We start from the raw sequence: 54,127 nt of genomic DNA, 5'->3' as shown, positions 1-54,127 counted from the left end.
AGACATATGGCAGACGGCATGCGGACAGAGCCGGCTCATCTGCCATTCCCGCTTCGGAAAAATCTGTCAGTGGATGCCCTGCGCGACAGGGCAAGGGAAACAGGCACCAAGACCTTTGAAGTAATCCGCAGGATGTTTGACGAGGAAAAGTAGAAGAACAGCCCATGCAGACAGCAGGAGCCATACTTTCCATAGCTGATATCTATTCACCCCAGCTCCTTGAAAAAGCATGTGATAAAGCGCTCAGGCAATACCATATGCCTTATTATAAGACCATCTATTCCAATGCAAAGAGCATAAACAGTGAGAAGGAACTTACAGAGTTTAAGGAAAACAATAAAAAATCCGGAATTGTCAGAGGCGCGGATTACTACAGAAAAGGAGAGGCAGCAAATGAACATTGAAATAAAAAAGAGTTTATCGGTATTGGAACTTGGCGGCCCTGCAGGGATCATAGAAATGCAGGAAAAAGATATAAAGCTTGTGGATCTAAGCTGCGAAAAGCGTTTGGAACTGCTCCTTGAAACACTGATACAGGAACGGGAGAACAGGCTCATAAACCGGCTTATCAAAAATGCCTGTTTTAAATATCCTTCTGCAAGCATCGAGTCACTGGATTATGATGCAAGGCAGATAAAAAAGTCCACGATTCTAAATCCCGCCACAATGGGATTTGCTGCCAATGCAACAAATCTTGTCATCACAGGACCGACCGGTGAGGGAAAGACTTACCTTGCATGTGCCCTTGGCGTGGAAGCATGCAGACAGACTTACAGGGTTTTGTATATCAGGATGCCTGACCTGATGCGTAACTTTGAGAACCAGAACGACAACCTCAGGGGACTTACAAAATACAGGAAAAGGATCGGTAACTATCAGATCCTCATCCGTGATGAATGGCTGAATTATAAACTTACTGAAAAGGATGCCAAGAACCTCTATGAGCTGTTTGAACAACGCAGTGGCAATAACGCAACAATCTTTGTCGGACAGTATCCTGTGGATGAATGGCATAACAGGCCCGGCGGAGGGACGCAGGCGGATTCCATCATGGACAGGATTATCCATAATGCCTATGAAATCCCTACAAATGAAACAAACCTGAGAAAGCTGTATGATTCAAAGAAGCTCAAAAGGCTTGTTGACAAGATAGAAGCATAATCATCTGAACATCATTAGACCTAATATTGCCTCTGTTGTATTTTCAAGCGACAGGGGCAGTATTACTATATCTTGTGTCTGAGGTGGCTCTCAAGGAAGAAATTTCCGGGTGGCTCTGAAGCGGGAAACTGGTGGCTCCCAAGGGGGATAATATTCAGCATGATAAACAAAGGGCTGATGATGCGCGGGGAAGCGGCAGTGCAGGAGAAGAGCCTGCGCATGTTCCAGAAGGCCAGGATCATGGAGATAAGGAAACAGCTTGAAAACCTGCATCAGGAAAAAAAGCAGGCAATGGATTCAAAGGAGGCGCTTTATGAGCGGTATGCAGCTGGCGGCATGACACCGGAAGAGTACCGCAGGGAAGCTGACGGACTGGACCAGCAGGCCGGTCTGTTGAAGCGGCAAATACATGACGGGGAAGAAGAAATCTTAAAGCTGGAAGAGGAATGTGAAAGGCTGGAAGCGGATATGAAGCAGGTGATCCGTTATTCCCATATGGAAAAGCTGACACAGGAACTGGTTGATACTTTTGTGAAAAAGGTATATATTTATAAGGACAAGAGGGTAAAGATTGAGTGGAATTTCAGGGAGAGATAACTTAGCATTAATTTACCACGATTTTTTCACGAACTTGACATTAATTTATCACAACCCTAACGAAGTTATGCGACTTCCGGGAATTTTGCTTCAAAAAAGTGAAAAAAGTTCGTGATATTAACTTGAGACAATCGGGGGATGTGACGAATAGGCGTGAACCATATCTATAAAGGAAAATGGTATATTGGTGGGCAATTAGTAGTAATAAATTTAAAGCAAGAGATTTGCAAAAGAATATAAATTGTATTTTGGATGTAGTTGTGTATGTAGTAAGAAAATGATATGATAAAAATAAGAAATACAGAGGATTGTATATGGGGAATATATATGATGGGGCATTCCGGACAATCTTGAATGACTGCCGACAGATGATCATCCCGGTGATCAATGAGATTTTTGGAGAAGATTATATAGGGAATGAAAAAATAGAGTTTCATCCCAATGAGCATTTTATTGACCAACAGGATGAAGCAGACCAGAAAAGAATAACGGATACTAATTTCACAATATTTGGAAAGATAAAGAAAAAGTATCATCTTGAATGTGAGAGCAGCCTGCCGGATGGGCGTATGACAATCCGGTTGTTTGAATACGATGCCCAGATAGCATTGGATGAGAGTGAGATCATTAATGAAACACTGACTGTAACATTTCCAAATACAGCAGTGTTGTATCTTAGAACATATAAGAAGACACCTGATAAAATGCGGTATGTGATAAAAACTCCAGGCGGTACTGTGGAGTATGATGTGCCAATCATGAAGATACAGGGGTATTCTCTGGAGGAAATCTTTTCAAAAGGCTTATTACTGTTAATTCCGTTTTATATTTTTTCACATGAAAAGAACTTTAAGGTGTATAATAGTAATGAGCAGAAGCTGGCAGAATTGAAAGCAGAGTATCAGGATATTTTGAGTAGACTTGATAAACTGGAACAGGAAGAGATTATTGGGGCATTTGACAAACATACAATTATAGAACTTTCCGGTGATGTGATTAGAGAAATTGCGCAGAAGTATGAGAATGTGCAGAAAGGTATAGGTGGAATAATGAGCGGAGCGCTACTTGAAACAGAAGCAAGGACGATTTTGAATAAAGGAAGAGATGAAGGTCGGAACGAGAGTAAGAAAGAAACAGCAATCAGGATGCTACAGGATGGAGTACTGCCGATAGAGAAGATTGCGGAATATTCGGGACTTGATATTGCAGTTGTAGAACAACTTGGAGGACTTCGCACAGTGTAAAGCAACAAAATGAAATTATTAGAAATTTTATATTGTTATAATAAATCAGGAAAATAACAGAAATATAAGCTATTTTCCTGATTTTACATTTGAAAAGAGGATTGATATGGAACAAGTATATTTGACAGAGATTAATATACGGCAGGTCAGGCATTTACAGAATATAAAAATAGAATTACCCCAAAACGAGAAGAAACATTTATTGATTACGGGTATCAATGGATGTGGGAAAACGAGTGTACTTAAAGCAATCGAAAATTCTTTTTTACATGTTATGGGATTTATGGGGCAAGATTGGAAGGAAATAAAATTCGATTCTTCTTCTGATAAAATAGACATAAGAAGTAATCTTTCTAATAGTATTGATGGTAAAGAAATGTATAAGTTATATCAGGAAGGTCAAATTATACTTATATATTTTTCAGCAGACAGAAAGTTTACCATGAATAAATCAAAGACAGTTGGAGCTTTTAATATATATAAAGTAAAAATGTTCACTGAAAAAATGAATACATCATTTGGGCAGCTTCTTGTATATTTATACGTAGAGAAATTGTTTGCAAGAGAAAAAGGAGACGAGGAAACAGTTAAAGATGTAGAAAAATGGTTTGAATGGCTACAGGGTGCATTGAGAGAACTATTCGATAATGCTCAATTAGAATTGAAATTTTTATTGGAAGATATGTGTTTTAAAATTAAATTACCAGGCAGGGAAGAATTTGGTTTGGACGAAATGGCAAGCGGCTATGAAGCACTTTTTGACTTATTTTCTGAAATAGTAATTAGAATGGAACAGCAGGCTCACTTAAAATATGATTTGCCAGGGATTGTTTTGATAGATGAAATAGAGTTACACTTGCATATTGCATGGCAAAAGAAGGTTTTACCTTTTTTAGTAAGAGTTTTTCCAAATCTTCAGTTTATTGTAGCAACACATTCTCCTTTTGTTGTATCTTCAATAGAATCTGCAGTGATATATGATTTAGAAAAAAATATCATGGTAGGAAATTTATCAGCGTATTCGTATGAATGTTTAGTAGAATCTCTATTTAGTACAACTGTATTTTCAGATGTGATGGGAAATAAGTATGGAAGATATCGCGAACTTGTAGAGAAAGATACTTCACGAAGTGTTTCTGAGGATGAGGAGTTGGTAGATTTAATTAAGTATTTTCAATCGATTCCATTTTTTGTAGCAGAGGACATTATATTAGATTTCCAGATAACAGAAAGTCAAAGAAAACATGGTAAAGATAAGTAAATCAGAAATTCCGCAAGGAATAGTTATTAAAACAGAAGAAGATTATCGAAGTGAACAGGTTTTATTAATATTACAACAGGATTTTTTGGATAAGTGTTATATTTGCGAAGAAAAATCCCCAACATCGATAAATGTAGAGCATTTTCATTCATGTAAAAATCATAAGCATTTGAAATATGATTGGGAAAATCTTTTTTTTGCATGTGCTCATTGTAATAGGATTAAAGGAAGTTGTTATGATCATATAATAGATTGTACAAAAGAGGATCCAGAAAAATACATAATTCTGAAATTTAATAGTTATCCAGAAAGTTATGTGAAAATATTGGAACGATTGAATGGTGCAGAGAATGGTGAAACCAGAGAATTACTTGATAAGATATATAATGGCGCAGGAACGCCAATTTCGGCATGTGAAGCAAAAAATTTGAAAAAAAGGATATCCCGGGAACTAAAAAATTTTATGGAATGCGTTGAAAATTATCACAATGAGAATGATTTAAAGTTACGAACAGTATATTGGGAAAATATTAAAAAAATGCTGAGCAGGGAAAGTAATTTTGCCGGATTCAAAAGAAGCGTGGTGTTGCAAAGTGAAAAGTTAATGCAATCTTTTGGTGAACTAATAAAATAATCTAAAAGTGTTAATATAATTCATACAAATTGTTTTTATAATATTAACAGATTTAAGGGATATTGTGTTAAAAACGAAAAAGTCTATTCCCGAAGAGATGGCTTCTTTTGCAGAGCAGATAAATAATATATGTTAATAGAATAGGGGATTATATTGTAAAAGTTCGTTTTCAAAAGGAGGAACCGACTATTGATGATAAGAAGGAGGAATATTTGAAGAGATATGCAGAGATACATATTTGATTGTGAATGAGGAATATATTAAAGTGCAGATTATACAAAATAAAAAACGAATTGGAGAGAAATGCTTATGAAAAAACTAAAAATTGCAGATGGACAAAGATTTAAAATACATATAGAAGAAAAAATTATCGAGGACAGTTTGTATTTTCATGAATATGAAATTGCAGTGAATAGTTTGAATAATATTTGGAATTTACAAGATGATAATGGGAATGAAAATAATAGGCTGGAAAATCCCAATAATATTATTGCTTTTTGCGGTGAAAGAGGTAGCGGAAAGAGCAGTGCTATGATGTCCTTTGTCCAAGCTTTGGTTCGGTCGGGGGAACGTGATGATAAACTAAAGTTTGGGGAGAACATCAGGAACAGTAATTGGAAAACAAATATTGTTGTTGATCCGTCAATGTTTGATGAGGTGCATAATATTGTAGATATTGTATTGGCTCATATATACCAGGATTTTCAGAGCATTTATGATGAGAATAATCAATCAATAGAACAATACGAACGAGAAAAGATGATGATGCAGTTATCGAAGGTGTATAAAAGCCTTTCAATCATTAACAACAAGGAGAAAATGTTGGATGATGAGTATGATGAGGCAGGAAATATTTCAAAACTGCAGAAACTTGGCGCAAGTACGATGCTAAGGAATGATATGGAAGAATTGGTCAAAATGTATTTAGAGCTTAATTCTAAGCGGGCGAGTGCAAAAAAGTGCGGAAAACTGTTGATTGCTATAGATGATTTGGATTTATGTAACGAGAATGTTTATAAGATGGCGGAGCAGATTCGAAAATATTTGATTTTGCCCAATATAATTATTGTGATGGCTGTTAAAATCGAACAGTTTGAAATGGGAATTGAAGAGAAAAACAGGGATGATTTTAAGAACATTATTCAGGGAAAGGGACGGACAAATACGATCGATAGAGAAATGAGGGAAATGGCTGAACGGTATACCACCAAGTTGATTCCGAAAGCGAGGAGAATTTATCTGCCGGAACTGAAAAGTAATCAGGTTGAACTGGAAGGAATTGTGCTCAAGAATGATGGTATGGATAATCAATCGCTGGTTCTTGAAAATCGATTGCTTAAATTGATATGTGAGAAAACTGGAATGTATTTTATCCCTTCCGAAAATGGATCCAGTTATCTGGTTCCTTCTAATTTGAGAGATTTGATCAATTTTATTTCAATGCTCAATGAAATGGAATATCCGGGAGACAATATACGGATAAAGCTGAATAATATATTGGAATTTAAGTATTATTTTATAGAGGAAATGATTAAGAGAAATGTGAGACAGGAAGAACTGGAAGATTTGATGGAAGTTGTGGAGAGCGATGATCGAATCAAAAATTACAATATGTATAACTTCCTGAATAAAGTATATCAAAAAAAGACAGGTAGAGTAGGTGTAGTAGATATATATGCCAATTCTAATTTAGAATTCACACTTTGGAGTTTGGCAATTGTTATTGAAAGGCTTACCAACAATATGTCTTGTTTGACATTTAATGATGATAATTTGTTATCTGATTATGTTGAGATATATTACACCATTATATTAAACGAAAAATTTTGTGAGAAAATAGAAATAGCTAATCCATTAATTGGGGGATTTATTTGGGGTAATCGGGCGAATGGGGTTGTACCGTGGATTGCAACTGAAAACCACCAGTTTGTGATGAATAGAGATAAATTCTTTATTAATATATTTGAGTGTTGGAATGCGGTTGCAGATGTTTTGGAGGAAGAAAAGTGTTTGTTGTCTATTGAAAGGAAAGATGTTTCGAAGACAAAAGTCACAGCACTAAAGAAAGATACTGGACGATCTGAAATCATTATCTGGATTCTTATGGCTTTACTGAGTTCTAACTTTGAGTTGCAAAACAACGGTAAGATTCGTTTGAATAGGGTTCCTCTTATTGCCAATAATTATACAATTCCTCCGAATGTGGTAGTGAGCCTTGAGAATTATATCGTAAATTTGTGTGAATTGGAGAGTATGTTTGTTTTTTTGAATCTGGAACGTTTAAGAGTGGATTGGGATGATGTAAAGGATATTTTTTCCGTCATGGAGGAGAAGAATAGAAACCTGGTTAAACAGGCAAGGGTTATTGTTCTGAATGTGGATTTATCACTGCAGTTACTTGAATATTGCACAAGGAATAATGATTATAAAGAACCAACAAAGTCAAATGAGGACAGGACATATCAGCTGATTAAAAAGTTTCTGGATAATGTGAGCCATTTTATGAAGGAAGCCGGGGCAGGACATGCCGATTGGACGAAATTCTGGATTCCATTAGAAAAAACAGAGAAAGGGGAGATAAAAGGAAAGGAGATAGACATTTGCCAGATTTATGCACGTGTGTGTATGGTAGCGGAGGAGAAGAACAAGTACCCCAGCGTTACTGAGGCGGATGAAATAGAAAAGCGGAATTTGAAACGTGTTTTTGCACAGAAGATTGAAACGGTTGCTACAGAGGATTATATTGGAAAAGTAAAAGGCATAACAGGATTCATAACTGAAAAGAATAGGTATGCTGATTATGTGAAGGATTTACTTGAAAATATAGCAAATAGTATTCAGCAATATACTTATAAAGAGAAGAAAATGCCAGAGGGGTTTGATTCTGAATTACTTATGAAATTATATTCAGAGGTTGTTGATTTATATATGGAGAATCCTCAGAAAAAGATCAGTGAAGAACAACATAATGAATATAAAGCTGTTGCCCAAATAAGAAATGTCATTAATTAGAGGGATATAAGGATGGATATTGAACGCGGGAATTTGGAAATATTGTTCAAGAAAATACCATTTGAACAGATACAGTTATTTCGTGGGACAAGTGGGGATTGCCATACATATGACCGTGTTGGGAAGAAACTGTATCTGGAATATGTTAAGGATATTTTTCCCAAATATTCGGAGGATGAGAGAGTTAATAATTACCTTCTATTGAAAGAGGATATGAGAAATAGCCCGAATGGCTTAAGAAGTGTCTTCGGAATGATTTCAAAAGTTGCATCGAAGCTGCTGACGTTTCAATCGCAGAAGATCAAATGTAAATTGGACGAGATGCTGAGGTGGAGAGAAATTTCTTTTCAGCTTGGGCAAGATTTCTTTACATGTGCATTTTTGGCTCAAGAGGATCTAAAGAGAGGAAGGGAAAACTGCTTTTTCGCATGGGAGCCTATTATTGGTAGCGATGATATGCGTCTGGATAATATATTGAAAAGGGGAATGGCGGAGAATCATTTTCATCTGAATGGCTCGACAAAAATATTTGAGTTGAACTGGATTTGCCTGATGAACCATATTGAAAACCGTGGAAAAGAGTTTAAAAAATTCGAAAAAATGCTCCAGTACAACTATGGAAACGACCCAAATAAAAAAAGATTTTATGAGCTGTGCCTTAGGGCGGCATTATACAGAATTTTTCTTTTTGGGGTGATACATTGTGACAATTTTTTGACGGAAGAATTACAAAAAATTATAGAGGGTATTGAACAAAGAAAAATTTTGGTATGGGAAGTGGTATCAGATTTACAGGATATCATAAATCTTGCAAGAGCGACATATGGCGCGGCCAATGAGAAGCATGTTATTTTAGATTATGCATTGGAAAAGGATGTATATGATGAGAATAATAACCCTAGCAGGCTCCTGTCGGGAGAGAGAAGATTTCTATATGAATGTTATAAGCGCTCCTTTGGTACAGGTGAATATTCCTTTAAGGAATATCAAAAAAATGTGTTTTATCGTTATTTAGTTGCCAGAACTTATTTCAGAAGTGAAATGGTACAGGTAAACCGGATGGTAGGTTTTTCAAATTTTGGCGATTATGAGTCGCGGAAGGAGTATTTTGTTGAGGATAAGAAAGAATATGAGTATGAACTTGTCCGATTAGCCGTAAATGCTTCTTTTCAGGAGCAAAATATCGTTTCTCTAGAGGCAAGGATTTGTCCGGCATTAGATTCCCATACATTAGCAGGTAAATTGAATCAAAAATTAGAATGTGTTGGTGAAGATGAAATTAAGGAAAAGATGTTTTTTGTATTGCACTTTCCGAAAGCCAAGGAGAAAAAGTACGAATTATATGCGCCAAGGGACGTTGTAGTGCGACGGAAAACGGAGAAATATGCAAATGCTATTGTAGCACTCTTGGAAAAAAAGGACAGGATAAATCAATATATTCGTGGAATAGATGCCTGTGCAAATGAAATTGGATGTAGGCCGGAAGTATTTGCGCAAATATATCGGTATTTGCTGGATTATTTAGTTCCAGGTGAATTAGGCAGGCAGGGCGTTTTAATGGCAACCTATCATGCAGGAGAAGACTTCTTGGATCTCGTGGATGGTTTGAGGGCAATTGATGAAGCGATGCTTTTTTGTAACCTGCATAGAGGATGCAGGATTGGACATGCACTAGCACTGGGGATTGATCCTTCTGCCTATTATCAGTTTAAAGGAAATGTGCTTGCTTTGCCGAAACAGGAATTGCTAGATGATATTGCATGGCTGTTGGTTAAGCAGGATGAATACAGGATTGGTTTGAACGGGAAATTAAAGAGTATACTTGACCAGCAATTTTATGATTTGTTTAATGAGATTTATCCTACATATAACTTGAAGAATTCGCGCTGCGAGTCAGTAAATTATTTAGAGTATTATAATAGCTGGCGGCTTCGAGGCGATTTTCCGGGAAGTTATTTGCTAGATGAGGAAGCGTTTGCGTGCAGTTTAAACAGTATTCCGTTAAAAAGGTTTTCTCGTTATGAGTTTAACGACAAGGTTTCTAATTCAATAAGAAAGGCAGAGAAATACAGAAAACTTTATAGAATGTATCACTATGACGAGCACGTAAGAAAAGAAGGTGCAAAAAGAGTATTGTTTAAAATTCCATGCGGTTATGCGGAAGCGGTAAGAGAGATACAGGACCGAATGATTCAGATGTTGGTGATGGAAGGAATTGGGATTGAAACTAATCCGTCATCAAATTATTTGATTGGAACGATTCAAAAATATGAGGAGCATCCGATTCTTCGTTTTAATGGCAGAAAATTGAGAAACACTGAAAATAATATGTCGTTACAGGTATCATTAAATACGGATGACCAGGGTGTGTTTGATACTTCCTTAGAAAATGAATTTGCCTTGATGACGGCTGCACTAAGGAAGGCAAAGACAAAGGATGGTCAATATATATACGATGTAGAAGATATTTACGCGTGGATTGATTATGTGAGAAGAATGGGAATTACACAGGTTTTCAGTGCAACTTCGAGGGAAGCGGATTATCTCTCAAGAATAAAATAAATTTTTTGGTAGGAGGTTCGGTGCAGGATAAAGTCTGATACCAGACAGAGACGTTGTTGGGGAAAATCCGGGGCAGGTGAGAAGATGGTTCGAAGATGATATTTATGCTGACAACTGGATCCTTAGCTTGCAAGATTCTTTATAGAAGGTCAGAGCTTATGGCGGACATTTCAACTTGACACTAATTTACCACGATTTTTTCACAAACTTGACATTAATTCACCACAACCCCAACGAAGTTATGCGGGTTTCAGCGATTTTTACTCAAAAAAGTGAAAAAAGTTCGTGACAATTACTTGACATCAACGGGGTTCGGAGGCTTATATTTGTTTGCTGAGTTTGTGCTTGCCTTATGCTGAATGAAATAAAAGGATCATAAGCAAGACCGCCGCACTATGGCTTACTGCCATATGTGGAGAGGTTCCAATCTAAAGGGGCCATGGTTACTTTTCACGGGTCAGGAATGCGTATGAGAATGTGATTCAGGTGTGAAGGGCGATTTTTGCGAAGCGAAACTTGGAATATCGCCCCGAATGTTACTATGAGCGGCTTCCAGACCGTGAATAGTAACGGACCATGTGTATGACGGGAATGATACTAAAACTTGTCGTTGTATTATAATTCGTAAAGACGTATAATTACTATGATAATGTAAGAAGCGTGGCGTTGGAGTGTATACGGAAATGTATGTGAATGCATAATATCTGTATGAGGGGTATGGGCAATATGAACAGAATATCAAAATATGATGTATTAAGAGTAGTGGCCAGTTTTGCAATCGTGCTGTTGCATGTATCAGCCAGCTACTGGAGTGTGGTGGATATACATAGCAGAGAATTTATGGTCATGACAGCTTATAACAGTCTGACCCGTTTTGCTGTTCCTGTATTCTTTATGCTGAGCGGCCTCTTTCTGATTGCACCGGAGAAAAAGGATCTGGCGCTGGGCAAAAGGATTCTGAAACTGGTATTGTTGTTTTATGTCTGGTCTGCTTTCTATGCTTTCCAGGGAGTGATGGTTGATGCACTCAAAGGAGATTTTTCGGTAGAAGTCTGGAGGGCATCAGTAGAAAGATTTATATTTGGACATGTCCATATGTGGTTTCTTCAAATGCTCTGCGGGTTTTATATATTGCTTCCAATTGCCCGGCAGATAAGCACAAAAGAGAAAGTATTGCGATATTATCTGATATCGTGGGCCGTATTTAAATTTCTGGCACCAACATTAACAGGGGTATTCCATTTAAACACGGTGCAGGCACGGCTTGACAGCCTTGGCATGGATATTCTGGCTGGTAATTTTGGTTATTTTCTGTTGGGGTATTATCTGGACATAACGGATATAAGACAGGGAATACGGCGGGTGATCTATGTAATGGGGATTGGCGCATTATGCCTGACAGCTATTTTGACGGTCCAAGATAGCATGGTTTCCGGTACATATGTTGAAACATGGTTCAGCCCGGCTTCCCTTAATATCCTTATCATGAGTACGGCTGTCTTTATCTGCTTTAAGTATGGTATAGTGTTTGAAAGAGTAAGAAATGCTTATGTATGGAAGAAGCTGTCCGGCTACACATTTTTCATTTATATGTTTCATATGTTCCTAATTGAAAAACTGAATCTTTTTGGTATAACTACCATCTCGTTTCCGGCAGTTATCTCAATTTCGGTATTGACAGTATTCACTTTTGCGGTTAGTCTTTTGTGTGCGTTCATAACCGACCATATACCGGTTGTCAAAAAAATAGTAATGCTTCATTAAAGGATGAGAACGGTTATACTTTTTCCTTTTCCTTATATGTGACGTTCATATCGGCTTATTGGATTTCAGAATGGTTTCTGCTGTTTTCTGTGGTGTCTGGCTGGAGTTGTCCAGCCAAAAGCCAATCCGGGGTGTTGTTTGTATAAATGTATTGTATAAGGCTTCAATCGTAAAGCCGGAATAGCCTACTTTCCCCCTATGCATTTCCCTTTCTTTTATTGATGTCCATGTCTGGCGTAAAGATGCTGTTTTTGAATCATAGGAGAACAGGGGACGAATCCCCTGTGCGTCTGTAAAGAGGGAGGCAGCTTGTACATATCCTTGAAAAATCGAAATTCTTCAAAAGCTATGTGGGCCAGAGAAAGAAACGAAAATAAGAAAACCGCTGTTGCATGGTTGTGTATATTTCCATGTAACAGCGGTTTTGGGCTGGTGTTATTTCGTTGAGAATGTGGCTCAATAAACAAGAAATGGCAAGGACTATAAAAGAAGTGGATACTGTTTGGGCAGAGGGGAAGTATGACTTGTTAATCTTAGATGTTTCACTTCCTGACGGTTCCGGTTTTGAAATATGCGAGAAAGTCCGCCAGACTTCAAAAGTACCTATTATTTTTCTGACAGCATCAGATGAGGAAGTCAATATTATTATGGGATTGGATATGGGTGGTGATGACTATATTACAAAACCTTTTAAATTGGGAGTGCTGTTATCCCGGATAAATGCGCTGTTAAGACGTGCAGGTGATTTTAATCAGACAGAAACAGAAATTCATTCTAATGTTTTAAAGGCGATTTTGACACAGGGAAAGGTTTATAAAAATGGAGAGCTTTTGGATTTGACGGCAGGAGAGTATAAGCTGCTGTGTCTGTTTATGCAAAATCCGGGTATGGTGCTTTCTAAAGATCAGATTTTAGAAAACCTGTGGGATAATGAAGGAAATTATATAGATAACAATACGCTGAATGTCTATATCCGCAGACTGCGGACAAAAGTTGAGGACAATCCCAGCAATCCGCAAATGATTTTGACTGTAAGACGTATGGGATATAAATGGAATATTATTTGATGGGGTATTTTTACGAGAATATTTACAAACAAAAGTATTAAGGCACTGTTTATCGGAATGTCCCTGTTTTTATTTTGCAATACGATTCTGTCACAGGTTATATTGTGGAGATTTCACGGAAATTGCTAGCTTGTACTCTTTATTCTTTCTCTGTTTATGGGATGTGGGATTTTGTTTCTCTGCTTATGCTACTTTCATAAGCAGCATAAAATCATGGAAACAGCAGTGGCAGAAATAGATGATTACCTTATAGGAGATACAGATGCCCGCATTGAATGTGATGATGAAAGTCCTTCCAGCAGGAGATAATGGGGTACCAGCAGGTGACAGAACAGATGGCGGCGCAGGCGGCTTCCTTCAACCTCCCGGTTTCTTATATCAAAGTAGCTGGAACTGATATCAGTATGTAAAATATGGCAAAAATAAGGGGGCGGGGGTACTCCCCGACAAGATTTAGCATTTCGTGCCCACGAAATGCGTATCTTGCGGCGTTCCATAGAACGCCCTCTCCCAAAAAGGAAGGAGATGCACATGGCAAGACCAAAAGGCGAAAATGTAATCAGGAAGCATTTCAAACTGACCGAAGAAATAGCAAAACTTTTAGCAGAACGTTCCAAAGCAGAAAATATGAATGAATCAGAATACATCCGTTATCTGCTCCTGAATCAGTCGGAGTATCCACGAAGCAGGGAATTAGAACTTGAAATAATGCGTTTACGGAATGAAATAAACAAAATCGGCGGAAACATCAACTAGATAGTGAAAAATAATAATTCCCATTTGTGTAAGGAAAGTGATAAAATAAACCTTATTAAAAATATGGAAGAAATCAATGGACTGGTAAAAGAACTGGTTATGACAGGATAGCCTGCAGGAGTAAAGAAAGTCAGCCCATGGATGACCTATCAGACAGGAGGCATACATTTTGGTATTGTATTATACAGGAACAGGCAACAGCGAATATGTAGCGAAGAAAATCGGGGAGCAGATTGAGGATGAAGTCATCAACCTGTTTGATAAGATCAAGAAACATGACTATTCAGAAATACATTCGGACAGACCTTTTGTATTTGTATATCCCACCTATGCATGGCAGATGCCAAGAATCCTCAAGGACTTTATCTTATACACTTCATTTACAGGAAGCAAATGTGCTTACTTTGTAACCACCTGCGGAGTCAGCATGGGAAATATGCCAAAGTACCTGCCTGAAATCTGTGGGCAGAAGACCTTCACATATATGGGCTGCGGAGAAGTTGTCATGCCGGAGAATTATATCGCAATGTTCAATGCCCCGGAAAGGGCGGAAGCAGTCGAAATCATAAAAAATGCTGATGTTGTGATAAAGCATATCGTTGATGTCATAAGGCATAATGGCACGATACCAAAGAAGAAAGTCGGTGCTTTTGCCAAAGTCAGCAGTGGGATAATAAACACATTATTTTACCCTTTGGCTGTAAGCGCAAAGAAATTTTATGCAACGGATGCCTGCAACGGATGTGGGAAATGTACCAGGGTCTGCCCTTTAAACAATGTAAGGTTAAAGGATGGGAAGCCTGTATGGGGTGATCAGTGTACGCACTGTATGTCCTGTATCTGCAAATGCCCGAAGGAAGCTATTGAATACGGGAACAAGAGCAAGGGGAAACCAAGATACCAGTGCCCGCTATAAAATGCGTGGATATCAAAGAAAGCATATACATGGAAATTTTAGAAATCCAAAAAGAAATAAGCAGTTCATAGATAAGGGAGAAACAGAAATATGCTGAATGGGATTATTGAGATTGATGTCCATGGAAAGAATGTTGAAGCGGCGGTTGAAGAAATAAGAAAATGCCTGAACAATGTTAAGCCAGGTGTATACCGAATCCGTATCATCCATGGCTACCATGGCGGCACGAGAATCCGGGATGGCATCCGGGATGAATTCAGCTATGGCAGGGAGCCTAAAGTAAAGCGGATCACAATGGGGAATAATCAGGGGATTACGGAACTTGTATTGCGGGAGTTTTAAAAGAGCAGTATTTATTTAAAGAAGAAACAGCGTTACTGCAAAGTAAATTTAGGAGATATGTCTATGAAAAACATACTTATCGTACAGGGCGGCGGCAGGCCAAAAGGGAATACCGCCCAGCTTGTGGAACACTTTATAAAAGGCGCAGAAGAAGCAGGGCATAAGATAGAACTGGTCTATCTTCTGAAAAACGAAGTAAAAGGCTGCCTCGGCTGTAATGCCTGCCGGTATGGGAAGCCATGCATCCAGAAAGATTCCTTTAATGAAATTGTACCCAAGATAAAAAATACAGATTGTATTGTCTTTGCATCACCTTTATATTTCTGGACTATTTCATCAAAGATAAAGGCATTTATTGAGCGTTTTTACTGTATCGCAGAAGAAGATCCCAACCCGCCGCTTGGAAGATATGAAAAATACCCGGCTAAGGACTGTGCGCTGCTGATGACTTCCGCTGACAACTTCTTCTGGACGTTTGCTCAGGCGGTATCATATTATCAATTTACACTGGTCAATTACATTGGTTTCCATGATAAAGGGATGCTCCTTGCCGGGGGCTGTGGTGATACAAATGGCAGACCGCAGATTGATAAAACAGACTATTTAAGACAGGCGTATGAATTTGGAAAGAAAATATATTCAGAGTGACACAGAAAACTTGATCAAAAAAGCTGGAGGGAAAATATTATGCTGATAGATTTTAACGGACAGCAGGAGAGGAAAGCCCCGGGGATGAATAACGGAACAGGTGAGATGTCTGCAAAGATGTATATGGATGATAATGGGAAGATCATACCATGCAGAGTACATAAAGGCGGCTCTATCGGAATGCATAAACATCCCACAAGTGATGACATTAATTATATTATTTCAGGCACAGGAAAAGCAATCTGTGATGGTGAAGAAGAACTGCTTGCCGCAGGAAACTGCCATGTATGTAAAAAGGGCTCAGAACACAGCATCATAAATACCGGAAATGAGGATTTAGTCATGCTGACAGTTGTTGTAGAACGATAAATTCCAAAGTGTCTGCATATGGCACACATCGCTTTGTATGGAAATTGAAGATAGCGGAAGATAAAATAACAAAGGTCAGGAGGTCATTTAATCGCAATCACAAAAATATCCTGCATCCATCAGACAGGAAAAAGATACATGGCTATGCACCTTGCAAATGTCATTTCCTACATCACAGACGAAGAAAAAACGCAGGCAGGCGCACTGGTGGTAAGCCATAACTGCAACGCAGATACCGCACTGCAGGAAATGCTTGCAACGAAAAGGAAGTTTGGAAAGATAGATAAGCGTCAGGGCTACCACTTTATCATATCTTTCAAAATTCAGGAGGTAAGACCGGAAACCGCTATGGAGATCACACAGAAGTTTGTAGAGAAATACTTTGGGGATGATTTTCAGTGCCTGTACGCCATCCATGACAATACGCAGCATGTACATTCCCACATTCTTTTCAACAGTGTGTCATGGCGTACCGGAAGGAAATACCGCTACGAAAAAGGTGATTGGGAAAGAAAGATACAGCCAATTGTCAATGAACTCTGCAAGGAGTATGGTCTTTCCATACAGGATATTGAGATAGGCACAGAAAAAGAGCCAAAGAAATGGGATAAAACAAAACAGGGTATTTTTAAATGGAATCACCAGTTCAGACTGGATGAGGAGGATTCCATTTCTTTTGCAAATAATTATGATAATTTTCTGAAATTAATGGAACTGAAAGGATATGAGATAAGGCGGCAGTCAGGGGAGACTTATCTGAAACTTATGGGAGAAAAGCGGTTTATCCGCCTTACGGATATTTCAGGGCATTATACAAAAGAAGCTATAGAATCCCAAATAGAAAAGGGCATCCGACATGAGGTTAAAAGAAGCGGAAACCGTACCCCAAGGCTTATCGGGTGCAGGAAAAATTACCGAAGGTATATTCCGCCAACATCATACCAAAAGGCATTTCTTGCAAAGATGTATCGCACCGGACAGCTTAAACGGAAGCCTTACAGCCAGATGTGGAGATGCAAGGAGGAAGCTGCAAAGTTTGAAAAGCTGCAGTCGCAATACTTGTACCTGTGCAGGCACAGCATCCGCTCTACAGAGGAATTAGAAAAACGGAAAGAGAATCTTGAAATCCGCATGGGTGATCTGGACGAAGCAAGACACCAGATATACAAACGGAGATACCCACATAAGTTAGCCCTTGCGCTATTAAAGATAATTGAAGAGAATGAGACGCGTGCTTCCTATTACAAACAGGGAAGCCTTTTTTATGCCCCTAATTACGAGAAATGGAAGGAGGCGGCAGAAATTTTAGTTCAGAAGGGATATACGATAAAACAGATTTCAGAAATGAAGGAGGCATATCAGACGGAGCTTGCATCCGTAGCAAAGGCAAAGCGTGAATTTAAAAAAGAAGAAAACCTGGTAGGCGGTAGAAACGGCGGATTCATTGTTGCTCCACTTAATGATAGTGATTTTACAGTGCGGGCATGGCAAGTGTGCGCCCTCCGTTCTCCCGGATTCGGGGCAAAAAAAGAGCAGGATAACCTGTTTAGATTTCCTGCTCTTTGCCGCCATTGATTAACGGCAGATATTTAGTTGTCCTTTTCTTTATTCTTTCCCATAAAAGGCTTCAATCGCCTGTGCGAAAAAATCCGAAGCCCCATCTCCGTACTTTTCATCCGTCATCGGCTTGATTTTTTCATTGCGGTAATATTGCGCCTGCGCCAGCATGAATCCCTTTTCCTCTTTTATCTGAGATAATTGTTTTATAACAAAGCTGTATTCCCCGACTATCTCTTTTACTTCAAAAGAATCCACGGCACAATCCCGTTTAGCGATTAGTTTTTGCAGAATTGCTTCAATCCGTTTGTTATAGCTTTCTGCAACTTCTTTGCTGATGGGGTTCTGAGCGGCAGATAAAAATTTGTCTTTCCCGCCATACCATTCAACTACCTTTGCATATCGTTTCTGCATTTTTTCAGAAGATACGGCTTCCATGTAATGCTTTTTCCATTGTTCAATGCTCCCAAATTCTCTTATTGCGATGTTTCTCATGTTTTCCGGCATATGCTCCACCATAGTCTGGAACATTTCCTCAATCTCTGTTTTACTGAAAACTGCAAAATCCATTTTGTTTTCTCCTTTCAGGATGTCGTCAATGCTGGCGATCAGGCGTTCCATACGCTCCTTTTTTGCTGTCAGCATTTTCCTCTGCATTTGTAAAATCTGGTTCCTGTCAAGAGCCGGGTTCGCCATAACCGCTTTGATTTCCTTCAAGGGAATATCAAACTCACGGAAGAACAGCACTTGCTGTAATGTTTCCAGTGCTTTATCGTCATAAAGCCGGTATCCCGCTTCACTTTTGCCAGTCGGCTTTAACAATCCGATTTCATCATAATAGTGGAGCGTGCGCACGCTGATACCTGTTAAGTTTGATACTTCTTTTACTGTCCTCATAACTGTCGGCCTCCTGTTCTTGATATATCCACTCTAACCCATGACGTTCCGTGAGGGTCAATAGGTAATTTCAAATATTTTTGAATATATCACATTTCAAGAATGGCGAAAAGAATTTCGGCCAGACTTAAAATAGCTGGCAGCGCAAGAAGATTATGTGCGGCAAGTCCACAAAGGGGTAGCTGGCAAAGCCAGCGCAGGGGAAGTGTAGCTTCCCCTGTGATGATTGGAGCAGATTGAAAATCTACGGAAACCATCTGCTGTCCGCAGGGCGCACAACGTCCAGTGGACGCTGGTTCTGCGCCGACCGGAGCGACAGCGGAGACCGCTCCCGGCAGGGCGCAATGCACCACTTTCCTAAGTGGTGTATAATTACGCCCTCTTTCAGAGGGGGATTTTCCGGGTTTCCGTTTTTATGCCGTTTTTACCGTTCCTGCTGTCTGGGTTTCTTGTCAGGATAGAGCTTCCCGGCGACAACGGCGGCATGGCTCTTTATCTTGATTGCCCCTCATGTTCGCTGCGCTTTGCCTTCATCGGAGAGGTAAAAGAGGAACCGCTCTCCCTTAAAACCGACAAAACAATCTTTCTGTACTTCCAGCGTAATCATGTACCAGGTTTCAGGGTGGAACCGTTCCTTTCCTGACAGGTCATGCCCCTGCATAATCGGCTCCTGTAGCTTTGCCGCCGCAAGCCGCTGGCGGATGGAGTTGTCACGTTCTGCAAGGAACCGTGCTTTTGTGGCAGCGACAAACTGGCTGCACTCCGGCTCCGGTATCTTTTCCAGTTTTCGGATGGCGTTCTCCCCGATTCCCTGACGGACACGCATAATCATCCCGGCCGGTTCCAGCTCGTTCAGGGAACGCTTGCAGGTCTGGGGGCTTCGGGAGAGTGCCGCCGCTATCTCCATGATGGGAAAGCGGATAAACAGAATCCCGTTGTTGTCCTCGGTTCCCCTTGTCAGGCAGTGAGAGTGCGCCGCCAACTACCATTGCCGAAGAATTGAAGCATGATTTAGAAGGTATTGCAAATTTCAAAGGAAGCCCCCTTGAAAAACAGGCTGCGCTTTACTGCAAGCGGCTGGGTATCAATTATAACAAGCTGTCTGATGCAGAGTTCCGGCAGCTTGTACATATCCTTGAAAAGTCCAAATTCTTCAAAAGCTATGTCGGCCAGAGAAAAAAGCGTAAATGAAAACTGCCGTTGTGGGAATGGGCGTTCTTACAACGGCAGTTTTGGATAAGTATATATATGATTTTTAAAGATGTCTGAATTATCGGCCTGTCTGAAAAAGCTCTACACTGTATTTGGCAGGATTATCTTTGTTGATGTAAACATTCGCATATAAATCTTCTTTTCGCGTAAATTGTGCCAAAACATAATAATTACTTACTGCTTTGTATTCCTTACCCTCGTAAATAAACCGACAGGCAATTCTGCAAGTGACGTAGTTTCCTACTCTAATCCAGGCTGCCGGAAGCATTTCCTCTATTTCTGAGTCCATACAAGCGCCTGAATGCTTCAGGTTTTTCAATTTATTCCTGTCATATACCAGCTTACTCATGGAAGCTAAAAACAATATCAGCCATACAGAAACATTGATTAACATGGGTTCCAATATAGTTGAATTAAAAAAATTCCCAACAAGACCAATAGCTAATTCAGTCACGGCTACAAATAAAGTGACATTAGCACATATGGAGAATACATTTTTTACAGGCTTAAAATTAGCAATCTGTTTTTCTTTAAAAAGCTTGGAAATATTTTCCTCCGCTTTTCCTTTGTATTCCTCCGCTGAGATATGCTCACCTGAAAAAAGCTCGTTCAAACTAATACCCAAAACATCGCACAAAGGCTGTAAAAGCGACATATCCGGCATTCCTCTTCCGTTTTCCCATTTGGAAACTGCCTGATTGGTAATCCCTAATAGCTCGGCAAGCTGCATTTGTGTCAGATTTTTTTCTTTTCTGCACTGTGCAATAAATGCGCCTATTCTTTTCTGATCCATACAATAAATCTCCTTTGCTATATTTGTGACTGCAGTATATCAAAAAGAGAATCTATTTAGAACATATTAAGCGTTGATTCAATACTAAACGCTTAGTTGAGTGTCACAAATTCAGTTATTACCTGTCGAATCAGTACATTTTTCTTCATGTTCCAACTGTATCACATCTGAAATGTCACAATCCAAAGTTTCACAAATTTTCGTCAGCGTTTCCATACTGATGTGCTTTCCCTTTCTCATGTTGGCTATCATATTTGTGGTCAGGCCAGCGGTAAGCCTTAAATCCTCTTTCCTCATGTTGCGCTCTATCAGTGTGTGCCAGAGCGGTTTGTAGCTGATATGCATTTTTCTCCCTGCCTTTCTGCCCCGGATGGGCGCTTGCCTCCATGATATCAGGTTTCTTGCTAACTCACAAATATTTCTTGACGGTATCATCGGTTCCGTTCGGATTGTGCTTTTCCTTTCCTCTTTTGATTACCTTTAATTAGCCATGACCTGTTTCACAGTTGAGCGAGGAAAGACACGGCATAAACTTAATTTTTTAAAGCAATTGTAAAGCAGTTCTGAATGGTATATACTGTTTTCTATAGGACATTACCCCTTGCGAAAAAATAATGGGATACGAACAGATGGACTACTATACTTCGGTCAAAGGTTCCGTGGAGCGTTAAAAACAATTATAAATTTGAACTTGGAGGGTAGTTATGTACGAAAGAATGATGAATAAACAAGTCATGCCGACAACAGGAGAAATGGCGGAGTATTGTGCAGAAAATGCAGAACGTTTTTCCATGATAAATGATTGGCTGACGACTGCTTTTCACACGGAATGGAAAGTGGTTTTTCCCTATGGGAATCATTATGGTTGGGGAATAGGACATTATAAAAAGAAAAAGCTTATGTGTAATATCTTTGCTGAAGCCGGTGCATTTACCGTTATGATAAGATTGACAAATGTTCAATACAAAAGGATTTATGCAGAGATGAAAAAATACACGCAAGAATATATTGATCATAAATATCCTTGTGGTGATGGCGGCTGGATACATTATAGAGTTATATGCCAAGAACATTATGAGGATATAAAAAAACTGTTAGAGATTAAATGTTTGTGATGGTTCACGCTAACTTCCATGTTGCCGCTTTGCGGCAACACGAGTCTTGATGAAAAATGCCGGCCTTTTGAGGTGTTTTCAAGACATTCTACTGAGTGTGAAGCTTTAAAAATTCTTAAGCCCCGTTAGTTGCAGCGGGGCTGCTTACTTGGCATCTATTTCCACTTTACAAACAAACGTACGTTTGCTACTATTGATACAAACTTATGTTCGGGAAAAGAGGCGAGAAGGAATGGAAGGAAACGTAAACAGAGAAGGACAGAAAAAGATAGGAGCATTATCTCCTGTAAATATACCAATCCAGATGATTTGCGGGATGGATACGACAGGCAGCATTACCCCAATCCGATTCCGTTTTCAGACAGACGAGGATAGTATAGAAACGATCCACATACAGAAGGTTGTATCACGGGACGAGAAAAATTACGTGGGAATCAGGGAAATCCGCTTTATTTGCATGGCGCTGTTCAGCGGCTTACAGAGAATTATGGAAATCCGGTATAGCGTGGAAAGCCAGAAGTGGAGAATCTTCCAGTTCCTTTCATGATGGACAGGGAAATTTATATTTTTCATATTGACGCCAACAATGCATTTTTAAGCTGGACAGCGGCATACAGGGTAAATATACTGGGAGAGAGGGAGGATTTAAGGAATATCCCGAGTATTATCGGAGGCGATCAGGAGAAGCGGCATGGCATTGTGCTTGCCAAAAGTATTAGGGCCAAGAAGTATGGGATTCAGACAGGGGAGGCTATCGTAACAGCAAGGCAGAAATGCCCGAATCTTGTGGTGCTTCCTCCCGATTATGGGCTGTATGTGAAAGCCTCAAGAAGCCTGATCGCAAAGCTGAAGCAGTACTCGGATCAGGTTATCCAGTATTCGATAGACGAGGCATGGTGTGTGTTTGACGGCTTTGAGGAACTATATGGCAAGGGGCAGATGAAGAACTTTGCATACCGCCTGAAAAATGAAATCCGCGGCGAGCTGGGGTTTACCGTGAATATTGGTATTTCCACCAATTTCCTGCTTTCTAAAATGGCCGGCGGCTTGTCAAAGCCGGATAGGGTTCATACCTTGTTCCCGGAGGAAATTGAAAAAAAGATGTGGCCGCTTCCTGTTTCAGAGCTTTTCTTTGTAGGACGCGCCACCACGGCTAAACTTCACAAATTAGGAATTTACACAATAGGCGATTTGGCGAAAGCGGATGACAAGGTGATAAGGGCGCATTTAAAAACGCCGGGTTTCATCATTCAGGGATATGCCAGGGGAATGGATTTGGAACCTTATATATTTACCCATGAGGCGAACAAAGGGTATGGGAACAGCCTGACGGCGCCTGTGGATATTACAGATATGGAATATGCCAGGCATTTAATCCTTTCCCTGTGTGAGACAATCGGCGCAAGAGTGCGGGAGGATAATGTGCGTATCAGTCAGGTCAGCGTCCATATCACCACCAATGAGTTTGGGCATGGAAGCAGGCAGATGCAGTTGCTGGCGGCAACGGATGTGACGGAAGAAATATTTGGGGCGGCATACCGGATATTGGGAAAGCTCTGGGATGGAAAAGTGCCAATCAGGCAGATAGGAGTGCATACTTCCAGGGTGCAGACGGACGCCGGCCGGCAATATAATTTTTTTGATTTAGAAAAATATGATAAGCTGGAAATGCTGGACAGGACGGTAGATAAGATTCGGAGGAAATATGGGGAGGACGCCGTTTTCCGCGCGAGCTTTCTTAAGAGTAATGTATCCCATATGAGCGGCGGGCTGAATAAGGAACGCCGGTCGGGGGTAACAATAGGGATAAACGTGGAGGGTGAGAAGACCCGGATCATTTAAGGAATGCCCAAAGCGCAAAAAGCGGCAAAGGAAAGGAAAAATATGTGCGGACGTTTTTATATGGACGATGAAACCGCAAGGGAAATTGAAAAAATTGCGGAGAAAATAGACTGGAAAAGGGCAAAGACAGGGGATGTATATCCTTCCGACCTGGCCCTGGTGCTGAAAGGGGACAGCGGCAGAATGGTTTCCCAGGTGCTGAAATGGGGATATGAAGCAAAAGGAAAAGGCGGGGTTATTTTCAATGCCAGAACAGAAACGGTACGGGAAAGACCGATGTTCCGGTATGATTATGAATCCCATCGGTGCATTATACCGGCGAAAAAGTTTTATGAGTGGAAAAAGACACAAGCCGGACAGAAAGAGAAATATGATTTTTATGCACATGGAGAGGTATTATTCCTGGCGGGCATTTACCATAAAGACCCGGACGGAGACAGGTTTACCATTTTGACCCGCGGGGCCGAAGGGTGTATGGAGGAAATTCATAATAGGATGCCGCTGATTTTAGCAAAAGAGGATTTGAAAAAGTGGCTGTTTTCCACAGAGGAGGCGGTTAAACTTATGGACAGACATTTTGAAAAGCTGCTAAGAAAGAGAAGTGGGGGAGGGGAATACAGGCAGCTTAGTTTATTTCCACAGCAATGAGTTAAGAGGATGCGAAGCATCCTTTTTTTAATTTGCCTGTAACAAACTGCGTTTAAAAAGAACTTACATATAGAGGCGCAAAGAGCGAAGGTTTCTGTCAAAAGATTGATTCACATAAGAGGTGATGTGGAGTATGATATTGTTGTTTGTGCAGTATCGCAGGCAGAGCTTGTGATATGCGGGGGTATCAGGATGAAGAAAGTAGAAATAAATGAGCTATACCAGAAAAATGCGGCAATGGTCTATAAGTATCTATGCGGATTAACCCAGGATACCGGACTTGCGGAGGAATTGACGCAGGAAACATTTTTCCAGGCAATCAAAGGCATTGACAGGTTCAGAGGTGACTGTAAGGTTTCCGTCTGGTTATGTCAGATTGCCAAAAAGCTATGGTATAAGGAGCTTGAAAGAAGAAGCAGGCGCAAAACCGTGGAGTTAGATGATACAATACCTTCCGGTGAAAACATTGAGGACAAATGTTTGAAGCGCCTGGAGAAAATAGAAATCTTCCGCCTTATGCACAATCTGGATGATGTAACGAGGGAAGTGATGTATCTGCGGACTGCAGGGGATTTACAGTTTTCTGAAATCGCAGACATTATGGGAAAAACAGAAAATTGGGCAAGGGTAACTTATTATAGGGGAAAACAAAAATTGATGAAAGGAATGGAAAAATGGACAGAGAATTAGCATGTGAAATTGTAAAGGATTTGCTGCCTCTTTATGTGGACGGCATGGTAAGCGATGTTTCGAAAAGGGGTATAGAACAGCACTTAGAACATTGTACGGATTGCAGTGAGAATTACCAAAGTATGATATTTCATCTGGAGAAGGATGCACAGCCGTCAGAGGTTGGGGATGTAAAAAGATTTTTGAACAAAACAAAACGAATGTTTTTTTTCTATGGTTTGTGCGGTCTTAGCCTTATTGCAATCCTTGTGTGTATGATTGTGGATTTGGCGCTCAATAAGGGAACTACGTGGTCCTTGATAGTGGGAACGGCCGTTCTGTTTGCAGATGTTCTTATATATGCCCTTTTGGCCAGCAGGAAAAATAAAGGCTGCTTTGTGATGTCTGTGATTAGCGTTGGCACATTTTGTTTGCTTTCGGTTATACAGATTACCGTATATTATCTTATGGATGCGGGAACGTTTTGGATTTTCCGCTACGGTTTTCCAATCATGCTGTCGTGGCTGGGAATCGTTTGGCTTCCAGTGGCTGCAAGGACATTTTTTAAATGGAATATCTGGAATTGTATTGCCTTATTTCTGCTGCTGAGTATCATAGGGAATTACATTACCAGATTGATTACGGGAGATTATGTGTGGGATGATATATCTTCCATACGGTATTTTATGGGCAATGCATTTGGGGAGCTGATTGGCGCAATGGTGTTTGGAATCATTGGGAGAATGAATAAGCGGAGGGAGTAATTACACCTCCGCTATTCATGCAGCTCCAGCGGCAAACCGTCTGGGTCAAAGAAAAATGTCATCTTTTTATTTGTATAGGCATCAACCCGTATCGGTTCACATTCGATACCAAGTTTTTGCAATTCCCAAACAGTTGCAGCTACATCATCAACCTTAAAGCTCAAATGCCGCAGGCCGCATGCTTCCGGCCTGCTTACTCGCTTGGGCGGATTTGGTTCCACAAAGATTTCCAGCTCAATTGCATCTAAAGAACCGCCCAGACTTAAATCTATTTTCCAATCGCTGCGGTCTTTCCGATAATTTTCCCGGATTATCTCAAATCCCAGCTTGTTAACATAAAAGTCTTTTGCAGCCTCATAATCGGACACAATGATTGCAACATGGTGTATTGCTGAAAGCTTCATAGCAGTTCTCCTTCATAATATCTATGTATTCTAAGGGCCTTTAACGCCTTTTCCATTTCCCGAATAAGGTCTTTTTATAACGCCCCAGGGCTTCGCTGGCGCCCGGGATTTTTTTATCTGCCGCTTTTTGATAGCAGGAGACAGCCATAGAGATATCCTCAGCTACGCCTACTGCTTTATCATACATATCGCCTAAGAACATCCAGGCCTGGCCGTTGTTTGCCTGAGCAGCTTCCTCCAAAAGACGCTTTCCACGAATCATATCCGCACTGATGCCCTGGCCGTAGAGACAGCAGTAGCCCATCAGTTCCTTAGGGTAATCCTGGTTCTCACTTATGAGCCTGTTCATCATGCGGACAGCCATCTCATAGTTGACCAGGGTTCCACGTCCCCAAAAGTAACACTGTGCAAGGTAGCTTTTGACAGCCTGATGCCCCCTTTGGTAAGCCTGATCGAAACAGCGGAAGGCTTCATTATAATCTGTGGCGCAGCCCCACCCGTTGTAATAGCAGCGTCCGGCGTTATAGCAGCCATACGCATCACCGGCATCAGCCGCCATGTTAAAAAGCTGCAGCGCTTTTGCATCATCTTCTTTGGCGCCCCTGTCGCCATACAGATAGACCAGTCCCAGGTCAACGATACAGACGCTGACGCCATCCCGGACGCCTCGTTCGCACCAGCGGATTGCATCAGCATGCCGTTTTAATCCCTGATATTCCAGGATAAAAGAATGGTAGTAATCCCGCATATCCACCTTGCCGTCCATGGTTTCCGCCCAGCGCAGGGCTTCCTCTAAGTCTTTTGTCACGCCGTTTACACCATTGCGCACGCTGTTGAAGGCATTCCGGAAGGAGGGCAGACACCCCTGGGCAGCCGAGAGACGGAACCATTTTAGGGCCTGTGCGGCATTTTCCTTTTCGTATTTTGCGAAATCCTCTCTTGAGGGCTTTTGGAAATTCAGCAGCATATCGCCCCAGAAATAAAACAGGCCGATAGCATATTGTGCCATGGGCTCGCCGCTTTCAGCCATGGACATAACATCGTTAAAGGCATCCTCTAAAGTTCCGGTCATAGCATTTTTGACATCGCCCTTTAAAATGTCCATGCGGTCCGCACCCAGCACACAAAGCGAGCTGCCCAGCTCAATGCCGCGCTTTGAAAGCTTTTTCGCCTTCTTTTCATTCGATGTTACATTTCCATCGCCCCAGCCATAGCATCTGGCCAGGAAATAGAAGGCATGAGGTTCTTCGTTTGCCACCGCTGTTTCTAAAAGCTGTACGCCCTCGGCAAATTGAGAGGGATCCGACTGAAAATAGAGCAGGCGGAGTCCTTGACATAAAGTATCTGAGTAGTAACGTTCCATATAAATCCCCTATTCTTGCCAGCAACCCGCAAATTTGGGTGCAAGCACAAATTTGTTGTGTGAAAAACTGATTCCCGCGAGAGTCAGGTACTTTGCTGCTTTGCAGCGTGTGCTCCGTAGCGCAAGCTTGATACCTGTTGCCTGAGGCGGGAATTTACCACAAAGATATAGTACAGCATTTCGGATTCCTTTACAACCATTGCGAATGATTTTTACTATCCATTATCTATAATGAAAGGCTATAAACAGTAGCAAATTATTGCCGATAAAGGGGGAAATTTGTACATACAGTCTCGACAAAAACGACAAGAAGTATTATAATTAGAATAATTCTAAAATTAAAGGCGGTGTAGAGGTGACGAAATATGCGGAACTGATATTGGAGCTGATAAATCAGTCTAAAGACCATATGACGGCAGAGCAGCTTTTTTTAGAACTGAAAAAAAGAGAGCCCAAAGTGGTTCTGGCTACCGTATATAATAATTTAAATACTTTGTGCCAGGAAGGATTCATACGTAAAATGTCTATAGAAGGTTCATCTGACCGCTATGATAAAATCGAGAAACACGACCATCTTGTATGTAAAAAGTGCGGTATGCTATCGGATATAAGGTTTGAAGATTTGACAAAAAAACTGGAGAACCAGCTGGGAGAAGATATTTTATCTTATGATTTAAAAGTATTTTACCTCTGTCCAAAGTGCAGAGAAGAAAACAAACGCCGCCACGCTCCGCAAACCGGCTTATTGTAACAAACGCCGCCACGCTCTGCGAACCGGCATATTGTAACGAACGCCGAAACGCTTTACGGGATATTCTAATGCAAAAAAATGGACAGCACGCTTTGCGAACTGGTCTTATGTTCATAAAAGGAGGTATTTACAATGGTTTACAAATGCAGTATCTGCGGATATGTGTATGATGAGGAAAAAGCCGGAAAGCCCTTTTCCGAATTGATACATTGTCCTGTCTGCAAACAGCCGCCAGAGAGATTTAAAGTGGTGGAATGCGAAAAAGAGCCATCGACCCTTGACGTTGGCAGCGGGGCAGAGGACAGGCCCCAGGGGCCGGATCTAAGCTATCCGAAGGAAACAAGGAAGACGGATAGCGATTACCGGTATATGAGAGAGATACAGGAAATGGCTGTTACGGGAAAGCCGGCGATTGAAGCTATGGGCACAAGGATGAAAATGCCAAATTGGGATGATGTGCTGGTGCTTGGCGCTCAATTAAATCCAATGCCCTTAGATGAGCACGCAGATGTGTCTTTGAAAACGGTCATCGGCAAGCATGCCAAAAAACCCATGGTACTTGATATGCCGGTGTATATTTCCCACATGTCCTTCGGCGCTCTTTCCAAAGAGACGAAAGTGGCGATGGCAAGAGGAAGCGCGGCGGCTGGCACGGCAATGTGCAGCGGCGAGGGCGGTATCCTTCCACAGGAAAAAGAGGCGGCATATAAATATATCTTTGAATATGTGCCCAACCGTTACAGCGTTACGGATGAGAATCTGAAAACATCCGATGCCATTGAGATCAAAATCGGACAGGGAACCAAACCCGGAATGGGAGGCCATCTGCCCGGCGGGAAAGTAACACCTGAAATTGCGAAAATCCGTAATAAACCTCTTGGGGAAGATGTGATCAGCCCTTCAAGATTCCCCGGAATAAACAGCGCCCAGGATTTAAAGAATCTGGTAAGAGAGCTGCGTTCGCGAAGCGAGGGAAGGCCTATCGGTATCAAGATTGCTGCCGGACATATTGAAAGGGATTTGGAATTTTGCATTTATGCGGAGCCTGATTTCATTACCATAGACGGGCGGGGTGGCGCAACAGGAGCATCCCCTGCGATTATCAGGGATTCCACCAGCATTCCCACCATATATGCGCTTTACCGCGCAAGAAAGTATCTTGATTCCATTGGATCGGATATAGAGCTTGTGATCACAGGAGGACTTAGGGTTTCTTCCGACTTTGCAAAAGCGATTGCAATGGGAGCGGATGCTGTGGCAATTGCCTCAGCAGCTATGGTGGCGGCTGCCTGTCAGCAGTACCGTATCTGTGGCAGCGGAATGTGTCCGGTGGGAGTGGCTACCCAGGATGAAAAGCTACGGGCAAGATTACATATTGACGCCGCGGCAAAGCGGGTGGAGAATTATCTTAAATGCAGTGCGGAGGAATTAAAGACATTTGCAAGAATCACAGGCAATGAGGATATCCATGGGCTGTCCATTTATGACCTTTGTACAATTAACAAAGAGATATCAGAACACACAAATATTGCACATGCAGGCGAAGCGTATATGCCATCCGGCATCCCGGATAAGAATGAATCCGGCGGTTTGGCTAAAAGCGGGACCTTAAGTATGTCATCAAACACCATCAAGGAGGAAAGAAACATGGCAAAAACAAAGTATGCGGGAACACAGACCGAAAAGAATCTGGAGGCGGCATTTGCAGGAGAATCCCAGGCAAGGAATAAATACACCTATTTTGCATCTGTGGCTAAAAAAGAAGGTTATGAGCAGATTGCAGGGCTGTTTTTGAAAACGGCAGAAAATGAAAAAGAGCATGCAAAGATGTGGTTTAAGGAGCTGAAGGGAATCGGCGATACCAAGGAAAACCTTGCGGCGGCAGCGGACGGCGAAAATTTTGAATGGACAGATATGTATGAAAATTTTGCCAGGACAGCGGAGGAAGAAGGATTCCCTGAGCTTGCGGCGAAATTCAGACTTGTGGGAGAGATTGAAAAGCATCATGAGGAAAGATACCGGGCGCTGCTTAAAAATGTGGAGACGGCAGCCGTATTTGAAAAGAGCGAAGTGAAGGTGTGGGAGTGCCGCAACTGCGGGCATATAGTAGTGGGAACCAAGGCGCCTGATGTATGCCCTACCTGCAATCATCCCCAGAGTTATTTTGAAGTACATGAAGAAAATTATTAATTAGGCCATCAAAGGCGGATAAGGCCGGAACGTTTTTTGGCAAACAATACGTTCCGGCTTTTTGTTACTTCCTAATTTTATGAAAAAGACAAATAAGATAAATATCACATATGCAGAATACAACACACATTACAACAGCGTAGATATAGCAACCACCGCAGGCTATTTTTTGCGAATTGACTGTTGGGATGTGCCATAAATGCCCTTGCTATTGATGAACCATTAGAATATGCCCGTCTTTATCTTGAAGGCAATATGCAGATGTGGGTGGATGCAGAAGATTCTATAGAATTGTGGTAATACCTTGCCCCTTGTAAAGAGAGGTTCAGTCTATGCTTCTCTTTATTTTTGAATTATAATTCTTACATTCTGATTCCTGAACACACAATCGCTTATAATATTTGATGCTTTCCCTATCTCTTTTAAAAATAGTTGTATCAATAAGCTGTAATTGATTTTCTTCAATAGGTATCATCAGATAAAAATTCAGGACGCCTAGTAGCTCCCCATTTATCTCAATCTTTGAAAAATCCATATAATTTTTCATTTTTTTATGCTTTTCTTTTGGCGATGAGAGTGGTATACAATATTTATGAGTTCCACAAATAATAACAATTCCAACGAAAACCCTGTTATCCTTTCCCGCCTGTGGTGAAACAGAAAGCACTTTATCATCTATCTATTATGTAGATTACGGATATATTTCATATCCAGCTTGTATAATTTAAAATCCGTCTGCATATATCTTCTCGTTAAAAATGGCTATGCGTTTCCACATAGCCATTTGTGTAGTAACTCCATTAGAGTTGCTAACGCTTTTAGCAGTCCACTTTACGGTAGGACTCACCACTAATAGTATAATACCATACCATTGAGAATAGTCCACTTTTTTTGATAATTATCTCATGATAAAATAAAGTTACTATTCACGGTCTGAGAGCCGCTCATAGTAACATTCGGGGCGATAATCCAAGTTTCGCTTCGCAAAAATCGCCCCTCACACCTGAATCACGTTCTCACGGAATGTGCAGTAAATGCGCATTCCTGACCCGTGAAAAGTAACGAAAAGTACCATGATTTGAAACTTTTGCTGATTTTTCATTCTATTTGTGATAGAGTATAAGTGTATGTTGCACTGAGTTCCGAATATGTATCCAAAGATTGTTTAATAAACCTTATCCAATCGAAACGGGTATTTATCCTAAATATATTTTGTACGCTGTGGTATGAGGCCAAAGAGGAAATAGATGCTGCCGGATAGGCAAAATTGGAATTTGTGGAGAGATGAGAAATGATAATTAAGAACAGATACCCTGTTTGTGAGTATGACACAAGCAGAAACCCGATGATTAAGCCGTCAGATTTTTTATCTAAAACCCTTCCCTCTAAATGTGTTATCACATTTTTTAGGAAAGAGCTTAATCAGTTTGTTGAGGATAAAAAGCTTTCTGTAATCGACTATCTTTATTCCGAGGTTTTAGACATTCCTATTTATGAGTATAACACACCCAAAGAAAAAATTTGCATTACAATGCCCTTTGCCACCGCCCCTGGTGCGGCAGGAACAATCGAAGAATTATACGCTATGGGATGCAATAAATTTATTGTTTGTGGCGGCGCAGGTGCAATGAAAAAGGATTCTTTAGCAGGAGAAATTTTCGTCCCTACCGCTGCTGTCAGAGATGAGGGAACATCTTATCATTACTTAGAGCCTTCCCGTGAAGTGGAATGTCATAAAATGGCCATAGATGTTATTACTTCCGGCCTGGAAAAATTAGGGATACCATATACGACCGGGAAAACATGGACAACAGATGCCATGTATAGGGAAACGCCTGAAATGATTACGCTAAGAAGAAAGGAAGGCTGTGTAACAGTTGAAATGGAAGCCGCAGCATTTTTTGCGGTGTCCAAGTACTACGATATTCCTTTAGCCCAATTGCTTTATGCAGGAGACGATGTAAGCGGTGAAAAATGGGACGCCCGAAATTGGAATAACCAGGAGAGTGTGCGCTCAAATATGATTTTTACTGCGATTAAACTAATGGAAGAACTATAAAAATAATGAAGCGGTTTTAACGGACCGGGGAAATTTGTGCAGGAACAAATTTATCCGCAGACGGCAAGAATGGGGGATTTAAGATGAAAGAAGAAAAGAACCGGAAAGCACAAAGGATAGAATTCCGATTTGGGAAAGTGGGAAGTATGGCGCCGCTTGTTGTGGCGGCGACAATGATTCTGTGGGCGGCCTTTAGCCAGTCCAACGTAAACGGGTATGTGCTGGCGTTTTTTGCAGCGCTGGTGATGGGGGTTATCTTTGCAAAGGATGAAAAGGCCTACGGAGAGGCTCTGGTGCATGGCTTAAGTAAGCCAATGTTTGCCGTGATAGTGCTGGCGGTGATACTGGCGGCAGTTTCAGGCAAGCTGATTTCGGCCAGCGGGGTCGTGCAGACGATCGCGGCATATGTGATGGCAGCAGGTTTTACAGGCAGGCTTTTTGTGGCGTCAACTTTTCTGATTACTTGTCTTTTGGCATTTGCTACAGGGACCTCGGTAGGCACTTATTTTGTTGTGATTCCGATTTTATTTCCGGTAGGCGTGATGGCGGGGGTGGCGCCGGAGTTTATGATAGGCGCTATCGTGTCGGGAGCTGCATTCGGGGATAACTTAGGGCCGATTTCAGATACCACCATTGCATCCTCCGCAACACAACATGCGGACCTGGGAACTGTGGTGAAAACCAGGACACGCTACAGCCTGCCTGCGGCAGCAGGGGCGCTGATTTTGTTCTTATTGCTTTCCAAAACCGTAAGTAAAGGGCCGGTGATGGATGAAGCAAGCGGCGGGGCCAATCCGCTTAGCCTGATTATGCTGGTGGTGCCGATGGTGATCATTACGCTTTGCATGATGCGAAAGCATTTGATTACGGCCCTGTCCTTTGGCATTCTGGCAGGAATCACCGCTGGGCTGCTTTTTGGTATTTACAAAGTGGAGGACCTTATTGCATTTCCCGGAGGGTTTTCTGTGTCGGGGGCAATCATAGAAGCCATCACAGGGACAGTTGGCACGGTATCAATGCTGATTGGCGTGTTTGCCCTTTTGGGCGTGCTGGAATGGGGCGGATTTTTTGAGGATGTGGGAGCGCTCCTTTCGCGTCTTGCCAAAAACGAGCGCAGCACAGAAGCAACCATTGTGTTGTCTGTGGGGATACTCAGCATGGTCACAGGGGTAATTTCGGTGGCCATTGTAGCCCTGGGCGATTTGATTCATGAAATTGGGGAAAAAGCAGGGGTGAACCGGTACCGCCGTGCGAATTTGATGGACTGTACAGGCTGTGTATTTTGTTTTCTGGCGCCATGGACAGTGCACTGCGTGATACCGGCCCAGCTGACCGCTTCATTTGGGGAAGGCTTTGCAATTGCACCTGGGTCGGTGCCTTTTGTGAATTATTATTCCCTTTGTATGTTGGTGATACTGGCAGCGGCAGTGGTTTTGGGATATGGAAGGAAACCGCCGAAAGGAGCGTAAAAACATTGTACTCTCATGGCCTGTGCAGTGAATGCATAGGCTTTCTGCTTGCATGGTTACTTTTCATACGTTGACCAGAGGACGCTTGAAAAAAACAAATATTCCAACGTCACCATGCTTTCGCTCTGTAAAAACGTAGCAGACGCTAGGTTCGAAAGAACCTCACCAAGCGCTGACGTTTTTCCAAGCTGTTTATTAGCTAACGTGTGAAAGGTAACCTTACCTGCAGAAATAAAAAAGAAAATCTGTATCTGATATTTCATTAAGGCCGTTAAGGTTGTATAATAATGGTAATAGACAGGCAGTATCAAAGGAGGGTTTATTTATGGTGATTTATGTGAATGCGGCGGCGCAGAGGGATGGGAACGGCAGCAAGGAAATGCCCTTTAAGCACATCAATGCGGCGGCGCAGATTGCAAAGGCGGGGGATGAGGTTTTAGTAGCGCCCGGTATTTACAGGGAATACGTTGACCCTAAATACGGAGGCCAGGAAGATGCCCGTATTGTTTACCGCAGTGAAAAGCCTTTGGAGGCGGTGATTACCGGAGCGGAGGAAGTGAAATCCTGGGAAAAGTATCAGGACAACGTGTGGGTATGCAGGATCAAAAATGGTGTGTTTGGAAACTACAATCCTTATACTACGTTTGTAGGCGGTGACTGGTACTTTGCACCTGTTATAAGACATACGGGAGCAGTCTATTTAAACGACCGGCAGCTGTACGAGGCGGAAACATTAGAGGAGTGCATCAAAGGAGAGGTTTACGCGCCATCCTGGGAGCCGGAATATTCCGTTTATAAATGGTATACCTGCCAGGACGGAGACGAAACCGTGATTTATGCGAATTTCCAGGAGAAAAATCCCAATGAGGAAAAGGTGGAGATCAATGTCCGCCGCAACTGCTTTATGCCATCCAAAACAGGGGTGGGCTATCTTACTTTCTCCGGCTTCTATGTAAGCAAAGCGGCAACCACCTGGGCGCCTCCGGCAGCTTATCAGGACGGAATGGTAGGCCCTCACTGGTCTAAGGGATGGATCATTGAGGACTGCGAGATCAGCAACAGTAAATGCTGCGGTATCTCTCTGGGGAAATATTATGATCCTGACAACGATCATTACTTTACAAACAAGCATGTGAAAAGCCCCACGCAGATGGAGCGGGATGCGGTATGCCGCGGACAGTACCATGGATGGCTTAAGGAAAAGGTGGGCAGCCATATTGTCCGCCGCTGTCACATCCATCACTGCGAGCAGGCAGGTATCGTGGGACGTATGGGCTGCGTGTTCAGTATTATCGAGGATAATCATATTCACAATATCAACAATATGCAGCAGCTGGGCGGAGCGGAAATTGCGGGTATTAAGTTCCATGCGGCAATTGATGTGATTTTCCGCCGCAACCATATCCACCATTCCACCATGGGTATTTGGTGTGACTGGCAGGCCCAGGGAACCCGTATTACCCAGAATCTTCTGCATGATAACTATGCGCCGGATGGTACGCCTATGGCAGCCGGATGCATGATGAGCCAGGATGTTTTCATTGAGGTGGGACATGGGCCTACGCTGATTGATAATAACGTTATGCTTTCCAAGGCAGCCGTACGCATTGCCACCCAGGGCGTGGCCTGTGTGCACAATCTGATTCTGGGCTCCTTTACTGCCGTTGGAGGCGGCACGGATATGGTAGTCAAGGGCATTAACCAGCCCCGCTATACACCGTATCATATTCCCCACCGTACGGAAGTGGCGGGCTTTATGACGATTCTGCATGGGGATAATCGTATTTACAATAATATTTTTATCCAGAACTGGCCCGTAAAGGAAGTGGAAGTCAAGGAAGATATGGGCTTTCAGATGGCAGACAACCAGGTAGTGGGAACGGCGGTGTTTGACGAGTATCCCACCTATGAAGAATGGATTGGCTGGTTTGAAATGGATAAGCCGGCGGATATGATGAAGCTTCAGGATTATCATTTTTCACATCTTCCCGTGTGGGTAGAGGGCAACGCATACTTTAACGGCGCCAGGGCCTGCAAAAAGGAAGATGCGAAGCTTGTGGATGAGAAAAACAAAGTTTTTGTGGAGCTGGTGGAGGAAGATGGAAAGTACAGCTTAAAAACAAATGTATATGAGTTTTTAGGAGGCTTTTCATGTGAAATTATAAACAGTGATATTTTAGGATATGCTTTTGAGCCAGAGGAAAGATTTGAAAATCCGGATGGGTCAGCAATCACCTTTGACCAGGATTATCTGGGAGAGCACCGGGGCGTTTCCTGTATACCGGGGCCTTTTGCCAGTGTGGAAGCATCCAAAAAGAAGCTATTATAGGTAAAAGATCAACTTATCTTTAACGCTGTAACATATTAGTAACAGTGAATCCGAAGGCTGGACAGTTACACATATTAATTTATTTAAGAGGGAATCCCTGCAATGTTGAAACATGGAATTTTAGGACTTTTGAATTATAGTGATATGACAGGTTATGAGATTCGCGAGGTGTTCAGGGATTCCCTGCATTATTTCTGGAGCGCCCACACCAGCCAGATATACCGGGAATTGCAGGGACTTGAGAAAAAAGACTGGGTCAGCAAGGTCTATATACCGCAGCAGGGGAAACCGGACAAAAATATCTATTCCATCACAAAAGAGGGCAGAGCGGAACTGATTCGATGGCTTGCAGAGGATAATGTGGAGCTTAGTCCAAGGTCTCCGGTCCTGATGAAAACTTTTTTCATGGGGGAAAGGAGCAGGGAAGAAAATATTTGTTTTTTTAAAGATCTGAAAGCCTGCTATGAGATGTACCTGAAAGGCCTGGAAGTGATACCGGAATATATTAAATTTTATGGCGATGCCATAGGGGCGGGAGATAAGGCGCTTTATTGGGAAATGACGGTGGATTATGGAATCAGAAATTTGCAGATGAATATCGAATGGGCGCAAAGATGTATAGAGCGGTTAGAGGAAGCTGTCATTTCAAGCCCTGTTGTCTGTAGCGGGGATGCTGACCGGATGAAGCTGGAATGCTTTCAGGGCGCTGATTTCCCGGGTGTTTAAGAATTCCCTGCTTGTCGCAATCAATTTTTGTGTTGCGATAGTAGGCTCGTTGGCATAAATCAATCCATAGGGAAGTGTGTATTCTGTTTCCAGAGGAATGATGACAAGGTTGGTGTGGATATCTGAGTACACTGGCTGGGTGATTAAAATATATGGATTGACTTCACACATGGTAAAAGTATCAATCCCATAATAAGCAGAATCAATGATTTGAATAGTCGGATGATTCCGGATTATTTCATTGCGGAACGCATCAAGTTCCTCTGACACACCTTTGATTGGCATGACAAGGTATTCCCCATTCAAATCCTGCAAAGTTAGTTTTTCGGTCTTTGCAAAACGATGATTTTTTGCCACGGCACAGCAGATAGGGGTGCGGGCAAGTTCTAAAAACTGACAGATACCTTTCCAGCCGCCCGTTCCATAAATACCCTCCCACATATCATACTTAATTCCAAGCATAGAAAAAGAATTACTCCTATTCTGATATTCGGCCATGGGCAGAATTTCTATTCTCAATTCGGGAAGCCGCTCGCTGATCCAGGCCCATATTTCGGGAATAAGCCTGCATTTATAAAGTAAGGAAGTTCCAACACGTACGGTATGTTCAGAGGATTCGGCAAGAAGTCGAGCCTTATTCAGTGCGTCTTCTGAGAGACGAATCAGTGTTTTGGCATCTTCGTAAAGAGATTTTCCCGCAGATGTCAGCTTCACTCCATGATTGGAACGGACAAATAGCTTGAAACCGCATCTTTGCTCAAGCAGATTGATCTGCTGAAGAATGGCGGGAGATGAAATATACATGGCTTCGGCAGCTTTTCCAAAGCTTCCTAAATCCGCGATCTTGATGAAAGTATCAAGCTGATGATTGTACATAGGGGCCTCCTTATATTAAGTTCTGACTTTATGCCATGATAACATATCCATACTTCTGAATCAAGCCGCCCTGTGTTAAGATTTATAGCAAGTATAGCGAGTGTAACAGTTCAGCCTAGCTGAATAGTTACGAGCAAGCACAATAAGTGAAAACATAGTTGTTTAGAAAGAAAGGCAGGGTGGTATGAATGAAAAAATTAGGTTTTGGTCTGATGCGGCTTCCGCTGCTTGACAAGGATGATTATAGCAGTGTAGATATCGAAAGAGTGAAAAAGATGGCGGATGCCTTTATGGAAAACGGTTTTACTTACTTTGATACGGCAGCCCCTTACCATCGGGGAAACAGTGAGGTGGCTTTCAGGGAAGCAGTAGCAAAGCGTTATCCCAGAACGTCTTATACAATTACGGATAAGCTGTCCCTGTTTATGATAAGGCATGAGGAAGAAATGGACGGATTCTTCGAAAGCCAGCTGGAGCGGCTGGGAGTGGACTATATGGATTATTACTGGCTTCATGGCCTGGGCGGTCCCTCTTACAGGCAGGCGGAGGACTGGCATGCATTTGAATTTGTACAGCGTAAAAAAGCGGAAGGGAAGGTAAAGCATATAGGCTTGTCTTTCCATGACAAAGCGGAGCTTTTGGATGAGATACTGACGAAGCATCCGGAGATGGAGTATGTACAGATCCAGCTTAATTATCTGGATTGGGAGGATGCCACCGTAGAATCCCGAAAATGCTACGAGGTGGCGACAAAGCACCATAAGCCGGTGATTGTTATGGAACCCATTAAGGGAGGGAGCCTTGTAAATATACCAAAGGAGGCAGAGAAGCTGTACCAGGATTACTGTCCGGATAGCTCCATGGCTTCCTGGGCAATCCGGTTTGCAGCATCTCCTGGCAATGTGATGATGGTTTTGTCTGGCATGAGTGATGAGGAACAGATGTCAGATAACATCAGCTACATGAAGGAATTTAAACCGCTGGATGAGGAAGAACAGAAAATTGTGGAACAGGCAGCTAAGGTTATCAAAGCATCCATTGCGATTCCATGTACAGCCTGCCGATATTGTATTGATGACTGCCCGAAAAAAATAGCGATTCCGGATTATTTTGCTGTCTATAATAATCTGAAACGGTTTGGCGGTCCTCAGGGAATGGTAGCAAGTACCTATTACGGTAATCTGACGCAGACCCACGGAAAGGCATCGGACTGTCTGAAATGTGGAAAATGTGAGAAACGCTGCCCACAGCATCTTCCTATCCGTGCGTATCTAGAAGCTGTTGCAGGAGAATTAGAATAGGGTGAAAAGAAGTTCTAAGCCCACAACTGGACTGGTCTGAAACCGGAAGGGGAAGGTCTGTTTATGGGGAGGTCCTATGGAGAAATGTATTTTGATTGATTATGGCTTTTTCGCATTTTGCGATTCTAATAAGGACACAAATAGCTTGGCGGGCGCGCCGAGCTTTTTGTCCTTGCGGTAAATCAAACTGATCCAGGTGGAAAGGCGTGGGGTGATTTCCACAATGGAAATATCATTGCTTTTCAAATGCAAGATAGGATTTTGGGTCAACAGGGCAACACCGGCGCCCTTTTCCACCATGGCAAGTATATTCTCGCTCCGCTTGCCGGTATAGCCTATTTTGGGCTCGAATCCAGCTTTGCTGCATTCATTTACACAGAACTGATACATGAACGTGTCACAGTCGAGCAGCAGCAGCGTTTCATCCGTAAGCTCTGAAAGACGCAGCGTTTTTCTGTCAGCAAATTTATGAAAGGCAGGCATAACGGCTACCAAAGGGTCCTCAGTGTATAGAATCTGAACAAAATCAGGGTGGGTCTTTGTATTGCTTCGAATAAAAGCAAGTTCGAGGTCATTTCGCCTGACCATCTCAATTAAATTCAGGGAATCGTTTTCAATCAGGTTTAATGAAAAATTAGAATTTTCCTGTTGAAAAAGGAAAAGCAGATCTATAATCTTGTACTGTGCCATGGCAGGGATAGAACCAATGGAGAGGGTTCCTAATATATTTTTTTTGTAATCAAAAAGCGCGGCCTGGTATTGGGCGCGTGTCTGAGTGATGCTCAGTGCGTACGGGTAAAGAATTTCCCCGAATTTACTGAGTTCAATCTTTCTTGTGTTTCGGTCAAATAGGAGTATTCCTAATTCATTTTCCATAGCTTTGATATGTCTGGAAAGAGCGGACTGTGAAATATAAAGCTGTTCTGCGGCTTCCAGATAATTTCCTACATCGGCTAAAACTACAAATTCTTGTAAATAATTCAGTTCCACATTGATTCCCCCGCATTTTTGACTATGACTTGGACATGCAGACAACAAACGCTGCTACGTTCCGCGAGATGGCGTATTGTAAAAAGGATTTATGCACTTACTGCATAAATTATAGGGTAAATCGGTTTGATTGTCAAATTAAGATAATATAGGATGATAAATGTAATAAAATATAGTTATTTTTCGAGGAAGGCGTTATGGAACAGATAAATGAGTCAAAATCAAATTTTTTTCTGGAAACGGAAAAGGTAAGTACATTGATGCAAAAGTATGCGATTCCCTGCATTATTTCCCTGTTAGTTGCGGCATTATACAATATTGTCGATCAGATTTTTATAGCCAATGCAGATTATCTTGGTTCTTACGGCAATGCGGCTAATAATATAGTTTTTCCGCTGACGGTGGTTGCTTTATCACTGGCGGTTATGATTGGCGATGGATGCTGCGCTTTTGTAAGTATCAGTTTAGGGGCGGATCGGAGAGAGGACGCACACAAGAGCATAGGATGCGCGATTGTACTGTGTGTTGCTGTCAGCGCCATTTTAACTGTGCTGTACTTGGTCTTTCAGGAGCAGATACTGAAGATGTTTGGCGGACGGGTTAACGAGGAGACGTTTGCACATGCAAAAGAGTATTTTACATGGATTTCTTATGGCATTCCCTTTTATATGTTTGGACAGGCAATGAATCCTGTGATCCGCTCAGATGGAAGCCCGAAGTTTGCTATGGTTTCCACGGTGCTGGGCGCAGTTTTTAATATTATCTTTGATCCTGTCATGATTTATGTATTTAGGTGGGGAATGATGGGAGCCGCGATTGCAACGGTGGCAGGACAGATACTGACAGCCCTTTTGGCAGCTTGGTATCTGTGCCATATGAAGGCGGTGAAGCTTAAGAGAAGCAGCTTTGGTATTTTTGGCGATTTGATGAGGAAGTTCCTGCCGCTGGGCATCACCAGCTTTCTTTCACAAATTTCTTTGGTGGCCTCCATGGCGGCAGTCAATAATATGATAGTTAAATACGGCGCACTGGATGAAATTTTTGTACAGGCGCAATATGCGCAGATTCCGATGGCAGTGGTTGGTATTGTCATGAAATTTTTCCAGATTGTTATTTCTATTTCGGTGGGCTTAGCAGCAGGCTGTATTCCGATTGTGGGGTATAACGTGGGTGCAAAACGGATGGACAGGGCGTTGGAACTGTTCAAAAAATTATTGACAGCAGAGTTTCTGGTAGGATTGATTGCTTTATTGATTGTGGAAATTCTGCCAGGGCAATTGATCATGATATTTGGAGCTTCCAATGAAAGCCCATACTATACGGCGTTTGCAGTGAAGGCATTTCGGATTTATCTGTGTCTGATGCCGTTAGCGACCGTAAACAAAGGAACATTTATTTATTTGCAGTCGTTGGGAAAAGCGTTCCAGTCATCAGTCCTTTCCATGGTGAGAGAGGTTATTTTTGGAGTGGGCTTTGCCCTGCTGCTTCCACTGTTTTTTAATCTGGATGGGGTGCTTTACTCTATGCCTGTGTCAGATTTGTTGACTTTTCTGATTGCGGCTGTGCTCATTCGGAATATTTTTAAGGATTTACAAAACGGTTCATGAAAGAGAAGGGAGAATAAAAGATGATTATTGATGCAAATATGTATTGGATGCCGGAGGAATTGTTTGAAAATGAAGAACTGCTGAAACGGTTTCTGGCGGACATACCAGGGGAATCCGGATGGTATGGTTGCACGCAGGAGGTTCCGGGCACAGAGAAGCGGCGGCAAATCGTCCTGGAAAAACCGCCGGGCTATCAAAACTTAAATTATGTGCAGCATGACTACATACTTGAGCATCAGCTTAAGGATATGGATTGTGCAGGCGTAGATAAAGCGGTATTAAAGACACCGTGCTGCCAAGAATGGATGAGTCTTGAGATGTGTCGTTTCTTTAATGACCGGATGAGTGAATATTCAGCACAAAGTAAGGGCAGATTGATTCCGCTTGCAGTAGTCCCGCCTGATGAAAAGCAGGAGAATATAGATGAGCTGGCGCGCTGTCATGAGCAATTGGGCATGAACGGCCTGCAGCTGTCTGCTCATTATGGAGCGGATTATCTGGATCATGAACGCTTTGCTGGCTTTTTCAAAGTGGTGAATGAGCTGGGTATGACGGTATATGTGCATCATACGCCAGTTCCTGCAGAATATCAGTCTTTCTATGAATATAATAATGTACGCCGTTCTTATGGAAGATGTGTGGATCAGGGTTTGGCCGTATCGCGCGAATTATTCAGCGGATTCTTTGACAAATATCCGAATATTCGTATGGTGCACTCTATGTTGGGAGGCGGTTTCTTTGCAGTCAGCAATATGCTGTTTCCGGCTAAGGCCAAGAAGGAGGCGGTTTCACGTTTTCAATCGGACAATCGTAAAATTGAGGAGCAGTTTAAGAAAAATATCTTTTTCGAAATGTCCCATGCACAGCCCTGGGGGAAGATACAGCTTGAGAGCGCAATACGGATTCTTGGGGCGGAGCATGTGATTTTTGGCACATCCTATCCGGTACGCAGGGAGTGGCTTTTGGAAGGAGTGGATTTTGTCAGAAATCTGGATATAACAGAGGAGGAAAAGAGGCAGGTTTTAGGAGGTAATGCACAGCGTTTGTACAAAGCATGAATTTCTGCGTGGGAACCGATGCCTGAATTCTCCGTATAGACGTAAAGAATAGAAGGACAGGAAGCTTCATACATAAGTTTGACACCCCCGCCAGCTTGCGGCAGGGGACAGATATCCGCCTGGAGATTAAGAACAGGCGGATATTTTCACTTCAATCCATTTATGCAGGTTGTGCATAAATGAAGAAAAAAAGCGGTTTGCTTGTCCGAATCAGATAATCTAAAATGAGATTATAAAGAAAATAGTAGAAGGAAAATGCCAAATGGAAAACTGTTTTAAAGAAACGGTTTGTGAAAAAGTAACAAAATGTAGGAGAAAGGAGGAAAAGAATGTATAAGTATGTATTGAAACGTCTTCTTTGGATGATCGTCATAATGCTGGGTGTCACTTTTGTAATCTTTACCATTACTTATTTTATTCCGGGAGATCCGGCAAGAACCATGCTGGGATCTACGGCAACGGATGCGGAAGTGGCAGCCATGCGCAAGAGGATTGGACTGGACCAGCCATATTTTATCCAACTGGTGAATTACTTTTCAAGTGTCCTTAGATTGGATTTTGGCACTTCATGGTCGTATGACGTATCAGTATCCGGAGAACTTTTAGGGAGACTGCCTGTTACGATTCTGGTTGGAGGGCTTGCAATGCTGATTCAGGTTATCATTGGAATACCCCTTGGTGTTTTTGCGGCAGTGAATCAGAGTAAATGGCAGGATAATCTGTCGATGGCAATCTCTATGATCCTGGTTTCCGTACCTGATTTCTGGGTTGCTCTGATGATGATAGTACTCTTTTCGGTTAAACTTGGCTGGCTCCCGCCGATGGGCATCAATAATTGGAAGTGTTTTATCATGCCGGTCATTGCAGCAGGAATTGGTGGAATTGCGGCAAATGCCAGGCAGACCCGTTCCTCCATGCTGGAGGTATTCCGCGCTGATTTTGTTGTGACAGCGCGTGCGAAGGGGCAGAAGGAGAAAAAGGTTATCTGGAAACATATGTTTCCAAATGCGCTAATGCCGATTATCACCATGGTCATTGGAGGTTTAGGACGGATCGTTGGCGGAACAGCCGTTATTGAGACGATTTTCACAATTCCAGGCTGCGGACTGTATCTTTTGGATGGCATCAATGGGCGTGATTATCCTGTTATCCGGGGTTCAACAATTATCCTGGCCCTGTTTTCAGCTTTTGCAGTCCTGTTGATGGATATTGCGTATGCATATGTAGACCCCAGAATCAAAGCGCAGTATATAAGCGGTAAATAAAAATATTGCAGAAGAAAAGGAGGGAAAGTCGAGACGAAGTCTACGCAATGTATGATGGCAAAAGAAAAAATAAACGAAACGACAAATAAAAAGAGGAAAAAGCAGTCCCGTTTTATCAGTACATTTAAAAGGGTTTTCGAGACGGTGCCAGCAAAAACAGGCGGGATTCTTCTGATATTTATTATTGCCCTGTGTGTGCTGGCTCCTGTGTTTGCCGGATGTGACCCAAATGAAATGGATATGGCGAATGCATTGGCAAAGCCTTCTTTGCAGCATTTGTGCGGCACGGATAATCTGGGCCGGGATCAGTGGGCAAGGATTCTATACGGCGGCCGTTATTCCCTGGCGCTTGGTATTATAGGTTCTCTTTTTGCGGCGGTAGGCGGCACCAGCCTTGGGGTTATAGCAGGATATTTTGGCGGACAGACAGAGAATCTGATTATGCGGTTCTGTGATGTATGGTCAGCGATTCCGGGAACATTGCTTTGTATTGTTATCTCTACGGCTCTTGGCCCTGGTTTTTTCAATACAATTATCGCATTGTCTATCGGTGCGGTTCCAAATGGCGCCCGTATGACAAGAGGACAGATTCTTGCTGAGCGTACGAAGGAATATTTAGAGGCGGCGGAGGCGATGAACTGTTCTAAGGTATCTATTATGTTTAAGCATCTGCTTCCCAATGTTATTTCTCCTACAATTGTAGGTACGACAATGGGAATCGGCGCTACGATTACGCAGGCAGCAACATTGTCATATATAGGGCTGGGTGTACAGCCGCCCACACCGGAATGGGGCGCTATGTTGTCAGCCGGTAAAAGCTATGTCACATCATTTCCGCATTTGCTGCTGTATCCCGGTATTGCCATTGGCTTAACCACATTGGCGATTAATCTGATGGGGGATGGGCTGCGGGATGCATTGGATCCGAAATTAAGGAAATAGAGAGGAGAGAAAACCGATGGATGAGAAAAATACATTCCTCTCCGTAAAAGATATGGAAGTTATTTATACCTCCGCAGGAGATATTGTACATGCGGTTAATGGTGTTTCTTTCGAACTGAAAAAGGGAGAGAGCCTTGGCCTTGTGGGAGAAACAGGTGCAGGAAAGACAACGATTGCCCGTGCAATTCTCAGGATTCTTCCGGACCCGCCTGCGATATTGAAAGGCGGACAGGTTATTTTGGACGGGCAGGATCTGACCAGACTGTCAGAGGAAGAAATGTTGAAGATCCGGGGAGATAAAATTGCAATGATATTCCAGGACCCAATGACGGCACTGAATCCGCTTATGACAGTGGGAGACCAGATTTTAGAGGTTCTGATGTTACACAACAATTTTTCGAAAGAGGAAGGGTGTAAACGTGTGGTGGAGATTCTGGAAATGGTGGGCATTCCGAGGGAGCGTTATGTGGAGTTCCCACATCAGTTTTCAGGTGGGATGAAGCAAAGAGTAGTTATTGCCATGGCATTAGCCTGCAATCCGGAGCTGCTCCTTGCCGATGAACCCACAACGGCGTTAGATGTGACGATTCAGGCACAGGTTCTTGAAATGATACAGGAGCTTAAGAAAAAGCTGAACACCTCCATGATTTTAATTACCCATGATTTAGGTGTTGTAGCACAGACCTGTGATAATGTAGCGGTTATTTATGCAGGGCAGATTGTAGAATATGCTGAGAAAATAGAATTATTTGACCATCCGGCACATCCTTATACATTAGGGCTTTTCGGTTCCCTTCCCAGCATGAATGATGATGTTGAAAGGCTGCATCCTATCAGCGGAATGCCGCCAGATCCTACCGACTTACCACCTGGGTGTTCGTTCTGGCCCCGCTGCCCGAAAGCAACGGCGGCCTGCAAGGAAGAAATTCCATACAAAGAAATCGCACCGGGCCATTTTTGCAGATGCCATATGGCAGGAAAACAGGAGGGCAGTAGCTTATGAAAAAAAAGGAATTTAGCGGCAGCCCGTTAATTGAGGTAAAGCATTTAAAAAAATATTTTAATGTGCCTGCCGGTACGAACCATGCGGTTGATGATGTTTCTTTTACGATTCATAAGGGAGAAACTTTGGGAGTTGTGGGAGAGTCCGGATGTGGGAAATCCACACTTGGGCGTACCATCATCCGGCTATTGGAGGCCACAGACGGACAGGTGCTTCTGGAAGGTAAGGATATCACGCATGTGCAGGGAGAGGCTCTAAAGAAGGTTCGTGAACAGGTTCAGATTATATTTCAGGACCCATATTCTTCCCTGAACCCGCGTCTGGACATCAGCAGGACGATTAAGGAACCGCTTAAGCGCTCGGGGAGGTTCCGAAGCAGGGCGGAACTTATGAAGGAGACTGCGGAGCTGATGGATTTGGTTGGTATTGACGAGCGCCTTAGAGAGGCTTATCCTCATGAGTTGGACGGAGGGCGGCGCCAGAGGGTCGGTATTGCGCGTGCTCTTGCCCTGAGGCCTAAATTTATCGTATGTGATGAACCTGTCTCTGCATTGGATGTTTCGATTCAGGCCCAGGTATTGAATCTTCTGATGGACTTGCAGGATGAGATGGGAATGGCCTATATGTTTGTCACACATGATCTCTCCGTGGTGCGACATATATCCGACAATATTTGTGTTATGTATTTGGGACAGCTGGTGGAGAAATGCTCCACACAGGAGCTGTTTTCGAATAATCTTCATCCGTACACGAAGGCTCTTTTGTCCGCTATTCCATCCACGGATGTACATAATCCTATGAAAAGAATTCAGCTTAAGGGAGAGATTGCTTCCCCCATCAACCCGAAACCTGGCTGTAGATTTGCATCCCGCTGTCCGCATGCGGCGGATGCCTGCCGGGAACCACAGCAGTTGGTTGAAGTTTCGGAAAATCATTTTGTATCCTGCTGCAGGGTGGCGGAGATTAACTAAAATAGAGATTCATTAAAATATATAAATTAGGAAAGGAAAAAATGATGAAAAAGAAAAGTGTAGCAGTTTTATTGACAGTGGCAATGTGCCTCTCACTGGCAGCCTGCGGAGGAACATCCGGTAAAGAAACAGTGGAAAATGCAGCGGAAACCTCTCAAAGCGCGCAAGAGACAGCAGATGAGGGAGAGACATCCGGTAATGCAGCGTCATCAAATGTAGAAAGCGCTGAGGCGCAGGCCGAGACGGCGGCAGGCGTGATTCCAATGCACAATGCAAATTATACCGGAACAGCCCATTCAGCTACTAAGAAACATGATTCCATTACAATCGCTATGGATGTGGCGCCGGGTAACTTATCCCCGGAGGCCGTAGGAGACAGCGGCGGTATTATGTGGAAATGGAATGTGTATGAGCATCTCTTTGATATTAACGGATTAGGCGGAGAGCTTGTGGGTGTGACAGCAGAGAGCTATGAGCAGATTGATGATACGACTTATCGTATCCACCTCTATGAAGGTGTGAAGGATTCCGATGGAAATGAGCTTCATGCATCAGATGTTATTTATGCATATGACACATTGATAGCAGCAGGAAACCGTATGAGCGGGGATATTGCAAAATATGACCATGGTGAGGTTGTGGACGATTACACGGTGGACTTGATTATGAGAGAGCCGTTAAACGGTCTGAGCGATTTAAGCGCCATCTTGGGACAGCCTTTTGTATATTGTGAGCAGGCGGCAAAAGATCATAATCTGGCAACCGAGGCATGCGGTACAGGTCCTTATATTGTTACGGATTATCAGACAGGCGCTTCACTGACAATGGAGGCACGGGATGATTATTGGGCGGAAGGAGCGGACCACCAGTCAATCCGTCAGTGTGCGAATGTACAGCAGATTGTTTATAAAGTGGTTGCAGAGCCGGCGCAGAATGCAATTGGCCTTCAGACAGGGGAGCTGGATTTCTCAGGCTATGTTTCTGCAACGGACATTGCCAATTTCCAAGAAGGAGGCGCAAATGCGGAATCATTCTATCTGGATTCCTTCCTGGACAATCTGACAACGGCATTATTTATCAACTGCGATTCCAGCCAGAGCATTGGCGGTGATTTAAATTTCCGCCTGGCAGTCTTCTATGCATTGGATGGGACACAGCTTGCCCAGGCTTCCGGCGTGAATGATTTTGTGACATCATCCACACTGGGAAATGCGAAATATCCGGAATTTCAGAAAGAGTGGATGACGGCTGACAATTATTACAATACGCAGGATATAGAGCTTGCGAAGGAATATTTGGCTAAAACGGATTATGATGGAGCGGAAGTCGTTATTATTATGAACAATGAGGCAGTATTGACCAATATCGCAACAGCAATTCAGGCAATGCTCCTTAATATCGGAATTAACTGTAAGATTGAAGCAGAAGACGGAACAATAACAGATAATAAACAGGTAAATGGTGAGTACGACTTGATTCTGACGAAAATGGCATCTGATGATTATCTGCCGATCGTATGGCTTCGGTGGTTCTCAGAAGATTTTCATGAAGTCTCCCACACAATCTGTCAGGCAGATGACGCAAAACTTCAGGAGCTTTTGCAGAAGGTTACCGTGGTGGGAGGAAATACACCGGAAAATATTTCAGCTTTCCATGAATATGTGATAGAAAACGGTTACGGATACGGACTTTTTTCAGAATGTAAATCCAATGTTGTGACAGATGCAATCACGACTCCATGCTGGAATTTCCAGGACTATATTATCCCCGGCGGATGTATTTATGCAGATAATGAGTTCTAATGAAAGTGTTTGAGATTTAAAGACTGCCGCAGTGCTACAGGCGGCAGTCTTTGCAATTGGAAGAATCGCAGTACCGTAAGCAAAGCTTGCCATATGCAGGAGGTGTAAATATGAAGAATAAACATATCAAAAAGATTACGGCGGTTACAAGGGTATTTTTTGAAGGCCAGAAATGTATCAGAGCCGTGCTGGAATATGACACGGTTATTTTAAACAGCTCTGTATCAGACTCTGTATTTCGTGTTGGGGGACGGACCGTAACGGCAGCATATGCGAGCCCGGAAGAAAACGGAAAACCCGGTGACGGAAGGTTTGTGATTTTAGAGCTTTTTCCGGAGGAACAGGGCGCTTTAACCTATATAGGCGGTAATCCATGGGAGGGGCGTGGTGCGCAGGTGATAAAGCCGCAGCTTTCCGTAGAGCAGGCAGAGAGCCTGCGCGGCCAAAGCGGGGAGGATATTCCTGCGGCTGCGGCTGATGTAAGCAATATGGTTTTGAATGAGCTGACAGATGATTTCGTACAGGGATCTTTTGAGGGACTTGCTTATAATCTGTATATTCCGAAGGATTATAATCCGGAGAAAAGCTATCCCCTTGTCCAGTTTATCCATGATGCCTCTGTGTGCGGAAAACAGCCGGAATGCACTTTGGCACAGGGGGTTGGCGCCCTTATATGGATAACGCAAAAGGCACAGGAAAAGCATCCTTGTTTTGTACTCGCCCCACAGTACGATATTCCTTCTATTGTGGACGATGACTGGAATGTGGACCACAGGCTGGAAGTGGGGAAACGTCTTTTGGACAAAATTGTGAAAGAGTATCATATTGATACGGACCGTCTTTATACAACAGGCCAGTCTATGGGCTGTATGGCATCCATGGTTTTGAATCTCAGATATCCCGACTTGTTCGCGGCATCTTTGTTTGTTGCAGGTCAATGGGATGAAAGGCTTTTTTCCGGCAGTGGATTGGAAAAGAAAAATTTCTGGTTTATCAATTCAATGGGAGATGCCAAAGCTTTCCCGGGGATGAATCAAATTCTGGTAGGGCTGGAGCGGGACGGCGCCGGAATTGCAAGGGAAATCTGGGATGCCAAAGCGTCAAATGAGGAGCTTGCCGCTAAGGCTGAAAAACTGATTGCGACAGGCGCAAATATGTTTTATACTCCTTATGCAATAGAGTCAGTGGCAGACGGCTGGCACAGTGACGGCGGTGAACATCATGTGAATACATGGCGTTATGCATATTGTGTGGATGCAATTCGCGAGTGGCTGTTCGCGCAGAAGAAGTCTTGAAGTTTGGAATATAGAATGGAATATGTCATTGTAATTGACAGTATGGAGGTTTAGGATGGATAATAATTTTTATTTTGAGTCAAAAAAGGTGCTTGACAATACATGGCTGATTACTTCCCACGGCTCTACGGCTTATTTGTGTGCAGGAGATGAGCAGGGGGTTGTGGTTGATACGGGGGATTCTTATGGTAATCTGCGGGAATATTGTGAGAAGCTATGTGGAAAGCCTGTCAGGACAGCGCTTTCCACTCATGGGCATTTTGACCATACCGGATTGAACGGTTATTTTGATAAAGCATATATGGGAAGGCTGGCTGCGGAAATAGCAAAAGAACCCAATGGCGGGCAGCCTATCGAACGTTATCCCGTAGATTATGAAATTGTGGTGGTGGATGATGGATTTGTGCTGGATATTGGCGGAAGAACCTTTGAGGCAATCCGTATGGACGGGCATTCCCCTGACTCTGTCGCATGGCTTGACAGCACATATAGAGTGATTTTTACGGGGGATAATCTGGCGTCTATGGTGCCTTTGGAATATAAGTGTGTAGACCCGCAGCCAAGCATGCTGCGCTATGTGATGAGTGTGGCTAAGCTTTTGGAGCGGAGAAATGAGTTTGACTGGGTAGCATATGGGCATGGCAGAGAGATTGCCAGGGCAAGCATGGCCGACCATGCAATGATGGCGGCGCTGCGGGCATTGGACGGAGAGGTGGACGAGCCGCCGAAGATGGGAGAAAGACCTGTAGAAGATGGCGTCAAGGGCCCTGTTGATACACCTCCGGATTTGTCTGCACATGATCCGGCGGATAAAGGATTTATCCGGTATAAAGATGTGGAAATTATGTTTAGCAAAAGATATTTGAAGGATCCGGCGGTATATAATGTGGTGAAAGGAACCTGAAAGAACAAAAATTCCGGGAAAGGAGCAGATGTATGGTTAATTTTAAGGCCGGTGCGGGAACAGGGATCATCAGATTTTCTGAGGAATTGTTCCCGTTTCAGGGATTTAAGGGGGTTCATGATGATCCACATGTACGTATCCTCTATATGGAAAAGAAAGAAAAATGGGTCATTGCGTCCTATGAGATTGTTATGCTGCCGGATAGCCTAATCCTGAAATGCAGAGAACTCATAGCGGAAACTTTGCATATGAAGGTTGAAAATGTATGGTTGCATATGACACATGCGATTACAACACCGCATGCGCCGGGAGGACCGGGTATGAATCCTGATACGGAAAAAGCCCGGAAAGAAACAGAATTATTTGACTTGGCGCTGCTGCGGGCAACGGAAGAAGCAGCAATGCAGGCGGCGGATTCCATAAAAGAAGCCAGGATTGGCATTGGCTGCGGAAAATCTTACACAAATTGCTGCCGTGATGTTCAAAGCGATATTGGATGGTGGATAGGGATAAATCCGGAGGGATTCTCCACACGTGATATGACCGTGTTGAAAGTGATGGATATGCAAAAGAAGCCGATTGCCTTTTTGATCAGCTATGATATCAAGCCATGTGCAGTGGATAATTCACAGATGCAGGAGAATGAAAGGCTCATCTCCTCAGATGTGCCCGGCCGGGCATGTACTTTGATGGAAGAAAAGTATGGAGCAGCGGTGCTGTTTTGCATGGCGGCTTCAGGAGATCAGATTCCGCGAAAGACTGCAATGTATGATGAAATAGTGGATGGACAGGTGAGAACGGTGGATTTGGGAGTAGAAGCCGGATTTGCGATTGTGGAGGAAATCGGTCGGGAAATGGCGGAGGATGCTATGGCAATAGCTGATAAAATAGAGGACATAATCGAAGCAGAGGAAATCCGGCTGCAGACAGGAGGCTTTCACCATGGGACTAAGCCCAGAATGGAGCTTAAGCCGCGAAAAAAAGCAGTATTTGAAGCAGACGGTGCCACCGAACTTGCAGTCAGCACGGCAGAAATCGGTGATATTGCTTTTGTAGGATGTAAGCCGGAAATCAATTGCATTACGGAAAAGCAGCTTCGGGATAAGCTGCCCAAAAAACATATTATGATTGTCAGTCTTTTAAACGGCGGCATGAAATATATGCCGGATCAGGCAAGCTATGATTATGCATCCAATGAGGCACAGTCCTCCATGCTTATGCCGGGAGCGGCGGAGAAATTTGTAGATGCGGCTGTCAGCCTTTTAGAGGGATAAAAAGTGGTTTTATATGACGCCATATTGTAAGGCAGCAAGAAGACAAAAGTGATTTCAGGAGAGGAAACAAATGGAATTCAATCAACCGGGCAGACAGAAGAACCCCTTTATCCAATATCGAAATAATTCAATTTTCATGTGTGTTATTATATTGGCAGTTTTTTTCTTTTTTTCACGGAACCGGACGAATGAAACGGTTTATGTGCTATCGGAGGAGGATGCTGTTTCAATAACAGGATGCACAGGCGAGAAGATTACTGTCAACTATCAGGATTTGGTTTCCGTAGAGCTTCTGGATGCGATTGATTTTGGGGAGGTCGTTGATGGGACAGATACCAATCAAGGTGCGGCAGGGCTTTGGAAAAATGAGCGCTGGGGTGAGTACCATCTGTTTATTCTCCATAAGGCAAAAAAATATATTGTCCTGACAACGCAGGAGGATGTGGTCGTTTTCAATTATGAAAGCACAGACGTAACCCGTAACCTGTACAATGCGCTGAATGAGCTTATGGTACGGAAGGGATTGGAAGGACAGATTCAATTTCTTTCCGAAGAACAGGAATGATGAAGGTATAGATTTATGCTGCTTAAAAACGGCGGCCTGGGGGCTGCAATGAAATCATTGAAGGAATATACGAAAAAAAGGGAATGGAGGCAGACGGGCGGTATGCCGGAGAGCGCTGGTTTCCACAGCAAGGGATATCGCCGTTACTTTGAAGGATATTCAGAATATTTAGTCGAAAAACCTAATGGCAGGAGGAAGATTGAACGGGTCTATACGGGCGTTTATCACAAACAGGAGTTGAATCATATGCAGCGTATTTGGATCCGTACGTTTTATTGCATTTCCTTTGGAATGTCCTTATTATTGTTTCTTTTCTGTGCCACACGCAATGTGCCAAGTAATTACAGCTGGTATGTTGCTACGGCAGAAGCTGTTTCCACTGCCAGCTTATTTTGGACGCTGTGCTGTTTATTTCATTATATGACTGCAGGCGAAAATATGACGCTGTATGAATATCATTGTGTTGATAAGTTGAAAAAAGCTGTGAAATGGACATCAGGCGCTTTGTTTGGCATATCTGTGACTACGGCTATATATATTCTGCTGCACATGAAGGAAGATATAAGCGGGGAACTGGCCTGCCTGGTTTCTGCTCTTGGCGCATCAGGCATGTGTATGGAAATTTATATGGCGGAGAAGAAAATCAGATATGCTTCTTTTCTGAGCCCCAATAAGGCTCCCGAACAATCAAATCAAATTGACCTTTAAGTTTAATGCCCCGCCAGCCAGCTGCGGGGCTGTTAGCTTCAGATATAGAGACAGTGAAGAAACGGAGGAAAAATACATGGAACAAAAATACTATGAAGTCAGGAATGTTTATCATCAGTTTACACATAGCCAGGGGGCTGTGCTTTATCAGCCGGCGGAGCAGACAGGCAAAAGGAAGATCGGTATTATGCTGATGCACAGTGATGCCGACTATTATGGATTTATTCCGGCGCCGGAACTTGCAAAACGCGGCTATACGGTTCTGGCTTCGAATGTGACCTGTTCCAGAGGGCCTTTTGAAAACAAACTGGAGGATTTAGGACGTGCGATTGCATACTTAAAGAAACTGCCGGAGATTGAAAAAATCGTGCTGCTTGGACATAGCGGAGGCGCAACACTTATGAGTGCGTATCAGGCGGTTGCGGAAAATGGAGTACAGGTATTC

50 protein-coding genes and 6 pseudogenes (1 of these 56 running past the window's edge) are annotated in these 54,127 nt (G+C 42.8%); 45 read left to right on the top strand and 11 right to left on the bottom strand.

Annotated features, from left to right (window positions below):
* Nucleotides 1-164: 164 nt before the first annotated feature.
* The 16 genes and pseudogenes from D5281_RS09885 to D5281_RS09805 all read left to right on the top strand — a co-directional run bounded on the left by D5281_RS09885 (nt 165) and on the right by D5281_RS09805 (nt 17,908).
* Nucleotides 165-404 (top strand): hypothetical protein, encoded by a 240-nt coding sequence (locus tag D5281_RS09885; protein WP_160559991.1) that lies wholly within the window; start codon nt 165-167, stop codon nt 402-404.
* Nucleotides 394-1,161: an ATP-binding protein gene (locus D5281_RS09880; RefSeq protein ID WP_160559990.1), complete on the top strand. Its 768-nt coding sequence runs from the start codon at nt 394-396 to the stop codon at nt 1,159-1,161. Before D5281_RS09885 ends, D5281_RS09880 begins: the two co-directional genes overlap by 11 nt.
* Before the next feature lie 159 nt (nt 1,162-1,320).
* Entirely contained in the window at nt 1,321-1,758 is a 438-nt protein-coding gene (locus D5281_RS09875; protein WP_160559989.1) for a DUF4368 domain-containing protein, read from the top strand.
* A 314-nt stretch (nt 1,759-2,072) separates the two neighbouring features.
* Complete coding sequence (locus D5281_RS09870; RefSeq protein ID WP_160272547.1) at nt 2,073-3,002, top strand: RpnC/YadD family protein; 930 nt, start codon at nt 2,073-2,075, stop codon at nt 3,000-3,002.
* 106 nt (nt 3,003-3,108) lie between these two features.
* On the top strand, nt 3,109-4,263 hold the full coding sequence (locus tag D5281_RS09865; RefSeq protein ID WP_160559988.1) for an AAA family ATPase: 1,155 nt from the start codon (nt 3,109-3,111) through the stop codon (nt 4,261-4,263).
* Entirely contained in the window at nt 4,247-4,897 is a 651-nt protein-coding gene (locus tag D5281_RS09860; RefSeq protein WP_160559987.1) for an HNH endonuclease family protein, read from the top strand. The genes D5281_RS09865 and D5281_RS09860 overlap by 17 nt, the downstream gene beginning before the upstream one ends.
* 309 nt (nt 4,898-5,206) lie before the next feature.
* Nucleotides 5,207-7,909, top strand: a complete 2,703-nt coding sequence (locus D5281_RS09855) for a hypothetical protein (protein WP_160559986.1) — start codon at nt 5,207-5,209, stop codon at nt 7,907-7,909.
* 12 nt (nt 7,910-7,921) lie between these two features.
* On the top strand, nt 7,922-10,471 hold the full coding sequence (locus tag D5281_RS09850) for a hypothetical protein (RefSeq protein ID WP_160559985.1): 2,550 nt from the start codon (nt 7,922-7,924) through the stop codon (nt 10,469-10,471).
* Nucleotides 10,472-11,197: 726 nt separating this feature from the next.
* Nucleotides 11,198-12,235 (top strand): acyltransferase, encoded by a 1,038-nt coding sequence (locus D5281_RS09845; protein WP_160559984.1) that lies wholly within the window; start codon nt 11,198-11,200, stop codon nt 12,233-12,235.
* Between the two features lie 467 nt (nt 12,236-12,702).
* Nucleotides 12,703-13,302, top strand: a pseudogene (locus D5281_RS09835) (response regulator transcription factor); the annotation flags it as partial.
* A 531-nt stretch (nt 13,303-13,833) separates the two neighbouring features.
* Entirely contained in the window at nt 13,834-14,058 is a 225-nt protein-coding gene (locus D5281_RS09830; RefSeq protein WP_160559983.1) for a plasmid mobilization protein, read from the top strand.
* 169 nt (nt 14,059-14,227) lie between these two features.
* Nucleotides 14,228-14,974 (top strand): EFR1 family ferrodoxin, encoded by a 747-nt coding sequence (locus D5281_RS09825; protein WP_160559982.1) that lies wholly within the window; start codon nt 14,228-14,230, stop codon nt 14,972-14,974.
* 90 nt (nt 14,975-15,064) lie between these two features.
* The gene (locus tag D5281_RS09820; RefSeq protein WP_160559981.1) at nt 15,065-15,316 is read left to right on the top strand and encodes a Smr/MutS family protein; all 252 of its coding nucleotides are present in this window, start codon (nt 15,065-15,067) and stop codon (nt 15,314-15,316) included.
* A gap of 63 nt (nt 15,317-15,379) precedes the next feature.
* Complete coding sequence (locus D5281_RS09815; RefSeq protein ID WP_160559980.1) at nt 15,380-15,964, top strand: flavodoxin family protein; 585 nt, start codon at nt 15,380-15,382, stop codon at nt 15,962-15,964.
* Between the two features lie 39 nt (nt 15,965-16,003).
* Nucleotides 16,004-16,333 (top strand): cupin domain-containing protein, encoded by a 330-nt coding sequence (locus tag D5281_RS09810; RefSeq protein WP_160559979.1) that lies wholly within the window; start codon nt 16,004-16,006, stop codon nt 16,331-16,333.
* 138 nt (nt 16,334-16,471) lie between these two features.
* Nucleotides 16,472-17,908, top strand: coding sequence for a relaxase/mobilization nuclease domain-containing protein (locus tag D5281_RS09805; protein WP_160559978.1), 1,437 nt, complete (start codon nt 16,472-16,474; stop codon nt 17,906-17,908).
* Between the two features lie 30 nt (nt 17,909-17,938).
* Here the strand turns inward: D5281_RS09805 and D5281_RS09800 are convergent, their stop codons facing one another.
* The 4 genes and pseudogenes from D5281_RS09800 to D5281_RS25565 form a co-directional block, all read right to left on the bottom strand.
* Nucleotides 17,939-18,787 (bottom strand): MerR family transcriptional regulator, encoded by an 849-nt coding sequence (locus D5281_RS09800; RefSeq protein WP_160559977.1) that lies wholly within the window; start codon nt 18,785-18,787, stop codon nt 17,939-17,941.
* A gap of 89 nt (nt 18,788-18,876) precedes the next feature.
* The gene (locus D5281_RS25570; protein ID WP_277935273.1) at nt 18,877-19,044 is read right to left on the bottom strand and encodes a hypothetical protein; all 168 of its coding nucleotides are present in this window, start codon (nt 19,042-19,044) and stop codon (nt 18,877-18,879) included.
* A gap of 167 nt (nt 19,045-19,211) precedes the next feature.
* A pseudogene (locus tag D5281_RS09795) lies at nt 19,212-19,601 on the bottom strand (DUF5720 family protein); the annotation flags it as partial.
* Nucleotides 19,587-19,748, bottom strand: a pseudogene (locus D5281_RS25565) (DeoR family transcriptional regulator); the annotation flags it as partial. The pseudogenes D5281_RS09795 and D5281_RS25565, both read right to left, overlap by 15 nt.
* Before the next feature lie 2 nt (nt 19,749-19,750).
* Here D5281_RS25565 and D5281_RS25560 point away from each other — a divergent pair.
* Nucleotides 19,751-19,978 (top strand): annotated as a pseudogene (locus D5281_RS25560) (helix-turn-helix domain-containing protein); the annotation flags it as partial.
* A 79-nt stretch (nt 19,979-20,057) separates the two neighbouring features.
* Here the strand turns inward: D5281_RS25560 and D5281_RS09790 are convergent.
* Together D5281_RS09790 and D5281_RS09785 are read right to left on the bottom strand one after the other, a co-directional pair.
* Nucleotides 20,058-20,792, bottom strand: coding sequence for a helix-turn-helix domain-containing protein (locus D5281_RS09790; protein ID WP_160559976.1), 735 nt, complete (start codon nt 20,790-20,792; stop codon nt 20,058-20,060).
* Nucleotides 20,793-20,903: 111 nt separating this feature from the next.
* Nucleotides 20,904-21,137: a helix-turn-helix domain-containing protein gene (locus tag D5281_RS09785; RefSeq protein WP_277935272.1), complete on the bottom strand. Its 234-nt coding sequence runs from the start codon at nt 21,135-21,137 to the stop codon at nt 20,904-20,906.
* Between the two features lie 359 nt (nt 21,138-21,496).
* On the opposite strand from D5281_RS09785, the gene D5281_RS09780 reads away from it, so the two are divergent.
* The 6 genes from D5281_RS09780 to D5281_RS09755 all read left to right on the top strand — a co-directional run bounded on the left by D5281_RS09780 (nt 21,497) and on the right by D5281_RS09755 (nt 25,830).
* Nucleotides 21,497-21,907, top strand: a complete 411-nt coding sequence (locus D5281_RS09780) for a DUF3788 family protein (protein ID WP_160559974.1) — start codon at nt 21,497-21,499, stop codon at nt 21,905-21,907.
* Nucleotides 21,908-22,139: 232 nt separating this feature from the next.
* Nucleotides 22,140-22,454: a hypothetical protein gene (locus D5281_RS09775; protein ID WP_160559973.1), complete on the top strand. Its 315-nt coding sequence runs from the start codon at nt 22,140-22,142 to the stop codon at nt 22,452-22,454.
* Complete coding sequence (locus D5281_RS09770) at nt 22,451-23,749, top strand: DNA polymerase Y family protein (protein ID WP_160560000.1); 1,299 nt, start codon at nt 22,451-22,453, stop codon at nt 23,747-23,749. Before D5281_RS09775 ends, D5281_RS09770 begins: the two co-directional genes overlap by 4 nt.
* A 3-nt stretch (nt 23,750-23,752) precedes the next feature.
* Nucleotides 23,753-24,397, top strand: a complete 645-nt coding sequence (locus tag D5281_RS09765) for an SOS response-associated peptidase (protein WP_160559972.1) — start codon at nt 23,753-23,755, stop codon at nt 24,395-24,397.
* A 192-nt stretch (nt 24,398-24,589) separates the two neighbouring features.
* Nucleotides 24,590-25,087: an RNA polymerase sigma factor gene (locus tag D5281_RS09760; RefSeq protein WP_160559971.1), complete on the top strand. Its 498-nt coding sequence runs from the start codon at nt 24,590-24,592 to the stop codon at nt 25,085-25,087.
* The gene (locus D5281_RS09755) at nt 25,072-25,830 is read left to right on the top strand and encodes a zf-HC2 domain-containing protein (protein ID WP_160559970.1); all 759 of its coding nucleotides are present in this window, start codon (nt 25,072-25,074) and stop codon (nt 25,828-25,830) included. Before D5281_RS09760 ends, D5281_RS09755 begins: the two co-directional genes overlap by 16 nt.
* Before the next feature lie 11 nt (nt 25,831-25,841).
* Here D5281_RS09755 and gloA2 read toward each other — a convergent pair whose 3' ends face one another.
* Nucleotides 25,842-26,234: an SMU1112c/YaeR family gloxylase I-like metalloprotein gene (gene gloA2, locus D5281_RS09750; protein ID WP_160559969.1), complete on the bottom strand. Its 393-nt coding sequence runs from the start codon at nt 26,232-26,234 to the stop codon at nt 25,842-25,844.
* 40 nt (nt 26,235-26,274) lie between these two features.
* Nucleotides 26,275-27,597, bottom strand: coding sequence for a tetratricopeptide repeat protein (locus D5281_RS09745; protein WP_160559968.1), 1,323 nt, complete (start codon nt 27,595-27,597; stop codon nt 26,275-26,277).
* A gap of 355 nt (nt 27,598-27,952) precedes the next feature.
* Between D5281_RS09745 and D5281_RS09740 the strand changes: the two genes are divergently transcribed.
* The 4 genes and pseudogenes from D5281_RS09740 (at nt 27,953) to D5281_RS09725 (ending at nt 30,838) form a co-directional block, all read left to right on the top strand.
* The gene (locus D5281_RS09740) at nt 27,953-28,348 is read left to right on the top strand and encodes a Fur family transcriptional regulator (protein ID WP_330584924.1); all 396 of its coding nucleotides are present in this window, start codon (nt 27,953-27,955) and stop codon (nt 28,346-28,348) included.
* Between the two features lie 132 nt (nt 28,349-28,480).
* Nucleotides 28,481-29,887: pseudogene (locus D5281_RS09735) on the top strand (glutamate synthase-related protein); the annotation flags it as partial.
* Nucleotides 29,888-29,995: 108 nt separating this feature from the next.
* Nucleotides 29,996-30,538: a rubrerythrin gene (gene rbr / locus D5281_RS26915; protein WP_160559998.1), complete on the top strand. Its 543-nt coding sequence runs from the start codon at nt 29,996-29,998 to the stop codon at nt 30,536-30,538.
* Nucleotides 30,539-30,635: 97 nt separating this feature from the next.
* Nucleotides 30,636-30,838: pseudogene (locus D5281_RS09725) on the top strand (DUF6061 family protein).
* 25 nt (nt 30,839-30,863) lie between these two features.
* On the opposite strand, the gene D5281_RS25555 reads toward D5281_RS09725, so the two are convergent.
* Nucleotides 30,864-31,205 (bottom strand): type III toxin-antitoxin system ToxN/AbiQ family toxin, encoded by a 342-nt coding sequence (locus D5281_RS25555; RefSeq protein WP_330584922.1) that lies wholly within the window; start codon nt 31,203-31,205, stop codon nt 30,864-30,866.
* Nucleotides 31,206-31,829: 624 nt separating this feature from the next.
* On the opposite strand from D5281_RS25555, the gene D5281_RS09715 reads away from it, so the two are divergent.
* The 4 genes from D5281_RS09715 (at nt 31,830) to D5281_RS09700 (ending at nt 37,121) form a co-directional block, all read left to right on the top strand.
* Nucleotides 31,830-32,597, top strand: a complete 768-nt coding sequence (locus tag D5281_RS09715; protein WP_160559967.1) for a nucleoside phosphorylase — start codon at nt 31,830-31,832, stop codon at nt 32,595-32,597.
* Nucleotides 32,598-32,680: 83 nt separating this feature from the next.
* Nucleotides 32,681-34,066 carry a Na+/H+ antiporter NhaC family protein gene (locus tag D5281_RS09710; RefSeq protein ID WP_160559966.1) on the top strand — a complete coding sequence of 462 codons (1,386 nt, stop codon included), beginning with the start codon at nt 32,681-32,683 and terminating at the stop codon, nt 34,064-34,066.
* Between the two features lie 325 nt (nt 34,067-34,391).
* Entirely contained in the window at nt 34,392-36,395 is a 2,004-nt protein-coding gene (locus D5281_RS09705; RefSeq protein ID WP_160559965.1) for a right-handed parallel beta-helix repeat-containing protein, read from the top strand.
* A 102-nt stretch (nt 36,396-36,497) separates the two neighbouring features.
* Nucleotides 36,498-37,121, top strand: a complete 624-nt coding sequence (locus tag D5281_RS09700) for a PadR family transcriptional regulator (RefSeq protein ID WP_160559964.1) — start codon at nt 36,498-36,500, stop codon at nt 37,119-37,121.
* On the opposite strand, the gene D5281_RS09695 is transcribed toward D5281_RS09700, so the two are convergent.
* Nucleotides 37,041-37,997: a LysR family transcriptional regulator gene (locus D5281_RS09695; RefSeq protein ID WP_160559963.1), complete on the bottom strand. Its 957-nt coding sequence runs from the start codon at nt 37,995-37,997 to the stop codon at nt 37,041-37,043. The two genes, D5281_RS09700 and D5281_RS09695, sit on opposite strands and share 81 nt — an antisense overlap.
* Before the next feature lie 188 nt (nt 37,998-38,185).
* On the opposite strand from D5281_RS09695, the gene D5281_RS09690 reads away from it, so the two are divergent.
* Nucleotides 38,186-39,298 carry an aldo/keto reductase gene (locus tag D5281_RS09690; RefSeq protein ID WP_160559962.1) on the top strand — a complete coding sequence of 371 codons (1,113 nt, stop codon included), beginning with the start codon at nt 38,186-38,188 and terminating at the stop codon, nt 39,296-39,298.
* A 99-nt stretch (nt 39,299-39,397) separates the two neighbouring features.
* Here D5281_RS09690 and D5281_RS09685 read toward each other — a convergent pair whose 3' ends face one another.
* Complete coding sequence (locus D5281_RS09685) at nt 39,398-40,288, bottom strand: LysR family transcriptional regulator (RefSeq protein WP_330584921.1); 891 nt, start codon at nt 40,286-40,288, stop codon at nt 39,398-39,400.
* A 197-nt stretch (nt 40,289-40,485) separates the two neighbouring features.
* Here D5281_RS09685 and D5281_RS09680 point away from each other — a divergent pair, with 197 nt between their 5' ends.
* The 13 genes from D5281_RS09680 to D5281_RS09620 all read left to right on the top strand — a co-directional run.
* Nucleotides 40,486-41,895: an MATE family efflux transporter gene (locus D5281_RS09680; RefSeq protein WP_160559960.1), complete on the top strand. Its 1,410-nt coding sequence runs from the start codon at nt 40,486-40,488 to the stop codon at nt 41,893-41,895.
* 20 nt (nt 41,896-41,915) lie between these two features.
* Complete coding sequence (locus D5281_RS09675; RefSeq protein WP_160559959.1) at nt 41,916-42,953, top strand: amidohydrolase family protein; 1,038 nt, start codon at nt 41,916-41,918, stop codon at nt 42,951-42,953.
* Nucleotides 42,954-43,282: 329 nt separating this feature from the next.
* A complete protein-coding gene (locus D5281_RS09670) occupies nt 43,283-44,218 on the top strand; it encodes an ABC transporter permease (RefSeq protein ID WP_160559958.1) in 936 nt (311 codons plus the stop codon).
* A gap of 51 nt (nt 44,219-44,269) precedes the next feature.
* Nucleotides 44,270-45,160 (top strand): ABC transporter permease, encoded by an 891-nt coding sequence (locus tag D5281_RS09665; protein WP_277935271.1) that lies wholly within the window; start codon nt 44,270-44,272, stop codon nt 45,158-45,160.
* A gap of 16 nt (nt 45,161-45,176) precedes the next feature.
* Nucleotides 45,177-46,163 (top strand): ABC transporter ATP-binding protein, encoded by a 987-nt coding sequence (locus tag D5281_RS09660; RefSeq protein ID WP_160559957.1) that lies wholly within the window; start codon nt 45,177-45,179, stop codon nt 46,161-46,163.
* Complete coding sequence (locus tag D5281_RS09655; protein WP_160559956.1) at nt 46,160-47,134, top strand: ABC transporter ATP-binding protein; 975 nt, start codon at nt 46,160-46,162, stop codon at nt 47,132-47,134. The genes D5281_RS09660 and D5281_RS09655 overlap by 4 nt, the downstream gene beginning before the upstream one ends.
* 41 nt (nt 47,135-47,175) lie before the next feature.
* The gene (locus D5281_RS09650; RefSeq protein WP_160559955.1) at nt 47,176-48,936 is read left to right on the top strand and encodes an ABC transporter substrate-binding protein; all 1,761 of its coding nucleotides are present in this window, start codon (nt 47,176-47,178) and stop codon (nt 48,934-48,936) included.
* 110 nt (nt 48,937-49,046) lie between these two features.
* Nucleotides 49,047-50,231, top strand: coding sequence for an alpha/beta hydrolase-fold protein (locus D5281_RS09645; RefSeq protein ID WP_160559954.1), 1,185 nt, complete (start codon nt 49,047-49,049; stop codon nt 50,229-50,231).
* Nucleotides 50,232-50,286: 55 nt separating this feature from the next.
* Entirely contained in the window at nt 50,287-51,135 is an 849-nt protein-coding gene (locus tag D5281_RS09640) for an MBL fold metallo-hydrolase (RefSeq protein ID WP_160559953.1), read from the top strand.
* 32 nt (nt 51,136-51,167) lie between these two features.
* A complete protein-coding gene (locus tag D5281_RS09635) occupies nt 51,168-52,409 on the top strand; it encodes a hypothetical protein (protein WP_160559952.1) in 1,242 nt (413 codons plus the stop codon).
* Between the two features lie 70 nt (nt 52,410-52,479).
* Nucleotides 52,480-52,974, top strand: a complete 495-nt coding sequence (locus D5281_RS09630; RefSeq protein ID WP_160559951.1) for a hypothetical protein — start codon at nt 52,480-52,482, stop codon at nt 52,972-52,974.
* 48 nt (nt 52,975-53,022) lie between these two features.
* On the top strand, nt 53,023-53,682 hold the full coding sequence (locus D5281_RS09625; protein ID WP_160559950.1) for a hypothetical protein: 660 nt from the start codon (nt 53,023-53,025) through the stop codon (nt 53,680-53,682).
* A 76-nt stretch (nt 53,683-53,758) separates the two neighbouring features.
* Nucleotides 53,759-54,127: the start of an alpha/beta hydrolase family protein gene (locus D5281_RS09620; protein WP_277935270.1), read on the top strand. It continues 894 nt past the right edge of the window; 369 of the gene's 1,263 nt are visible here — the first part of the coding sequence; the start codon lies at nt 53,759-53,761; its stop codon lies off the right edge, out of view.

Source organism: Parablautia muri (assembly GCF_009917485.1).
GTDB lineage: Bacteria > Bacillota > Clostridia > Lachnospirales > Lachnospiraceae > Suilimivivens > Suilimivivens muri.
Note: the sequence above shows the minus strand (reverse complement) of the source record. Positions and strands in the feature narration are given on the sequence as shown.

Excerpts from the sequence above, each read along its gene's own strand:
- D5281_RS09885 (WP_160559991.1), top strand. The coding sequence starts at position 165 with ATGCAGACAGCAGGAGCCATACTTTCCATAGCTGATATCTATTCACCC.
- D5281_RS09880 (WP_160559990.1), top strand. The coding sequence starts at position 394 with ATGAACATTGAAATAAAAAAGAGTTTATCGGTATTGGAACTTGGCGGC.
- D5281_RS09875 (WP_160559989.1), top strand. The coding sequence starts at position 1,321 with ATGATAAACAAAGGGCTGATGATGCGCGGGGAAGCGGCAGTGCAGGAG.
- D5281_RS09870 (WP_160272547.1), top strand. The coding sequence starts at position 2,073 with ATGGGGAATATATATGATGGGGCATTCCGGACAATCTTGAATGACTGC.
- D5281_RS09865 (WP_160559988.1), top strand. The coding sequence starts at position 3,109 with ATGGAACAAGTATATTTGACAGAGATTAATATACGGCAGGTCAGGCAT.
- D5281_RS09860 (WP_160559987.1), top strand. The coding sequence starts at position 4,247 with ATGGTAAAGATAAGTAAATCAGAAATTCCGCAAGGAATAGTTATTAAA.
- D5281_RS09855 (WP_160559986.1), top strand. The coding sequence starts at position 5,207 with ATGAAAAAACTAAAAATTGCAGATGGACAAAGATTTAAAATACATATA.
- D5281_RS09850 (WP_160559985.1), top strand. The coding sequence starts at position 7,922 with ATGGATATTGAACGCGGGAATTTGGAAATATTGTTCAAGAAAATACCA.
- D5281_RS09845 (WP_160559984.1), top strand. The coding sequence starts at position 11,198 with ATGAACAGAATATCAAAATATGATGTATTAAGAGTAGTGGCCAGTTTT.
- D5281_RS09830 (WP_160559983.1), top strand. The coding sequence starts at position 13,834 with ATGGCAAGACCAAAAGGCGAAAATGTAATCAGGAAGCATTTCAAACTG.
- D5281_RS09820 (WP_160559981.1), top strand. The coding sequence starts at position 15,065 with ATGCTGAATGGGATTATTGAGATTGATGTCCATGGAAAGAATGTTGAA.
- D5281_RS09815 (WP_160559980.1), top strand. The coding sequence starts at position 15,380 with ATGAAAAACATACTTATCGTACAGGGCGGCGGCAGGCCAAAAGGGAAT.
- D5281_RS09810 (WP_160559979.1), top strand. The coding sequence starts at position 16,004 with ATGCTGATAGATTTTAACGGACAGCAGGAGAGGAAAGCCCCGGGGATG.
- D5281_RS09805 (WP_160559978.1), top strand. The coding sequence starts at position 16,472 with ATGGCTATGCACCTTGCAAATGTCATTTCCTACATCACAGACGAAGAA.
- D5281_RS09800 (WP_160559977.1), bottom strand. The coding sequence starts at position 18,787 with ATGAGGACAGTAAAAGAAGTATCAAACTTAACAGGTATCAGCGTGCGC.
- D5281_RS25570 (WP_277935273.1), bottom strand. The coding sequence starts at position 19,044 with ATGGTTTCCGTAGATTTTCAATCTGCTCCAATCATCACAGGGGAAGCT.
- D5281_RS09790 (WP_160559976.1), bottom strand. The coding sequence starts at position 20,792 with ATGGATCAGAAAAGAATAGGCGCATTTATTGCACAGTGCAGAAAAGAA.
- D5281_RS09785 (WP_277935272.1), bottom strand. The coding sequence starts at position 21,137 with ATGCATATCAGCTACAAACCGCTCTGGCACACACTGATAGAGCGCAAC.
- D5281_RS09780 (WP_160559974.1), top strand. The coding sequence starts at position 21,497 with ATGTACGAAAGAATGATGAATAAACAAGTCATGCCGACAACAGGAGAA.
- D5281_RS09775 (WP_160559973.1), top strand. The coding sequence starts at position 22,140 with ATGGAAGGAAACGTAAACAGAGAAGGACAGAAAAAGATAGGAGCATTA.
- D5281_RS09770 (WP_160560000.1), top strand. The coding sequence starts at position 22,451 with ATGATGGACAGGGAAATTTATATTTTTCATATTGACGCCAACAATGCA.
- D5281_RS09765 (WP_160559972.1), top strand. The coding sequence starts at position 23,753 with ATGCCCAAAGCGCAAAAAGCGGCAAAGGAAAGGAAAAATATGTGCGGA.
- D5281_RS09760 (WP_160559971.1), top strand. The coding sequence starts at position 24,590 with ATGAAGAAAGTAGAAATAAATGAGCTATACCAGAAAAATGCGGCAATG.
- D5281_RS09755 (WP_160559970.1), top strand. The coding sequence starts at position 25,072 with ATGGACAGAGAATTAGCATGTGAAATTGTAAAGGATTTGCTGCCTCTT.
- gloA2 (WP_160559969.1), bottom strand. The coding sequence starts at position 26,234 with ATGAAGCTTTCAGCAATACACCATGTTGCAATCATTGTGTCCGATTAT.
- D5281_RS09745 (WP_160559968.1), bottom strand. The coding sequence starts at position 27,597 with ATGGAACGTTACTACTCAGATACTTTATGTCAAGGACTCCGCCTGCTC.
- rbr (WP_160559998.1), top strand. The coding sequence starts at position 29,996 with ATGGCAAAAACAAAGTATGCGGGAACACAGACCGAAAAGAATCTGGAG.
- D5281_RS09715 (WP_160559967.1), top strand. The coding sequence starts at position 31,830 with ATGATAATTAAGAACAGATACCCTGTTTGTGAGTATGACACAAGCAGA.
- D5281_RS09710 (WP_160559966.1), top strand. The coding sequence starts at position 32,681 with ATGAAAGAAGAAAAGAACCGGAAAGCACAAAGGATAGAATTCCGATTT.
- D5281_RS09705 (WP_160559965.1), top strand. The coding sequence starts at position 34,392 with ATGGTGATTTATGTGAATGCGGCGGCGCAGAGGGATGGGAACGGCAGC.
- D5281_RS09700 (WP_160559964.1), top strand. The coding sequence starts at position 36,498 with ATGTTGAAACATGGAATTTTAGGACTTTTGAATTATAGTGATATGACA.
- D5281_RS09695 (WP_160559963.1), bottom strand. The coding sequence starts at position 37,997 with ATGTACAATCATCAGCTTGATACTTTCATCAAGATCGCGGATTTAGGA.
- D5281_RS09690 (WP_160559962.1), top strand. The coding sequence starts at position 38,186 with ATGAAAAAATTAGGTTTTGGTCTGATGCGGCTTCCGCTGCTTGACAAG.
- D5281_RS09680 (WP_160559960.1), top strand. The coding sequence starts at position 40,486 with ATGGAACAGATAAATGAGTCAAAATCAAATTTTTTTCTGGAAACGGAA.
- D5281_RS09675 (WP_160559959.1), top strand. The coding sequence starts at position 41,916 with ATGATTATTGATGCAAATATGTATTGGATGCCGGAGGAATTGTTTGAA.
- D5281_RS09670 (WP_160559958.1), top strand. The coding sequence starts at position 43,283 with ATGTATAAGTATGTATTGAAACGTCTTCTTTGGATGATCGTCATAATG.
- D5281_RS09665 (WP_277935271.1), top strand. The coding sequence starts at position 44,270 with ATGATGGCAAAAGAAAAAATAAACGAAACGACAAATAAAAAGAGGAAA.
- D5281_RS09660 (WP_160559957.1), top strand. The coding sequence starts at position 45,177 with ATGGATGAGAAAAATACATTCCTCTCCGTAAAAGATATGGAAGTTATT.
- D5281_RS09655 (WP_160559956.1), top strand. The coding sequence starts at position 46,160 with ATGAAAAAAAAGGAATTTAGCGGCAGCCCGTTAATTGAGGTAAAGCAT.
- D5281_RS09650 (WP_160559955.1), top strand. The coding sequence starts at position 47,176 with ATGATGAAAAAGAAAAGTGTAGCAGTTTTATTGACAGTGGCAATGTGC.
- D5281_RS09645 (WP_160559954.1), top strand. The coding sequence starts at position 49,047 with ATGAAGAATAAACATATCAAAAAGATTACGGCGGTTACAAGGGTATTT.
- D5281_RS09640 (WP_160559953.1), top strand. The coding sequence starts at position 50,287 with ATGGATAATAATTTTTATTTTGAGTCAAAAAAGGTGCTTGACAATACA.
- D5281_RS09635 (WP_160559952.1), top strand. The coding sequence starts at position 51,168 with ATGGTTAATTTTAAGGCCGGTGCGGGAACAGGGATCATCAGATTTTCT.
- D5281_RS09630 (WP_160559951.1), top strand. The coding sequence starts at position 52,480 with ATGGAATTCAATCAACCGGGCAGACAGAAGAACCCCTTTATCCAATAT.
- D5281_RS09625 (WP_160559950.1), top strand. The coding sequence starts at position 53,023 with ATGAAATCATTGAAGGAATATACGAAAAAAAGGGAATGGAGGCAGACG.